Below are 56,322 nucleotides of genomic sequence, written 5' to 3'. Positions count from 1 at the left end.
GTCATGACCGAAGAAGGCTACAAGCACATGCTGCGTGGCGCCGCCTATCTGGTGGCCGGCCTGCGCGATGTCATCAAGCGCTATGATCTGCCGTGGTCGGTGGTCCATGTCGGGGCGCGGGCGGAGCTTATCTTTGCGCCGCAACCGCCCAAAAACGCCGAGGCCATGCGCCGGCACCTCGATCATGACCTGCTCGAAGTCTTCCATCTTTATCTGATCAATAAGGGCGTACTGATTGCGCCCTTCCACAATATGATGCTTATCTCTCCGCAGACCGGATTCGACGCGATCGACCGGCTGGTCACGGCGGTAGCCAGCTTTTCACAGGAACTCAACGCATGAGCACTTTCGGCAAATCCAGCGCACCGGCCAAGGGGAAATCAGACCGCAGCCTGCCGCTGTCCGAGCGCGTGGCGACGGTCGAGGAGGCCAGGGCCTTCCTCGATGCCAATCCGCATATCAATTATTTCGAGATCCTGTTCACCTCGATGACCGGCGTGCCGCGCGGCAAGCGCCTGCGCCGTCACGAACTGCTGCCGATCTATGAATATGGCCGCTTCCTGCCGGGCTCGATCCTGGTGGTCGATACCCTCGGCGCCGATTGCGAAGACACCGGTCTCGTCTGGGAAGACGGCGACGCCGATCGCGTGGCGCGGCCGGTGCCAGGCACGCTGGTGCCGGCGCCGTGGCTGGGCGATGATGTCGGCCAGGTCATGCTGTCGCTCTACGAACTGGACGGTACGCCCAATGACCTCGATCCGCGTCATGTGTTGCAGCACGTGCTCGATCGCTACAAGGCCGACGGCCTGACTCCGGTCGTGGCCTGCGAGCTGGAATATTATCTCGTCGATATCGAGCGCGGCCATGACGGCCAGTTGATGCCGGCTACCGGCTTCAATACCGGCGAAAACCCGAAAGGCATCCAGGTCTATGGGCTGCCGGAAATCGAGGCCCACGGCGCGTTCTTCCGCCAACTCTGGGAAACTGCCGACGCGCAGAATATCCCGCTGGAAGGCGCGATCTCGGAATTTGCGCCGGGCCAGGTGGAACTGACCCTGAAGCACAAGCCCGATGCCTTGCGCGCTGCCGATGACGCTGTGATGTACAAGCGTCTGGCCAAGGGCGTGGCGCTGTCGCTCGGCATCGAGGCCACCTTCATGGCCAAGCCATGGGCGGATCGCGCCGGTTCCGGCTTCCACGTCCATATCTCGGTGGCGGACAAGGACGGCAACAATCTCTGCGCCTCGGAAGACCCGCAAGGCTCCAAACTGTTGCACAATATGATCGGCGGCATGAAGGACCATCTGGCCGACGTCATGGGCATACTGGCGCCGGGCGCCAACAGCTATAAGCGCTTCAAGGCCAATTCCTATGCGCCGGTCGGCCTGACCTGGGGCGTCAATAACCGCACCGTCAGCTTGCGCGTCACCGCCGGCCCTGCCCATACCCGCCATGTCGAGCACCGCGTGGCCGGCGCCGACGCCAATCCGTACCTTGTGCTGGCGGCAATACTTGCCTGTGCCCACCACGGCATTACCCACAAGACCAACCCCGGCCCGGCGGTGATCGGCAACGGGTACGCCGTGGCGGCGGAAAGCGGCGCCACCCTGCCGACCAACTGGTTCGCGGCCGTGGATTATCTCGATAAGTCAAAGGTTTTGCGCGACTATCTCGGCGACCGCTTCATCGACATGTACGTCAAGGTCAAGCGCACCGAGCAAGCGCGCTTCTTCGAGGAAATTACCGAACTCGATTACGACTGGTATCTGCGCAACGCATAGATTACCGGCGAGGGATTGCGACGTTTGTGCGACGCAGCGCCAATTATTAACAAATTGGCGACTTGTGATCACATTTTGGGATTGACAGGTCGGCCATCCCGTATTCCTCTGAAGCTTCCGGGGCTTTTATTAGAAGACATCTTCACAGGAGACAGGCTTATGAGTTCGAAAACCTCAAGACGCTCGCTTTTGACCGCGCTGGGCGCTGCCGCCGTGGGGATCAGTTTCGGCGCGGCCGGCTGTTCCAAACCGGCCGGCAAGGGCGCAGCAGCCGGGGCGGAGCCGCCCACGCTGAACTTCTACAACTGGGATACCTATATCGGCGAAACCACCCTGGCGGACTTCAAGACGGCGTCGGGGATCGATGTCAACATGACCCTGTTCGCCACCAATGACGAACTGTTCGCCAAGATGAAGACCGGCAATTCCGGTTATGATGTCATCGTGCCGTCGAACGATTTCGTGACGCGCCTGGCGGATTCCGGCCTGCTGCTGCCGCTCGATCATGCCAAGCTGCCCAACATCAAGAATATCGACCCGGCCTTCATGAATCCGGACTACGATCCGGGCCGCAAGTGGTCGGTGCCCTACACCTGGCTGGTGCTCGGCATCGGCTATCGCAAGTCCAAGATGAAGGACATGGGCGGCGGCAACAAGATTCCCGATTCGTGGAAGTGGGTGTTCGATTCCGACCTGTACAAGGGCAAGATCGCGCTCCTTTCCGAAGCCGGCGACCTGATGCGTCTCGGCGCCAAGTATCTCGGTCACAGTGTCAACGACATCACGCCTGAGACCATCGCCCAGGTCGAGAAGATGCTGACCAAACAGAAGCCCAATGTCCACGCCTTCCATAATGACGATGGCCAGGACATGCTGGTCTCCAAGGAAGTCGATATCGTTATCGAATATAATGGTGACATCGCCCAGGTCATGGCCGAGGACAAGGACCACGACATGGATTTCGTCGTGCCGAAGGAAGGTAGCCAGCTCAATTCCGACACCTGGTGCATCCCGAAGGATTCGCCGCGTCCGGACAATGCCCACAAGTTCCTCAACTACATGATGGACGCCCAGGCCGGCGCCGAAATCTACAAGACCATCATGTACCCGACGCCGAACGCCGCCGCGAAGGCGCTGATGCCGGACAGCTACAAGAACAATCCGGTCATCTTCCCGCCAGCGGATGTCCTGGCCAAGTGCGAATATGCCAAGTTCAATCAGGAACTGGCCTCGCAGTTTGAGGAAGCCGTCACGCGTATGCGCGCGAGCTAAAAGTGTAGAGCGCGCCCTGAGAGATCAGGGCGCGTTTTTTGTTAAGTATCAAAGGGGATAAAATGGAACAGAGCTGGCGGCAGGCAAAAAGCATTTTCCTGACCATGATCAGCGCGCCGCTGTTCTGGCTGGTTTTCTTCTTCTTTCTGCCCCTGGGCATTGTCTGGCTGTACAGCTTCGGTGAAAACCGCGGCCTGATCGATATTGCCTTTACCGGCACCTGGGCCAACTATGCCCATGCGCTCGATGATCCCTATCCCGGCATCTTTTGGAAATCGGCCTGGATCGCGGCCCTGACCACCTTCCTCTGTCTGGTCGTCGGCTTTCCGGTGGCTCTGGCCATTACCTTCGCGCCGGAAAAGGCCAAGTCCTGGCTGCTGCTGGCGGTCATGCTGCCCTTCTGGACCAATCTGCTGATCCGGACCTACGCCCTGATCGCCGTCCTGCGGACAGAGGGCTACGTCAACATGACATATCACTGGTTGTTCGACATGACTAACAAGGTGCTGGGGGGATCGCTCGGCGATTTCACGCCGCTGGCCCTGCTGCATAATAATTTCGCTGTCGTTTTCGGCCTCGTCTTCGTCAACCTGCCCTTCATGATCCTGCCGCTTTATTCGACGCTCGACCGCATGGACCGCTCGCTTCTGGAAGCCTCGCTCGATCTCGGCGCCGGTCATATCGGCACCCTGTTTAATGTCGTGGTGCCGCTGGCGGGGGCGGGCATCATGTCGGGCATCCTGATCACCTTTATCCCGGCACTCGGTTCCTACCTGACGCCGGACCTGCTGGGCGGCCCGGATTCGCAGATGATCGCCAATGTGATCGAGAGCCAGTTCAAGCGCGCCAATAACTGGCCTTTCGGCGCGGCGCTGAGCTTTATCCTGGTCTATCTGACCTTTATCGGCATTGCCCTCCAGGGGATCATTGAACGCAAGGACAAGGGGAGGGCCGCCTGATGACCGCGACGACCGCACCCGTGAAACTGAAAAAGATAGCCCCCAAGACACCACCAGGCCCGCTGGAATATCTGCGCCGCTGGCCGCTGCAATTGTGGCTGGTTCTGGTGGGGCTGTTTCTCTACATCCCTCTGATTACCCTGATGATTTTCAGCTTCAATGACTCGAAGCGCAATATTGTCTGGCAGGGCTTCACCCTGAAATATTATGACAAGGCCCTGCATAATGACAGCCTGATCACCGCTTTTGGCAATTCGATGACGATTGCCCTGTGCTCCACGATCATCTCCGTGATCATCGGCGCCATGGCGGCCATCGTTCTGTGGCGGTTCCGTTTCGTCGGCAAGACGGCCTTCAATGCCGGCCTGGCCATCCCGATCGTCGTGCCGGAAATCTGCATGGGCGTGGGGATGCTGGTCTTCTTCGCCAAGGTGCTGCCGTGGCCGCATGACCTGCCGTGGCCGCTCGATCTCGGCAATATCATCATCGCCCACGTCTCCTTCTCCTTCCCGTTCGTCGCCGTGGTGGTTCGGGCGCGGCTGGGCTCGTTCAACCGCGAACTGGAGGAGGCAGCCAAGGACCTGGGGGCCTCGGAGTTTCGCGCCCTGATGGATGTGGTCATCCCCCATATTCAGCCATCGCTGATCGCCGGTGGCCTGCTGGCTTTCACCCTGTCGCTCGATGATTTCGTCATCACCTTCTTCACGGCCGGACCCGATACGGTCACCTTCCCGGTCAAGGTCTATTCCATGGTGCGCTTCTCGGTAACGCCAGAAGTCAACGCGGCCTCGACCATCCTGATCGTGGTCACCGTCCTGCTCACCTTCCTTGCGCTCAAGTTCCAGGGCTCCAGTGCCCTCACCGCCGGTCACGGCGCCGACGACAAATAGGGTTTCAAATGTCCGGTAATCCGATCATCAGCTTTGAAAACATCACCAAGCGCTTCGGCAAGACGACGGCGGTGGATAATGTTTCCCTGACCATCAATGAGGGCGAATTTTTCTCGCTGCTCGGCCCTTCCGGCTGCGGCAAGACGACCCTGCTGCGGATGCTGGCCGGTTTTGAAATGCCGACCGAGGGGCGCATCCTGATCGACGGCAAGGACGTCTCGACCGTTCCGCCCAACCAGCGCCCGGTCAATATGGTCTTTCAGTCCTATGCCGTCTTCCCGCACATGACCGTGCTGGATAATGTCGCCTATGGCCTGAAGATGGATGGCGTTGGGGCCGCCGAGCGCCGTGAGCGCGCCGAAGAAGCGTTGAAACTGGTGCAACTGGCCGGCTACGGTGTCCGTAAGCCGGATCAGCTTTCCGGCGGTCAGCGGCAACGGGTTGCGCTGGCGCGGGCCCTGGTCAAGAAACCGCGTGTGCTGCTGCTTGATGAACCGCTCTCGGCGCTGGATGCCAAGCTGCGCGACCAGATGCGCAGCGAACTGACCAGCCTTCAGCAGAAGGTTGGGATCACCTTTATCATGGTGACGCATGATCAGGACGAGGCCCTGGCCATGGCCACGCGCTGTGCCGTCATGAACCGCGGCCTGCTGCAACAGGTGGCCACCCCCTCGGATCTTTATGAGTTTCCCAATTCGCGCTTCGTGGCGGATTTCATCGGCAGCGTGAACATGTTCGAGGGTACGCTCGACGTCGACGCCAAGGACCACGCCATCATCAATACCCAGGAAATGGGGCCGGTCTATCTCGACCACGGGGTCACAGGGCCGGAAAAGGGGACGGTGTGGGCGGCGGTGCGTCCGGAAAAGATCGAACTTCACAAGCGCACCGATACGCCGCCGAAGGTCGATGATGCACCGGAAGGCTATAATGTCGCTGCCGGCGTGGTGAAGCACATGGTCTATCTGGGTTCGGAAACCAATTACGAGATCGAGATCGCCGGCGGCCGCCTGATCAAGGTGGTCCGCCCCAACCTGACGCGCTGGGATCAGGAAGATTTCGAACTGGGCGAACAGGTCTGGATCAGCTTCCACGCCTGCTCACCGGCGGTTCTGCTGAGTTAAAGCGGGGGGCAGGGAGCTTGCGGCCTTTACCCCCTCTTGAAAAACGCTTTGCGCGTTTTCCAAGCTCCCCCTGCAACAGGGGGAGAGGATGAAACCCGTTGTCGGCATCATGGCGTGTAATCGCACGGTCGGCGTGGAAAATGCCCATGCCGTGATGGAGCGCTATGTCCGGGCGGCCATCACCTATGGTGATTGCCATGCGCTGCTGATACCCCCCTTGACCGACAACTTCTCGTCGGCCGCTCTGACGACGCGGCTGGATGGGCTGATGCTCACCGGTTCACCCTCCAATGTGCAGTCCAGCCTTTACGGCAGCGAAGGCGGAGAGGGCCCGTTTGATGAAGGCCGCGATGCGGTCTCTCTCGGCATGATCGAGTGCATGATCAATCTGGGCAAGCCGGTCTTCGGTATCTGCCGGGGCTTTCAGGAAATCAATGTGGTGCTGGGCGGTTCCCTGCGGCGCGATGTCGGTTTCGGCGCGGCCAATGGCGCCAACGGCATCAGTCACCATGCGCCGGATGGCACTGAATTCCATGCGCAATTCGAGCATTGCCATGATGTGGTGCTGACCGCGGGTGGTGTGCTTGATAGTGCCTATGGCCGTGATCACTTGCGGGTTAATTCCGTGCATTATCAGGGCGTGGACCGGCTGGGCGAGGGGCTGTCGGTCGAGGCGACGGCGCCTGATGGCCTGATCGAGGCCTTCAGCGCCAATATCAGTGGTTCGCAGGTGCTGGGCGTGCAGTGGCATCCGGAATGGCAGGCGGACAAATATCCCGACAGCCAGGCTTATTTTCGCCTGATGGGGCAGGCCCTGCGCGGGATGCCTTTGCGTTGATGTGGGCGTTGGTTAACGTAAAATTGTGATCACAATATTTGACTTTTGCGGCGTTATCGTCGAAATTGGCAACAATCATATCCGCTGTCGCCGCCCAATTCAGAGCGACCTTCGAGGACACCCAGACATGAACGCGCCTGCCAAACCCACCCTGCGTAATTACGACATGGCCGAGCTGAAGAAGCTCGACATGGCGCACCATCTGCCGGCACAGTCGGATTACAAGCTCCAGCATGAACTGGGCGGTTCGCGCATCATCACCCGCGCCGAGGGCTGCGTGATCACCGATGCCGAGGGCAAGTCGCTGCTCGACGGCATGGCCGGCCTGTGGTGCGTCAATGTCGGTTACGGCCGCGAGGAACTGGCCCGCGTTGCCTATGAGCAGATGCTGGAACTGCCCTATTACAACACCTTCTTCAAGACCGCGACGCCGCCGCCGGTCAGGCTGGCCGCCAAGATCGCCGAGAAGCTGCAGCAATCGAATCCCGACCTGACGCACGTCTTTTTCAACTCGTCCGGATCGGAAGCGAACGATACCATCTTCCGCCTGGTGCGCTATTATTGGGAACTGAAGGGCGAACCCAAGCGTACGGTCTTCATCTCGCGCAAGAATGCCTATCATGGCTCGACGGTTGCCGGTGCCTCGCTGGGCGGCATGACCTTCATGCACGCCCAGGGTGGCCTGCCTATTCCTGGGATCGAGCACGTCGACCAGCCCTATCCGTTCGGCGAAGGCTTTGGCGAAGACCCGGCGGCTTTCGGCGAGCGCGTGGCGCAGACGATAGAGGACCGCATCTTGGCCGTCGGCCCGGAAAACGTCGCCGCCTTTATCGGCGAGCCGGTGCAGGGCGCCGGCGGTGTGATCATTCCGCCCGACAGCTATTGGCCGAAGGTCGAGGCCATCTGCCGCAAATACGGTATCCTGCTGATCGCCGACGAAGTGATCTGCGGGTTCGGCCGCCTCGGCCACTGGTTCGGTCACCAGCAGTGGGGCATCAAGCCGGATCTGGTTGCCATGGCCAAAGGTTTGTCCTCCGGCTATCTGCCGATTTCGGCGGTTGGCGTTTCCAAAAAGATCGTCGATGTCCTGATTGAGAAGGGGGGCGATTTTGTACACGGCTACACCTATTCCGGTCACCCGACCTGCGCCGCCGTGGCCCTGGCCAATATCGAGATCATGGAAAACGAGAACCTGATCGAGCGCACGCGCACAGTCACCGGTCCTTATCTCGCTAAGGCATTGAAACGCCTCGATGCCCATCCGCTGGTGGGCGAGGCGCGGTCGCTGGGCCTGATCGGCGCGGTCGAAATCGTATCTGAAAAAGGCACGAACAAACGCTTCAAGGGGGCGGAAGGCACCGCCGGGCCAATCGTGCGCGATCTGTGCATCAAGAACGGGCTGATGGTGCGCGGCATCCGCGACAGTATCGTCATGTGTCCGCCGCTGATCATCACCGAAGCCGAGATTGACCAACTTGTCGATACGATCGAAAAGTCGCTGAATGAGGCCGAGCCGGTCCTGCGCGCGCTCTAATCCGGCTTCTGGATAATGATGCCATACCAGCCGAGCCCGGCATAGGTCTCGTAGCCGGGGGTACGATGAAAGGCGATCAGGGTACCTGAGGCGTCGGTATAGTTGCCGGAGGCCTTGCCTTCCGTGCGCAGGCGGACGTGTTCCGACAGGATGCCCTTGCCGTCCGATGAGGCGATAATCAGCCCCTGCGCATCGGTCAGCAGCACGCGGGTGCGCAGCCGTTCATCATGCGCCAGTCGAACGCCCTGTGTGATCGCTGCAGCCTGTGGCGCCCAGTCGAAATGGATGCCCAGAATGCCGATCAGTTCGCCATCGGCATCACCATTGCGGCGCACGCCAGTGGCGTAGGTGGCGATCTGGGCATGACCCAGAAGGGGCTCGGTGGTGATATCGGCCACGGCAAAATCGCTGCCGCTTTTCAGGGCGGCGGCGCGGCCGAATCACAGGCGGTCCGATACATTCTGGCCGATCACCGGATGTTTGCCCGGCCGGCCGTTAGCGATAACATTTCCGGATAAATCACAAAGCCACAGATCGATATAGACGGTGTAGGAATCGAGAATGACGCCGAGGCGCTCGCTGGCATAGGCGGCCTTTTGCGGTGAAGGTTCGGCCGCCTGGTTGACCAGGGCGGAATCGGTGGCCCACCAGCGCACATCGCAGGTGCGTTCGTACAGATTGCGGTCGATGATTTCGATGGCATTCAGTGCCAGATCGGTCATGCGGGCGCCGATCGATTCCTGCGCCATGCTCTGGGTAAGGCTCTCCAGCGTTACGATCTCGTTGCCGAGATCCTTGGCCAGGCTTTCGACCTCGCCGGAAATTGCTGCGCACCTCGTCCGCCACCACGGAAAACCCGGCGCCCTTGTCGCCGGCGTGCTTGGCCTCGATCAGGGCATTCAGGGCGAGAATGCGGAGCTTGGAGGTGACCTGGCGGATATCGCGCACCTTGCCGGCGGTAACCGTCTTGGCGCGGGTGGTTTGGGCGATGATATCGGAAAGGGTCACTTCGGCAGGGGATATGCTATCGGTTACGCTACGGGTACAAGGGGCAGTCATGCTGGGGAGAGACATGGAGAGCTACCTTTTTGCGTTGCAATAAAAAGGTATTCGTCAGCCGGGGAGGGTTAATCAGTTCTTAAAAGGAATGCCCCTTTCCCCATCTGGATCGCAAATTGGTATTGTCGCTGTGTCAGTGTCGCACAATTGTGACGCAAGGTCGGTTTTGAAACTATTTCTGAAAAAATTATTGTATATTATATATTTACACGCTTTTCAGAGGCGGCAATCTGGAATTGTATCGTTTAGCCAAGGTCGGTTTTTTGTTGTATGACACCATACCAGCCGAGGCCGTCATAGGTTTCATAGCCCGGCGTGCGATGGAAGGCGGTCACCTCGCCGCGCCCGGAGGCGTAGTGGCCGTTGGCCCGGCCGTCCGTCTTGAGTGTCACGCGTTCGGTCAGTATGCCGCGGCCATCCGAGGCGGCGATCACCAGGCCCTTGGCATCGACCAGCAGGGCACGGGTGCGCTTGCGCTCTTCGTCAGAGAGGCGCACGCCTTCGGTGATGGCCTTCGCCTGGGGCTGCCAGTCGAAATGCACGCCCAGAACGCCAAGCAGGCGGCCTTCGGCGCGGCCGCCTTCGCGCACGCCCGTGGCATAGGTGGCGACCTGGGCGCCTTTCAGCAGGGGCTCGGTCGTGATGTCGGCAACGGCGAAGTCATTGCCGCTGGGCAGTTGCCGGGCCTGACGGAACCAGTCTGCGGCCGCGACATTGGCGCCGCTGACCGGATAGCGGTCTGGCCGACCATTGGCGATGATGTGCCCGTCCAGATCGCACAACCACAGATCGAGGTAGACGGTATAGGCGTCAAGGATCACGCCGAGGCGGGCGGACGCATGGCTGCGAAGACCGGGATCGGGTGTGGCGGCGGCCTCGACCAGGGCGGCATCGGTGGCCCACCAGCGGACATCGCAGGTGCGTTCATAGAGATTGCGGTCGATCAGTTCGATGGCATTATGCGCCAGGTCGACGAGCCGCGCCCCCTGGTTCTGCCGCGCCATGTCCTCTGTCAGTTGTTCCAGCGAAGCGATTTCGCGGCCGAGGTCTTCGGCCATGATATTAGAGATGGATTCGACTTGGGTGGAAATCTGGCGGACTTCATCGGCGACCACGGCGAAACCCGCGCCCATGTCGCCGGCGCGTTTGGCCTCGATCAGGGCATTGAGCGCCAGGATGCGCAGCAGGCTGGTGACGCCTTTGATATCGCGCAGATTGTCCGAGGTGACGGATTTGGCCTTGGCAGTATGTTCAATAATATCACGAACGCTGACCGTCCGTGTGTTGCCCGTTTCTGCGGCCGCTTGCATGAATGCCCCATTTTGTCACGCTTTTCAGACACTTTGGATGGAGCTACGATGGTTAATGTTGCGTTAATTATGCCGCATTGTTTCAGAGTGTTTCAGCCGTTTGATGGCAAATGAAACCTTCGTGACGCAAAGCGCGACACAGGGCCTTGATTGGTCATATATTACAGTCGGTCGCGCAGGGCGTAATAGCTCAGGCCCGCCACCAGGGCCGGCCAGCGCAGGGCGCGTCCACCGAAGAAGGCCGGGGTTGGCAGGCGGCCCAGAAGTTCAACATCGCGCGCATTGCCGGTGATGGCCCGGGCGAGCAGCCTGCCGAAATAGGGCGCCAGAACCACGCCCTGGCCGCTGTAGCCGGCGGCGGTCCAGACATTCGGCGCGAGGTTGCGGACGAAGGGCGCGCGGCTCATGGTGATGGCCAGCGTCCCGCCCCAGCCGTGCGAGATTTTAACGTCAGCCAGTTGCGGATAGACCTTGAGCATGTTGCGGCGGACGAAGGCGCGGATGTCCTTCGGGAACCACGGCACATAGTTCTCGCCGCCGCCAAACAACAGTCGGTTATCCGGTGTCTTGCGCCAGTAATTGACGACAAAGCGCGAATCCGCAGCGGCGTAGTCATGTGGCAGGATAGCCGGGTCATCGAGCGGTTCGGTGGTCAGGATAAAGTTGTTGATCGGCATGACATGGCTGTCGATCTCTTCCGACAGCCCTTCCATATAGCCATTGCCGCAGATGAGCAGACGCTGGCAGGTGACGGTGGCGCCATTTTCGAGATGGATATGTATGCCCTTGGCGATCCTGCGATAGCTGAGGACATGGCTGTTCTCGAAAATCTGCGCGCCCTGCCCGGCGGAGGCACGCGCCATGCCCTGAGCCAGTTTCAGCGGATGCAGGTGGCCGCCGCCGGCATCGAACGAGCCGCCATGATAGACATCCGTGCCAAGTTCGACCGCCACCTGCGCCTTATCGAGCAGCCGGAGTTTGTCATAGCCGTATCGGGCGACGAAATCGACATAGGCGCGGTCATCCGCTTCATAGCCCGGCTTGTGCCAGGCGTGAACCAGGCCGGGTTTCAGTTCGCAGTCGATATGGTGTTCGCTTATGAGGGTGTGGAGGCTGGCCTTGGCATCCTCCGACATATCCCAGAGCTGGCGCGCGGCATCAGCGCCAAGGATGTTTGCCATTTTTTCAGGATCGATGCGCTGGCCGGTGTGGATCTGCCCGCCATTTCGGCCTGAAGCACCGGAACCGATCCGGGCGGAGTCCAGCACGGTGACATGAATGCTCTGCCGCGACAGTTCGATGGCGGCGCCCAGGCCGGTATAGCCGCCGCCTATAATGCAGACATCGGTATGATGCGCGCCATCAAGCACCGGATAGGAAGTGTCTTCAGCCGTGGCGACATACCAGGAATCGGAAGGGTGACCGTTGTTTTTCATGGGATATTCGGCTCGTGGTTCAGCCGTTTTGCCCCTCACCCCAGCCCTCTCCCCGCAAGCCGGGAGAGGGGGCAGTATGGCGCTGTATGCCCCCTCTCTCCCGTGTTAACGGGGAGAGGGCTGGGGTGAGGGGCCTCTGTTACACGTTCAGCAGCAGGAATTCGCGTTCCCACGGGCTGATGGTCTGCATGAAGGTCTCATATTCGTGCAGCTTGACGCGCGAATAGGCGGTGACGAACTGCGGCCCCATGATGTCGATGATCGGCTGGGCGCGTTCCAGCTTGATGATGGCCTGGACCAGCGAATAGGGCAGGTCGCCCTGCGGCAGGGTGGAGGCGTCCTTGTCCACCGGATCGGCGGGGGTCAGTTTTTCGATCATGCCGAGATAGCCGGAGGCCAGCACCGCGGCTATGGCCAGATAGGGATTGGCATCGGAAGACGGGATGCGGTTTTCCAGGCGGCGATTGGCGGGGTTGGACGGCGGCACACGCAGGCCGGCCGTGCGGTTATCATACCCCCATTGCGTATTGACCGGGGCGCCGGACCCCTTGGCCAGGCGGCGGTAGGAATTGACATAGGGCGCCAGCAGGGAGGTGATGGCGGGCATGTATTTCTGCTGGCCGGCGATGAAGTGGAAGAAGGCCGGGGTCGGCTCACCGGTTTCCGGATTGGAGAACAGGTTCTGACCAGTTTCCGCATCGACGATCGATTGGTGGATGTGCATGGCGGAGCCCGGTTCATTGGCCATCGGCTTGGCCATGAAGGTGGCGTAGATGTCGTGCTCCAGCGAGGTCTCCTTGATGGTGCGTTTAAACATCAGCACCTGGTCGGCCAGTTCGAGCGGATCGCCGTGCAGCAGGTTGATTTCCATCTGCGCCACGCCGGATTCGTGGATCAGGGTATCGATTTCCAGCCCCTGGCTTTCCGAATATTCGTACATGTCCTCGAACAGCGCATCAAATTCATTGACCGCGGAAATCGAATAGCCCTGGCGGCCGGTTTCCGGACGGCCGGAGCGACCGATGGGCGGCTTGAGCGGATAATCGGGATCGGTGTTTTTCTCGACGAGATAGAATTCCAGTTCCGGGGCGATGACCGGCTTCCAGCCCTTGGCCTCATAAAAGCCGAGGACGCGGCGCAACACCTGGCGCGGGCTTTCCTCGACCGGGCGGCCATCGGGATGGAAGGCGTCATGGATGACCTGAGCGGTCGGGTCATGCGCCCAGGGCACGGCGGCAAGCGTCCGAAAATCGGGCTTAAGGAAAATGTCGGTATCGGATTGCACCGTGCCCACCACGCCTTCGAGATCGGGATAGTCACCGGTGATGGTCTGGTAGAAGACGGCCAGAGGCAGGTTCATGTAAGGGGTATTGAGGAACTTCTTCGAGGGCATGATCTTGCCACGGGCCACGCCGGCGAGATCGGGCACCATGCACTCGATTTCCTCGATATTCTGGCTGGCCAGCCAGGCGGTGGCTTCCTCAAGATCCTTGGCGCCGCGTTTGGCAAACACGATCTTGCGCTTGTTCTTGGACTTCATATAGCTGTCGTGTGACATGTTGAATCGTCTTTATGGCTTATTGTTCAGTCGGGATCAGACACCGGCCAGAGCGCGAATGGAAATGACAAAAGCGCGACGAGGTCCACAGCCAGTACTCTACGCGGCTGCCGGGGTATTCTGACGAATTGTGATCACAATATGCCGGATTCCGGCCAAAGGCAAGCCGTGTTCACGCAGGGGTGAGGGCAATCGTGAAGGCTGCGGGGTTGACCCGGCGGCCACCGGCTTGTTGACTTAAAGGGGGACGGGCGGAGGACAATGCACAAAAAGGAGCCTCCATGTTCGATTTGCCGATTTACCTGCCCGATGGTTTACGCCTGATGCTGATTGCTGTGGTGGCGGTTATTGCCGGTGCGGTCGCCGGACGCCTGCTGATGAGCCTGGCAAAATGGCTGGCCAAGCGTAACCCGCAGCTATCCCGTCACATCAATCTGGCGCGCCTGGCCACGCCGCTCTATGTCGTCACGCCGGTGCTGGCGGTCTTCATCGCTGTCCGGGCGGTGGCGTCGGACGTCATGCTGACGCCGGTTGTATCCGGTATCGTCAAGGTGGCCAGCGTGGCCCTGCTGTACTGGCTGGCCATGCGCGTCATCGATATCATTACGGTGGCGGTATCCCGGCGCTATGACATAACGGTGGCTGACAATCTGCGCGCACGGCGTATCCGCACCCAGATCGTGGTGGTCAAGAGCATCGCCAATTTCATCGTCTTCCTGCTGGCCCTGGCGGCGGTCTTCCTGATGTTCGATACCCTGCGCGGCCTGGGCGTCAGTCTGCTGGCCTCGGCCGGCGTGGCGGGTCTGGCCATCGGTTTTGCGGCGCAGAAGACGCTCGGCAATCTGCTGGCCGGCATCCAGATTGCCTTCACCCAGCCGATCCGGCTTGAGGATGCTGTGGTGGTGGAAAACGAATGGGGCTGGGTGGAGGAAATCACCCTGACCTATGTCATCATCAGGCTGTGGGATCTGCGCCGGCTGGTACTGCCGATCAGCTATTTCATCGAAAAGCCCTTCCAGAACTGGACCCGGACCTCGGCCAGCATCATCGGCACGGTCGAGCTTTATGCCGACTACACCCTGCCGATCGACCCCTTGCGCGAGAAACTGGTGGCCTTGCTGGAGACGACCAGGCTATGGGATAAGCAGGTTCAGGTCGTGCAGGTGACAGACTGCGACAAGGATGTCATCAAGATACGCATCCTGGTCAGTGCCGCCAATTCGCCGACCGCCTGGGATCTGCGCTGTTTCGTCCGCGAGCAGATGATCCGCTTCATTCAGGATACCTATCCGCAATGCCTGCCCAAGACCCGCGCCGCGCTCGAAAGCCCAGATGATTATAGAGATCAACGATCCGCAGGATTCACGCCTCAACCTGTATCGTAACGTCAAGGACCGCGACCTGACCGGCCGCGACGGCCTGTTCATGGCCGAGGGCAAGGTGGTGCTGGAGCGGTTGTTTACCTCAAGGCTGGCGGAAACGATCAGCGTCCTGACCACGCCGGAACGGTTGGATGGACTGGCGCATCTGCCGGACGTGCCGGTTTATGTGGTGCCGCAGAGCGTTATGGACGCGGTGGCTGGTTTTCCGATCCATCGCGGTTATCTGGCGCTCGGCCGCTATGCGCCGCCTTTGTCGCTCGAAGAGGCGGTAACGGGGGAACGTGCGCGCGTGTTGGTGCTTTCCGGCATCGCCAATACCGACAATATGGGCGGGCTGATGCGCAATGCGGCGGCCTTTGGCGTCGATGCCGTGATTCTGGACGCGACCTGCTGCGATCCGCTCTATCGCAAGGCAATCCGCGTCAGTGTCGGCGGCGTGCTGGAGATGCCTCACTACCGCGTCAATGATTTGATCGGCGCCTTGCACCGGTTCGACCTGACGCCCTATGCCCTCAGTCCGTCAGGCACCGTGACGCTTGATCAGGTACAGCCGGCCGCGCGCTCGGCCCTGCTGTTCGGCGCCGAAGGGCCGGGACTTTGCGATGATATCATGGCCGCCTGCACCACGGTGCGGATCGATATGCACGGCGGGTTCGACAGCCTGAACGTGGCGACGACCTCGGGGATCGTGCTTTACCAGATGTGCCGTCTATAGCCTGACGATCTGACCATCGGCATCGGCGCTTTGATAAATCGCCTGAATGATGCGGATATCGCGCAGGCCCATCTCGCCGGGCGTCTGGTGCGGCTGGTTGGCCGCCGCGGCCATGCAGAAGGCGTCTATCTGGGCACTGAACTGAACCGCCGGATTGCCGGCGCGAAGCGTTACCGGCGTCAGGTCAGCGTGCTGCATCGTTGTGTTGATCTGGTTGTAATCGGAGGCCGGGTCCATGCTGATGCTGCCCTCAGCGCCAAAGAAGCGCTGGCGGGTGGCGTAGGTCCAGCAATAGGAAGAGGCCCCTTGCGCGCTGATGCCCGAAGGAAAACGCAGGCGCCACTCGACGCCACCTTCGACCTCTTTAAATCGCGGATCATTGGCGGGCGTCGAATAGACGGCACTGACGGAGACCGGCGCCTCATCGACGGCCCAGAGCGCCGCATTCAGCGCATAGATGCCGATATCGTACATCGATCCGCCGCCGGCCAGAGCCTTTCGCAGGCGCCATTTGTGCGGCGGATAGTCCGGGTTGGCGACAAAACCCGCTTCGCCGGAAAAGTAGCGCAGGTCGCCGATCTCGCCGGCGCGCAGACGTTTGATGGCGTCCATATTGTTTGGTTCAAAATGGACGCGGTAGGCGATACCAAGTTGACGATTGGCGGCACGGGCGGCGGCGATCATGGCTTCGCATTCGGCGACCGTGGACGCCATAGGCTTTTCGCACAGCACATGCTTACCGGCCTTGAAGGCGCGGATGGTATATTCGGCGTGCAACGCTACCGGCAGGGCGATATAGACGGCGTCTATCTCCTTGTCGTCGGCGATCCGGTCGAAAGTGCTGTAATCATAGAATTTGCTGACGCCATAACGCGCGCCGAGGTCATGCGCCTTATCCGGACTGCCCGAAACAAAGGCCGTCATCCGGGCGTGGCTGGAAGCGACGAAGCCCGGCATCATCTGGCCGACCGCAAAGCTGCCCAGACCGACCACAGCCCAGCGCATTCGTTCTTTCGGCGGATCTGGCAGGTTGAACTTGCCGGCCAGCGGTTGGCCTTGCGCCTTCGGTGTCGCCGCACTGGCGGCCGACGCCATCAGCGGCAGACCGCCGGCGGCAACGAGCAGACTGCGGCGATCAATGCGAAAACCGGTCATGGCCGGACCTCCTTTATTTTTCTGGATCGGGAGCTGTAAAAGGCGAGCAGCACGGTTTGCCGATGGCGTGGAATTCCATGATCTCGGCGCGCGTACCATCCGGATCGATCAGGTTGAGCTGCCACTTGGCGTCTAGGCCGATCTTCGGCGTGCCGTCCTGATCTTTCAGGCGGTCGCCATTCCACAAAACCGTATAGGTATCGCGCGTATTAGGCACGCCAAGCGAAAAGTGGTTGAGCACGCCGGCGGTTTGCTGGCTCATATCAGCAGGGATGCCGGTGGTTTCCGGGCCATCGACCAGCATATATTCCAGCCAGTCGGTACCGTCGGGCACTTGCTGGCTGACCCAGGACGGCTGATCGGCCTTGGTGCCGCCGAACCAGTAAGGACGGAAGCCAAGAATGTCGCGGTAGAAGGCATCCTCGCGCGACCGGTCATGAACGATAAAGCCGACATGGATGATGTGGTTTGACAAAAGGTTGACAGGCACGTCGGCCAGAGCAGCCGGGGCCTGCACGAATTCGATGCGGTTGCCTTCCGGGTCGCTGACGGCAAACCACAGGCCGCCGTCGCTGCCTTTGGTGACCTTTGCCGGGACGGCTATCTTGCGGCTGGCCAGGTATTTGCGCAAGGCTTCCGCATCCGGGGTGGCGAAGGCCACATGGTCGAGCCGGTTTTTCGAGACACCGGCTGGCAGGGGCAGGATTTCGACGAACTGCGCCGGAGAGAAATAATAGCGCGTGCCGTCGGGATTTTCCGGATCGCTGCCCTTGGCGGCACCCAGATCGTGGGCATAAAAGGCGTCGCTGTTGGCGGGATCAGCGGCATAGAGCGCGATATGGGAGATGCCGGTAATCGGCGGCCGAGCCGGTTCAGCCTCCACGACGGACGAGGCCGATAGCAGGCACGCGATCAGGCAGGATAAGGCCCTCATGTGCATTTCCTCATATTGTTATTATGTGTTAGCGCTCACATTAGCACGTAATAACAATAAGGAAAGTGATCAGCCGCGGATAAACGTAAAGCTTTTTGACGCCCCACATTTGTGATAATGTGGGAGGTGTAATGGAGTCGACAATGAGCCGCCTGACAATTGATATGACCGATAAGCAGCATCAAAGCCTGAAAGCACTTGCCGCTTTACAGGGAAAGACCATTAAGCAATATGCCCTTGAGCGCCTGTTGCCAGCGTCAGGCGACGGGGAACAGGCATGGTCCGAATTGAAAGACTTTCTCGACAAGCGCATCAAGCAAGGCTTGAGCGGCAATGTAACGCCTCAGTCGTTTGATCAGGTTGTGGAAGAAGAACTCGGAGAAGGCGACGCTTCTTGACGGTGTCATTCATTCTTACGGATGGGGCAGCCGACGATCTTCGCTCAATTGTCCGATATACACGAAAAACCTGGGGTGAGACGCAGGCGCGCACCTATGCCGAGATATTGCGTAACGGTATTCAACGACTGGTAAACGGCGAGGGCAAATTTAAAATTCTGGATGACATTCACCCATCGTTGCGAGCGGTGCGCTGCGAACACCATTATATTTTCTGTCTGAGGCGTGAAGATGCGCCATCGCTTATCGTTGCGATTTTGCACGAGAGAATGGATTTAGTCGCTCGCATTACGGATCGGCTGGATTGACGGCCGATCCCGGAGCTTAAACGCGGACCGCTGCGGCATGGCGCCCTTCATTGCCGAAGATACGCAGGTAACGGGCGATTTCTGCGGGTTCGCCCGTCGCTTTTTCGGGATTGTCAGACAGCTTGACCGCCGGCCGACCATCCGCTTCCGTTACCTTGCAGACCAGAGAAATGGCATCCAGCCGGTCGGTTTCAAACGGGGCGCAGTCGCGGAAGTCATTGGTCAGGTTGGTGCCCCAGCCGAAGCTCATCCGCACCCGGCCGTGGAAATGGCGGTAGGTGGCCTCGATGCTGTTCACGTCCATGCCGTCGGAAAAGATCAGCAGCTTTGATTTCGGATCGACGCCCTTGGATTGCCACCAGCGGATGATTTGCTCTCCGCCTTCGATTGGCGGGGCACTGTCCGGGCGGAAACCGGTCCACTCCGCCAGCCAATCGGGCGCGCGCTCCAAGAAAGCCGTGGTGCCGAAGGCATCAGGCAGGGCGATCAGCAGATTGCCGTCATAGTGGGCGCGCCAGTCTTCCAGCACGCGATAGGGGGCAGTAGCGAGTTCGTCGTCCGTTTTGGCCAGGGCCGCCAGCACCATCGGCAGCTCATGAGCGTTGGTGCCGATGGCTTCCAGGTCATTATCCATGGCCAGTAGCACGTTCGACGTGCCGATAAAGCGCTTGCCGAGGCCCTCCTTCAGCGCCTCGACGCACCAGCGCTGCCACAGGAAGGAGTGACGGCGGCGGGTGCCGAAATCGGAAATGACGAGGTCTGGCAAGGCTTGCAGGCGCTCGACCTTGCCCCACAGCTTCGCCTTGGCGCGGGCATAGAGCACATCGAGCGCGAAGCGGCCCTGGCCACGCATGGCGGCGCGTGAGCGCAGTTCGTTGATGATGGTAAGCGCGGGGATTTCCCACAAGGTGGTATGCGTCCACGGACCATGGAAATGCAGTTCGTACTGGCCATTGACCTTATGCAGGTCGTATTCCGGCAGTTGGAAGTCCTTCAGCCAGGCGATGAAGTCCGGGCTGAACATCTGAGTCTTGCCATAAAAGGTGTTGCCGGCCAGCCAGATCAGTTCCTTGGGGGTAAAACGCACTGTGCGGGCATGATCGAGCTGGGCGCGCAGTTCGGCCTCATCGATCTCTTCGGCCAGGCGGATACTGTGATTGCGATTGATCACGGAGAAGGTCACCGGCACCTCGGGATAGAGGTGCCGGATCATCTGCAACATTAATAGTTTGTAGAAATCGGTATCGAGCAGACTGCGGACGATCGGGTCGAGCCGCCAGTTGTGGTCATAGGTGCGGGTAGCGATATCGGTGACCGCCATCAGCCTTCGACCGAGGTCTCCGGGCGATCCCCACCATGGGCCAGTTCGTCATGCCAGACACCATCCGTGCCTTCGTAGGAGATGCTGGTGTCGCTGCCGGGCGCGGTCTGTTCACGCGCGGCCTTGCGGGCGGCTTGCAGTGCCAGATCATGGCTGGCGAAGGTCTCCGAGAAAGTGCCGTCGACCGTATAGGCCCAACCACCATCGTGCTGAACAACCTTGTAGATGACTTTGGGCATAACTGCTCGTTCCTGGCGCTATCGAGTTATGGTGCAGGGACCGTGTCCCTGCTAGATTTCCTGGTTGTAGTCGGTGATTTCCGGATACTTGGCCAGGCGCGGCTTCACTTCCTTGCGGAACAGGTCGCGCATATCGTCTTCCGAGCGCAGGCTTTCGACTACGACCACCAGTTCCGGCTTGTTGGAGGAGGCGCGGACCAGCACCCAGGAACCGTCTTCGAGATGGACGCGGGCGCCGTTGACGGTGATGACTTCCGTCACCTTGCGGCCGAGGATCGAACCGCCGGCGGCCAGCAGATCCTCATATTCCTTCACGATCTTTTCCAGGATCTGGTACTTGATCTCGTCGGCGCAGTGCGGCGACATGGTGAGTGAGGTATAGGCCACCGGCAGGGCGTTTTTCAGTTCCGACAGCGATTTGCCCGGATTGCGGTCGAGCATGGCCAGGATGGCCTCTGCCGCCTTCAGGCCGTCGTCATAGCCGCGGCCGATCGGCGGGGCCAGGAAGAAGTGACCCGACTTCTCGAACCCGGCCAGGGCCTTCAGTTCATCGGTCTTGCGCTTGATATAGGAGTGGCCGGTCTTCCAGTAGACGGTCTTGGCGCCGTTCTTCTTAAGTACCTCGTCGGTGGCATAGAGGCCGGTCGATTTCACATCGACGACGAAGGTGGCGTTCTTGTAGATTTCCGACAGGTCGCGGGCCAGCATCAGGCCGATCTTGTCGGCGAAAATCTCATTGCCCTCATTATCTACCACGCCGCAGCGGTCGCCATCCCCATCAAAGCCCAGGGCCACGTCGGCATTATGCTCTTTCACGGCCTTGGCCATGTCGACCAGCATTTCGTGGTCTTCAGGGTTCGGATTGTACTTCGGGAAGGTCGAGTCGAGATTGGTGTCGAGTTCGATGACCTCGGCGCCCATGGCGCGAAGCGTCTGCGGGGCGAAGGCGCCGGCCGTACCATTGCCGCAGGCGCAGATGACCTTCAGCTTGCGCTTCAATTGCAGCTTGGAGGAGATGTCGTCCATATAGCGCTGCTGCACGCCTTCGACACGCTTCAGGCTGCCACCGGGACGCTCGACGCCGAGCCCGCCCAGTACGATTTCCTTCAGGCGACCCATTTCCTCCGGGCCGAAGGTCAGCGGTGCCTGGCAGCCCATCTTCACGCCGGTCCAGCCATTGTCATTGTGCGAGGCGGTGACCATGGCGACACAGGGCGCGTCCTGGTCGAACTGGGCGAAATAGGCGATCGGCGACAGGCACAGGCCGATATCGATGACCTCGATGCCGGCCTGCATCAGGCCGAGGATCAGGGCATTCTTGATATTGGTCGAATAGGAGCGGAAGTCATGGCCGGTCACCAGCTTCGGCGTCACGCCGCGCTCATGGATATAGGTGCCGAGGCCGAGGCCGAGGGCCTGGATGCCGAGCAGGTTGATTTCCTTGCCGAAGACCCAGCGTGCGTCGTATTCGCGGAAACCGGTCGCCTTCACCTTGGCCTGGGTCTCGTATTCATAGGTATTCTCGGCGATATCAGGCTTGGGCAACAGGGTCATTTCAGGCGTGTCCTCGGATATGTCGGCAGGGGAGAGCGCTCCTATGCCACATGAAGAAGTAAAAATTCAAAGTGCCTTGATTAAGGCGAACGCTATTATTGGAAGAAGGGAGTCAGAGCGGCGCGGGCGGCTTCACCCAGTTCGGGGTGTTTCAGGGCCATGGCGACATTGGCGCGCAGCAGGCCGATCTTGTCGCCACAGTCATAGGTGACGCCGTCATATTCCAGCGCATGGAAACCTTGGGTCTCCATCAGGCGGAACATCGAGTCGGTAAGCTGGATTTCGCCGCCGGCGCCCTTTTCCTGTGAGGCCAGCAGTTCGAAGATTTCCGGCTGGAGAATATAGCGGCCCGAAACGATCAGATTGGACGGCGCGGTGCCTGGTGCGGGCTTTTCGACCATGCCGGTCATTTTATTGAGCCGGCCGCCTTTGGCCTCGACGGCGACGACGCCATACTGATGCGTCTGATCGTGCGGCACGGGCTCGACGACGATGATATTGCCACCGACCTCATCATAGGCATTGATCGCCTGCTTGAGCGCCGAAACCTCGGCGTCCATCACCATGTCGGGGAGGATGACCGCGAAAGGCTCATCGCCGATGATATCGCGGGCGCACCAGACCGCGTGGCCGAGGCCATGCGGCTGCATCTGGCGAACGAAGCTCATCTCGCCGGCCTTGGGCAGTTCGGCAAGAAGTTCATTGAGGATCGCCGTTTTCTTCTTGGCAGCGAGTTGCGCTTCAAGCTCGACCTGGTGGTCGAAATAGTCCTCGATGGCGCCTTTCGAGCGGCCGGTCACAAAGACAAAGTGCTCGATACCGGCAGCGCGCGCTTCGGCGACGACATAGGACAGGATCGGACGATCGACGACGTTCAGCAGTTCCTTGGGCACCACCTTGGTGCCGGGCAGTACGCGGGTGCCCAGACCGGCGACGGGGATAACAGCTTTGCGAACACGTTTATGAGTCAAAAGAACCTCAGGAAGAAAGGGGGCTTAATCCATTGCGGATTTGGAAATCAATGATGGGCTCAACGCGCCGAACTATTCGCTCAGGTTTAGAGGTCTGTCCGGTTTACGGCAAGTCTTGTCAGGCAGATTTCCCTACCGTCATAAAAATTTGATGATCTTTCTCTACGTAAAAGGCGTTAAAAAAGAATACACTCGCTCGAATTTACGCCCGCATTCGGTGTGCCGGGATAATAAAATTTGCTTTATTTATTTGAGCCATAATGCTTGCCAATCTGAAAATTGTCATATTTATTCTGGCCCGAATGCGGAGATAACCGCCATAAAGGGAGAGACAGAATGGATATCGAACAGTGTCTGCGCCGGCTTAGACCGATTGTGGTTGCCACACTTCTGCTGACGCCGCTGTGGAGCGGCGTGGCTATGGCACACGAAACGCTTGGCCTGGAAGCCCCCAAGCCCGCCATTGCCCTGACGCCGCCGATGGGGTGGAATTCGTGGAACAAGTTTGCCTGCAACATAGACGAAGCCAAGATTCGTGGCGTGGCCGATGCCATGGCGGCTTCCGGCATGAAGGACGCGGGGTATCAGTATGTGGTGATCGATGACTGCTGGCAGAAGGACCGCACGGCCGATGGTACCATCCAAGCTGATCCGGAACGTTTCCCTTCGGGTATCAAGGCCCTGGCGGATTATGTCCATTCCAAAGGGCTGAAATTCGGCCTCTATTCCGACATCGGCGCCAAGACCTGCGGTGGCCGTCCCGGCAGTCGCGGCTATGAATTCCAGGACGCGCGCACCTGGGCGTCGTGGGGCGTCGATTATGTCAAGGTTGACTGGTGCTATACCGGCTCCAGCGAAGCGAACTCCTCCTACACCATCATGGCCAAGGCGCTGCGGGCATCCGGCCGCGATATCGTTTTTTCCATCTGCGAATGGGGCGACAACAAGCCGGAGGAATGGGCGGCCCCGCTGGGGCATTTGTGGCGCACTACCGGCGATATCCGCGATTCATGGGACAAGGATGAAGGCTACAGCCATTCCTTCCTGTGGATTCTCGATCATAATGCTGATCTCTGGGTCAATTCCGGTCCGAACCACTGGAACGATCCGGACATGCTGGAGGTCGGCAATGGCGGCATGACCGATGTGGAATACCGCTCTCACTTCTCGCTGTGGGCCATGCTGGCGGCGCCGCTAATCGCTGGCAATGACCTGTCGAACATGGACAAGGCAACGCTCGATATACTGACGAACAAGGATGTTATCGCCATCGACCAGGACAAACTGGGCCAGCAGGCGCGCCGTATGGCGCAATCCGGCGATACTGAGGTCTGGGTGCGACCGCTGGCCGGCGGTGACCGTGCGGTCGTTCTGTTCAATCGCGGCGCGGAGGCCAAGACCATTTCGGTGGACTGGGACGCGCTGCAATGGGCGCCGGGTATCAAGGCCAGCGTCAGGGATTTGTGGTCCAAGGCGGTGAAAAAGAGCATCAAGGGCAGCTACAGCGCCGAAGTCGCGCCGCATGGCGTGGTGATGGTGCGGATCAGCCCTACAGTGTGATTACCTTGAAATGATTGCGAAAGGCGCCGGATGTGAAGTCCGGCGCTTTTTTGCTATCGCCTTTGGGTAATGGGAGTGGCCTCCGGGATACGGATATTTTCGAGCAGGGCGGTCATTCCCACCAGACGCCCCGCCGGATCGTAAATGCCCACGGTCGTGCCCGCCGGCAGGTAGGGCCTGACGCGTTTGGACAGATATTCCGAAACGGTCACTGTCCCCGGCATGGAGCGGAAGCGCTCGAAATCCTTGTTTAACTGGGTACGGCCATTCAGGCCGACAGCGACATGCAGGCGGTCAACCGCCTTAATGTACTCAAGCAGATCACGAATATTGGACATTGGCCTCTCCGGGTGTCAACGCGGAACTGGTACGCCTTTACTGTTTACCTGGAGATGGCTGTGTCCGTTTTTAAAGTGGACTTATTGTGCTGGCCGCTCCCTGATCGGAGTAGCCTAGATTTAAAGTGTGAATAATTTGTAGATTTTAACTGTTATTTCTTTGTGCGGTAACGGGTTGCTTTCCGAATACTCAGTCAATATGCTCTATATTTGTACTGGAAATGCGGAAACCGGATATTGCTGGGCATTTCTATGTTTATTGTCGTGGTCGCTTTGGCTTGAGCGGCTTGTTCAACTGCATGGCATGGGCCCTGGCGAGCAGGTTAGCCAGTTCGTCAGCACTGATTGCGGGCAGGCGGACAAGAACGGCGGGGTAGCCGCGGTAATGGGCATCATCGAAGAAGATGTCCGGTGCCGCTTCGATCAGCAGTTCCTTATGGTCGAGGGGGCAGCTTACGGCCAGTACGTCGCGGTTCGGCCAGCGTTTTTGCTTCGGCGTATCGCGCTGCATAAAGGTCCAGGCGAAGCCGCGTCCTCTAACGGAGAAAATGAGGCGTTCGGGGGTGGAGTCATTGATTGCGCCGGGCAGGACAGCGACCAGTTCGTGAACCAGAGCGCTGTCGACCACGGCCTACTCCGCCTGGGCCTTTTCGATAAAGTTCAGCGATTCCAGCAGGATGTCTTCGGACGCCTTGCGGGCGGCGGCCGCATCGCCTTTTTCGATGGCGATCAGTATGGCCTCGTGGGCATGGATATCGGCCATGTGGCCGGAAATCTTGTTGGTGAGCTGGATCGACAGGTGCAGGGCGTTGGTAATCAGCGGCTTCAGGCGCCAGAAGAACGGATTGCCCGACGCCTTCAGTATGGCGACGTGGAAATCGATATCGGCCTGGAGCGCCAGATCGGGCTGGCCGGCGTGATCGATCATCGCCTGCAGACCTTCGCGGATGCCGGCAATGGCGCGCTTGTCCTGGAGTTCGGCGGCCAGCCCTGCGGCGGCCGGTTCTATGGCCAGGCGCATCTGGGCGAATTCGAGGAAAATCTTGTTGGAATAGGGCCGTTCCATCAGCCAGCGCAACACGTCCGGATCAAGCAGGTTCCAGTTTTCGACCGGCTCTACGCGCGTGCCCTGGCGCTGACGCGAACTGATCAGCCCCTTGGCGGAGAGCATCTTGACGGCTTCGCGCATGACGGTGCGGCTGGCGCCGAACCTGGCACAAAGCTCTGCTTCGGTTGGGAAGCCGGTTTTTTCGAACTCGCCGGTGACGATGGATTGGCCAAGGGAGGCGAGGAGCCCGTAGGCGAGGCTGACGCCGAGTTCGGAGCGCATGACGTGTCTTTCTGGTAGGCGTTTGTTAGTCCCTGCGGCGCGTCGCACGATGTCAGAACCTTGAGATTCGCCGCTTCGCCTTAAGAAGCTTACAGAAAAAAATACTATTTAAAACCAGATTCGTCATTTGACGCTTGCCGAAAGGGCGGCCAATATTGTACGACATATTTTATATGTGAGCGCCGACTTCGCAGGTAAAACTTTGCGAAAATAAGCAGGGCGGCGATTTTATGGGAGCGGATACCTTTGAAGAAGACATTCAAGACCTTTGCGTCGCAACAGTTTTTGTTAGCGCTATCAGCGAGTGTGCTGGCTCTTACTGGAGCGGCATCGGCGCAGGCGGCGGCGCCCATTCCGGAATTGGTGCAGAAGAACGGCAAATATGCCCTGATGGTCGATGGCGCGCCGTTCCTTGTTCTGGGCGGCCAGGCCAATAATTCCAGCAATTATGAAGCTGCCCTGCCAAAGGTCTGGCCGGCTATAAAGGACATGCACGCCAATACGCTGACCATGCCGGTGGCCTGGGAGCAGATCGAGCCGGTGGAAGGGAAGTTCGACTTCAGCTTTGTCGACACGCTGGTCAGGCAGGCGCGTGAGAACAATGTCCGCCTGGTCATACTGTGGTTCGCCACCTGGAAGAACACCGGCCCCTCCTATGCGCCGACCTGGGTCAAGACCGACAATAAGCGTTTCCCGCGCCTGACCAACAAGGACGGCACCACCTCTTACGCTCTGTCGCCGCTTTACGATACGACACGCGAGGCCGATAAAAAGGCCTATGTTGAACTGGTGAAGCATATCAGGGCGATCGACGGCGACCAGCATACGGTCATCATGCTTCAGCCGGAGAATGAAACCGGTGTTTATGGCGCGGCCCGCGACTATTCCAAAAAAGCCGATGCCCTGATGGCCAAGCCGGTGCCCGCGGAGCTGCTGAAAAAGTACAACAAGAAGCCCGCAATTGGCCAAAATAACTGGAATGCCGTCTTTGGCAAGGATGCCGATGAGTATTTCCATGCCTGGTCAATCGCCACCTATATCGACGATATTGTGGCGGCGGGCGACGCCATCTATCCGCTGCCGACCTATGTCAATGCCGCGCTGAAAGATCCGCTGAATCCAAATCATTTGGCCGGTGCCTATGCGTCCGGCGGGCCGGTTTACAGCGTGATCGATGTCTGGAAGGCGGCCGCGCCGCATATCGAGCTGCTGGCGCCCGACCTCTATACACCGACTTCGCAAAGCTACGAAAAGACGCTCGAATTGTATGCCCGACACGATAATGCGCTCTATGTCGCCGAGAGCGGAAATTCGCCAGTCTATGCCCGGTACATTTTCTCGGCGCTGGGACGTCAGGGCATTGGCTTCGATCCGTTCGGTTTCGATTATACCGGTTATTCCAACCATCCGCTGGGTACGACCAAAACCGATATCGAAATGGTCAAACCCTTTGCTACGGTCTATAAGCTGTTCGAGGGCATGGACCGAGAATGGGCGAAGCTGAGCTTTGACTCGCAAGTCTGGGGCGTATCGGAACCTGATGATCATTCAGACCAGACGCTCGATCTGGGCGCGAAGTGGAACGCGACGGTCAGCTATCGCGAATGGCAGTTCGGTCTGCGCAAGTGGGACCCGGAAAACAGGAACGGCTATCCGGAGGGGTCTGACGTGCCGAGCGGCGGGGTCGTCGTGGCGAAACTGAGCGACACTGAGTTTCTGGTGGCCGGTCTGAATGCCCGGATTACCTTTGGCGCGGGTAAGGATAACGCCAAAAAGGGCATGTTGGTCGATCGCGTCGAGGAAGGTCACTTTGAAGACGGAAAGTGGGTTTTTGAACGCGTGTGGAATGGTGACCAGACCGATTATGGCCTGAACTTCACCGGACAGCCCGTGATATTGAAGGTCCGCCTAGCGACCTATGAGCAGTAAGTAAAGTAAGATACCCCACCACCAACGGGCAAGAGCCCGTCGGTCCCCCTCCCCAACAAGTTGGGGAGGTATAAGAGAAGGACATCCCTCTTTCTTGTACCTCCCTGGCTATGCCGGGGAGGGGGACCGCACGAAGGCGCGTAGCGGCTGAGATGTGGTGGTGGGGTTTCTTACTTCAAAATAAACAATAAGGGAGAGTTGAGATGAAAGCAGCGAAAATCTGGGCCTCGGTATCAGCCATTGCCCTCGTCATGTCGGCGGGCGCGGCCATGGCCGGTTCCTACGAGAAAACCGCTACCGGTATTGTGGTCAAGCCCGATACGGGCACGGCCAAAGAGGTCCGGCTCGAAGTCATGAGCGATTCCATCATTCATGTGCTGGCCACTGACGATCCGGCCCGCCAGCAGATGCCGTCCCTGATGACCGTGGCGACGCCGGGCGGTGATTTCACCGTTTCCGAAACGAAGAAGAACGTGACGCTCAAGGCCGCAAAGGCTTCGGCCGTTGTCTCTCTGGAGACGGGCCTGGTCACCTTTTATAATGCAGACGGCAAGCCGGTTCTGAGCGAAGCCGCCGCCAGCATCACGCCGGTGACTGTCGAAGGCCAGCCTTACGTCGCCACCCATGCCCAGTTCAACCGCGGCACGACCGAAGGACTTTACGGTCTCGGCCAGCACCAGAACGCCCAGATGGACATGAACGGTGAGGACGTGCTGCTCTCCCAGCACAATATGGACGTGGCCGTGCCGTTCGTGATGTCGGACCAGAATTACGGCCTGCTGTGGGACAACAACTCGATCACTCGCTGGGGCAACCCAACGCCCTATGCCCTGTTCAGCCGCGACCTGAAACTGGCCACTGATGACGGCAAGCCCGGCCTGACGGCCAAATACTATGTCGATGGCAAGCTGGTCCTGACACGCGTTGAAAGCGACATCCGCTACCAGTATCTCAGCGATGTCGCCGCCAACTGGCCCACCGATCCGGCGCTATCCAAGGAGGCGACCGCCGGCAAGAAGGTGCTGGTCGTCTGGGATGGCACCATGACCTCGGACATTTCCGGCGTCCACAAGATGCAGATGTATTCTTCGGACTATGCCGACCTGACCATCGACGGCAAGAAAATCCTCAGCGTCTGGCGGCAGGGCTGGAACCCCTGGTATCACAATTTCGAGCAGAATTTCACCCAGGGCAAGCCGGTGAAATTCCATCTCGAATGGCAGCCTTCGGGCGGCATGATCGCCATTACGCATAACAATCCGCAATCCGCCGCCGACCAGCATTCGCTGCAATTCACCTCGGAAGCCGGCACCGGCCTCAACTATTACTTCATCGCGTCCGACAGCATGGATGGCGTAATCGGTGGTTATCGTCATCTGACCGGCCAGGCGCCGCTGATGCCGAAATGGGCCTATGGCTTCTGGCAGTCGCGCCAGCGCTACGAGACTCAGGATCAGTTGCTCGGTGTCCTCAAGACCTACCGCGACATGCAGATCCCGATCGACAATATGGTGCAGGACTGGTTCTATTGGCCGGAAGACCAGTGGGGCTCACACACCTTCGATCCGGTCCGCTTCCCCGATCCGCAGAAGATGGTCGATGAGGTGCATAAGGAACATGCCCACATCATGATCTCGATCTGGGGCAAGTTCTACGCCAATACCGACAACTACAAAGCCTTTGAAAAGAAAGGCTATATGTGGACGAAGAATGTCGAGGAAGGCCAGCGCGACTGGGTGGGCAAGGGTTATCTCAACAGCCACTATTCGCCCTATAATCAGGAAGCGCGCGACATGTACTACAAGCAGCTTCACGACACCCTGGTCGTGAAGGGCTTTGACGCCTGGTGGATGGATAATACCGAGCCGGATGTGCGCTCCAATACCTCGCCGGAAGAATTCGCCGCCCTGATCACCCCGACCCAGATGGGGCCGGGCGCCATCGTCCATAACCCCTACGCCCTGATGAACACCAAGGCGATGTATGACGGCCTGAAGAAGGACCAGCCGGATACCCGTCAGTTCATCCTGACCCGTTCGGGCTTTGCCGGCGTGCAGCGCAATGCCGCGGCCGTCTGGTCGGGCGATACGGTCGGCCGCTGGAACAACCTATATGACCAGATTGCCGCCGGGGTGAACTTCTCCATGTCGGGCATCCCCAACTGGACGCACGATATCGGCGGCTATGCCCAGGAAACGCGCTTCCAAGGCACGGATGTCGGCGGGCTGCAGGAAAACCGTGCGGCTGGCGGCACAGGTACGGCGGAAGACCTGAAGGAATGGCGTGAGTTGAACCAGCGCTGGTTCCAGTTCGGCGCCTTTTCGCCGCTGTTCCGCTCGCATGGCGAAGGCGTGAAGCGCGAAATCTTCATCATCGCGCCCGAAGGCTCCGAAATGCGCGAAAACATGATTTGGTATGACAAGCTGCGCTACCGTCTCATGCCCTATATCTATGCCACGGCCTCGGATACCTATCATAATTCCGGCACCATCATGCGCGGTCTGGTGATGGATTTCCGCGATCCGAAGGTCAAGGATATCAAGGACGAATACCTGTTCGGCCATGCCTTCCTGGTGGCACCGGTATCCGAATACAAGGCCACCTCGCGCAGTGTTTATCTGCCGGCCGGCGCCGACTGGTATGACTTCTATACCGGTGAACACGTGAACGGCGGCCAGACGATCACGGCCAATGCGCCGCTGAGCCAGATGCCGCTCTACGTCAAGGCGGGGTCGGTGGTGCCGATGGGACCAGTGACGCAGTATGTCGATGAAAAGCCCGACGCGCCGCTGACCTTCATGGTCTATACCGGCGCAGACGGCACGTTCAGCCTCTATGAGGATGACGGCGTCAGCAATGGCTATACGCGCGGGGAGTTCAGCCGCATTCCGCTGAGCTATAATGACAAGACCGGTGAACTGACCATCGGCGCACGCACGGGCAGCTATAAGGGCATGATCGCCAACCGGACCTTCCGCGTGCGGTTCATCACGCCGGGCACTTCGACCAGTGGAAACCTGGACGCCTTTGATAAGGAAGTGGCCTATTCCGGCGCGGCGGTGACGGTAAGAAAGTAACTGCCTTAAATTCTTCGTGAAAAGGCCCGGTCATCATGCCGGGCCTTTTTGCGTTCGGCTTGTTTTCTGTTAACCTGTCCACATCTGAATTGTGCTGCCGGACAGGTCTGCCCGGCACGGCGTACCGTATAAGAGCGTTAACCCACTCTGAGGAAAGGCCACCGTTCATGACCACCGCCATCGATCAGGATTTGCCAGTCTTGAAGGATCAACCGTTCGCCGTGCGCAAGGGGGTTGAAACCCTGCGCAAGGTTTGGACCTTCGGCCGGATGGATGTGGTCTTTCCGGATGGCCGGTCCATGAGGCTTGAGGGGGCGGAGCCTGGGCCTTCGGCCACCCTGCTGGTCAAGGACTTCAATTTCATGAAGCGGGTCATGGCGTCCGGCGATATCGGTTTCTGCGATGGTTACCGCGAAGGGGAGTGGGATACGCCCGATCTGGCGACCCTGCTGACGGTGCTCAGCCTGAACAGCGAGAAACTGGGACAGTTATTCACCGGCAATATTGTGGTGCGGACGTTCAACAATATCGTCCACGCCCTGCGAAAAAACACCAAAAAGGGCAGCCGCCGGAATATTTTCGACCATTACGATCTCGGCAACAATTTCTACGATCAGTGGCTCGATCAGAGCATGACCTATTCGTCGGCCCTGTTCGAGGGCGAACGGTTCCGCGAGCATAAGGATCTCGGCGCGGCGCAGACGGCCAAATATGCCAAGCTGGCGAAGATGGTCGATCTCAAGCCTGGCCAGCATGTGCTGGAAATCGGCTGTGGTTGGGGCGGCTTCGCGCAATATGCCGCCGAGACCATCGGCGCGCGGGTCACCGGCGTCACCATTTCACAGGCGCAAGCTGACTACGCGGTCGAGCGCATGAAGCGGCTGGGGCTGGAGGACCGGGTCGAGATCGTGATGATGGATTACCGCGATATCAAGGGCCAGTTCGACGCCGTGGTGTCTATCGAGATGTTCGAGGCGGTGGGTGAAAGCTACTGGGGCACCTATTTCACCAAGCTGCATGACGTTCTGAAAAAGGGCGGCAAGGCCGGCTTGCAGATCATCACCATCGCCGACGAGATGTTCGAGGACTACAAGTCGCGTGCTGATTTCATTCAGAAATATGTCTTCCCCGGCGGCATGTTGCCCTCGGTGCAGAAACTGCTGGAGCAGACGCAAGGAGCGGGTCTGAAAGCGGTATCCTCCTTCAGGTTCGGCGGCGACTATGCCGAGACGCTCAAACAGTGGGGGCAGCGTTTCGAGGATGCGTGGAAGGAAGGGCGGATCAAGGGCTTCGACGCTCATTTCCGTAAGCTGTGGTTGTTCTACCTGGCCTATTGCGAAGCGGGCTTCCGCACCCAGCGCACAAATGTCGTGCATCTGGAATTGCAGCGGGCGGATTGAACCGCCATTACTGTACATTCCAAGCAAGCCTTTGCGTAGCTTGGCAAGGGCAAGCGCCCGCCGCGCATCTTTGCGCGAGCCTAGCGGCACTTGAGCGGAAAAAATGCCTTGCCGGGCCTCCGCAAGGACGTTACCAACGGCCTCTATCCAATAGCCAGCGGCGAATCTCATCGTGAGTTTCGTCGGTTCGGGGGTCTGTTGCGCGACACGAATATGATCGAACAGGGAAAGTCTGCTGCCGTGAAGGTCGGCGCGATCACCCTTGTCCGCCACGGCGAACCGGCCCTGTCGCGTCGCGTCAAGCTCGACTGGCGCGGTTATGTCGAGTGGTGGGCGAAGTACGATCAGGCCGGCCTGCTGGAAGGCCAGACGCCGCCGCCAATCCTGCACAAGTTCGCCAATGAGGCCCGTTACATCTTTTCCTCGACCCTGCCGCGCTCGATTGAAACGGCAGAAGCTGTTTGTGACGGCAAGGGGTTCACGTCGCTTGAAGCCCTGATTGAGGCGCCTCTTCCGCCGCCGCATCTGCCGTCCTTTATCAGGCTGACGCCGAATTCCTACGCCTGGGGTTTTGTGGCGCGGGTTTGCTGGTGGTATCTTAATATCCACGGTGAGGCCGAAGGCCGCGAAGTCGCCAAGGTCCGCGCCCGCAAGGTGGCCGAGTTCCTTTACGAAAAGGCCAAAGAGGGCGGGGATGTGCTGGTTCTGGCCCACGGTTTCTTCAATCTGATGGTCAGTATCGAGTTGAAGAAAATGGGCTATAGAAAAACCCTGGAGGAGGGGTTTAAATACTGGGGGTGCCGCCGCTACGAACTAAGGACACGCAAATGACCGAAACTGCTGAGCTTTCCTTTGAAGATGCCCTGAAGCAACTGGAAAAGATCGTTTCCGAACTGGAATCCGGCAGTGCGCCGCTCGAAAAGTCATTGGAGCTTTATCAGCGCGGTGCCGAACTGAAGGCGTTGTGTGAAGCCCGCCTGGAAGCGGCGCGTTTGCAGGTCGAGAAGATTTCCCTGAACAAGTCCGGCGCCGTCGAAGGCGTGACCCCGGCTGAGTTTGGTTAGGCCATGACGCCTGTCGCCGCCAATTCCGACCTGCCGCCCCTGCAGGCCCGCATGGCCGAAACGGCCGATCTGGTGACGATGGCGCTGGATGAACTGCTGCCGCGCGGCGAGGGCGCCGAGATGCGCCTGACCGAGGCTATGCGCTATGCGGCCCTGGGGCCCGGCAAACGCCTGCGGCCTTTCTTCGCCCTGGAAGCTGGCCGTCTGTTCGATGCCGATGAAAACGCCGTGCTGCGCGCCGCCTGCGCGCTGGAATGCATCCATGCCTACAGCCTGGTCCATGACGACCTGCCGTGCATGGATGATGACGATATCCGCCGTGGCCGCCTGACGGTTCACCGCGCCTATGACGAGGCGACGGCCGTTCTGGCGGGAGACGCTCTGCAAAGCGTCGCTTTCGAGATTCTGGCGCATGAGGATACCCACGAAGATCCGCAGGTCCGCGTCGAACTGATCCGTATGCTGGCCATCGCTTCCGGTGCGCAGGGCATGGCGGGCGGCCAGATGATCGACCTGATTGGTGTGCCCGATGATCTCGGCGGCGTGGCGCGGATGCAGCGCCTGAAAACTGGCGCGCTGATCGTCTATGCCTTCCAGATACCGCTGATCATCGCCGACGCTTCGGAAAAGGAAGGCATGGCCCTGACGCACTTCGCCCAGGATCTGGGCCTGGCCTATCAGATCGCCGATGATGTGCTCGATGTCGAGGGCGACCCAGAGGAAATGGGCAAGGCGTCGGGCGGTAAGGACGCCGCCATGGGCAAGACCAATTTCGTCACCCTGCTGGGTCTGGAAGAGGCGAAGAGCCGGGTGAAAATACTGGCGGATCAGGCGAAATCACGGCTGGATATTTTCGGCGGGAAAGCCCGTTACCTGCGAGATAGTGTTGACTTTGTACTCAACCGGCGCAACTGAGCCCAATTCTTCTGTCGGGCTGCAAAACCAATGGCTATTTTGTTGCAATGCGCTTAAGACAGGTTTGTATTACGCCAAAATTGCAAAAGATACCGGTTTGCGTTTAGATGCCTGAAACCCCCATCCTCGACAGCCTGACCAATCCCGAATCCATTCGAGACCTGACTGCCTCTCAGGTAAAGGCGCTGGCTGACGAGGTGCGCAGCGAAACCATCGACGTGGTGTCGAAGATCGGCGGCCATCTGGGGTCTTCGCTGGGCGTGGTCGAACTGACGGTGGCCCTGCATCATGTCTTCGAGACGCCGCGCGATATCCTGATCTGGGATGTCGGTCATCAGTGCTATCCGCACAAGATTCTGACCGGCCGGCGCGACCGTATCCGCACCTTACGCCAGGCCGGCGGATTGTCGGGCTTCACCAAGCGCTCCGAAAGCGTCTATGACCCGTTCGGCGCGGCTCATGCCGCCACCTCCATTTCGGCGGCGCTCGGTTTCTGCGCCGCACGCGACCAGAAGGGCGAGGACAACAATGTCATAGCCGTGATCGGTGATGGCTCCATGTCCGCCGGGATGGCCTACGAGGCCATGAACAATGCCGCCGAGACGACCAGGCACCTGACGGTTATCCTCAACGACAACGACATGTCGATCGCGCCGCCGGTGGGGGGCATGAGCGCCTATCTGGCCAATCTGGTGTCGGGCGGGGCCTATCAGTCCCTGCGCCGCTGGGGCAAGAGCGTGGCCGAGCGCCTGCCGCGACCGCTGTTCGAGATGGTGCGCAAATCGGAAGAATTTTCGCGCACCTGGTTCACCGGCGGCACCTTCTTCGAGGAACTGGGCTTCTATTATGTCGGTCCGATCGATGGCCATGACATGGAAAACCTGCTGGCGGTTCTGAAGCGGGTGAAGGAAATCAAGGACCGCCCGGTCCTGGTCCATGTGGTGACCCAGAAGGGCAAGGGCTATGAACCGGCCGAGACATCGCCCGACAAGTATCACGGCGTGGCCAAGTTCGATGTCATCACCGGCGAGCAATCCAAACCCAAGGCCAATGCGCCGAGCTATACCGATGTCTTCGCCTCGGAATTGATCAAGCAGGCGCGCGATGATGACCGTATTGTCGCCATCACCGCCGCCATGCCGTCGGGCACCGGTCTGGACCGTTTCGCCGAGGTCTTTCCGGCGCGCACCTATGATGTCGGCATCGCCGAACAGCACGCCGTCACCTTCGCCGCCGGACTGGCGGCGGACGGCATGAAGCCGTTCTGCACTATTTATTCGACCTTCCTCCAACGCGGCTATGACCAGGTGGCGCATGACGTCAGCTTGCAGAACCTGCCGGTGCGTTTCGCGCTGGATCGCGCCGGGCTGGTGGGGGCGGATGGCGCCACCCATGCCGGTTCCTTCGATATCGGTTATCTCGGTGCCCTGCCGAACATGATGATCATGGCGGCCGCCGATGAAGCCGAACTGGCGGCGATGATCGCCACGGCCGCGGCCTATGATGACGGTCCGTCCGCCTTCCGCTATCCGCGCGGTGAGGCCACAGGCATTGCCATTCCCGAACGGGCCGCGCCTCTGGCGATCGGCAAGGGGCGTATCCTGCGCGAAGGCTCCAAGGTTGCCATCCTTTCGCTGGGCACACGCCTGGGCGATGCGCTAAAGGCGGCCGACATGCTGGCGGCACGCGGTCTTTCGACCACGGTAGCCGATGCCCGTTTCGCCAAGCCGATCGACAAGGATCTGGTGCGGCAACTGGCGAAGCACCACGAATGCCTGATCACAGTGGAAGAGGGCGCTGTCGGCGGCTTCGGCGCCTTTGTCCTGCATTATCTTGCCGGTGAAGGCGCGCTCGATGCCGGTCTGAAAATCCGCACCCTGACCCTGCCGGATACCTATCAGGATCAGGCGTCGCAGGCCCAGCAATATGCCGAGGCCGGGCTTGACGCGGCGGGGATAACCCTTACGGCGCTCCAGGCGCTGGGACTGGATGATGCCGCCCTGGCCAGGGCCATCAACCGCTGATCAAAAACGGCGCCCCTTGCGAGGCGCCGTTCCGGTTTAATATCCGCCGATGATCACCGAGGCGATCAGGCCGGTGGCCACGGCCGCCAGCACGTAGTTGTCGTCGACCCGGCGCCATTCGTAGCCATAGGGCGGACGGCGGAGATGGTGACGGCGATAATCGACATAGTAGCCGCGATGCCAGTCATTGTAAGAGACGTAGCCGCCGCGGCGCCAGTCAGAACGGTCGCGCCAGCCACGATGATAGCCGCGGTCGTACCCGCGATAATAACGGCGGTCGTCATACCGATCGTGTCGGTCATAGCGATCGTGGCGATCATAGCCGCGTTCATAGCCACGATCATGGCCGCGATGCCACGAATCGGCCGAAGCCGCGCCGGCGATGGCAAATGTACCGGCCATTACGGCCAGAGCCGTGGAAATTATAAATCGTTTCATGGCGATTTTCCTCATTCTATCGCCCCCATGAAATCAGATTAGAGGGCTCAGCCTGAACCCAGCATGAATATGTCCGTTATGTAATAATGGGCCGATTACAAACGGTCGGCCGGGATGACAGGAAAGAATAAGGCACCGGAGGGGATGCCAAACCACGGTTCGCCTGCATGTTCTCGCACCTCGCCCATGGCGGCCAGTTCCTGCGCCAGACTGCGAGACAAACGCGCTTCAAGACCATCGCGGACACATATATACGGCCTGAAAGCCTCCGCTTCAGCCTCGAGACGCAAAGGATGCGCCTCATCAGCCGTCACCCGGTCACCGACATTGGTGCGGAAGGTCAGGACGCCCTTGTCAGATGTCATTTCCACGGCGATGAAGGGCACGTCCTCGACCGTGATGCCGACCTTTTCAACCGGCGTGACCAGATAATAGGCATCGTCTTCCCGGCGCAATATCCTGGAAAAAAGCCGGACCATGGCCGGCCGGGTGATGGCGGTGCCGTTATGGAGCCAGACCCCGTCATGCCGGATGCGCATGTCGATATCGCCGCAGAAGGGCGGATTCCATTGCGAGACCGGCGGCAGCGGGCCTTGCGCCTCCGCATCGGCATAGAGATGCGCCAGATCCATCAGGCCGCATCCCGTGCGCGTTCAGGCTCAACGTTGCGCAGCACATCGACCCAGTTTTCGGCGATATTCCGAACCGCTGAGCGGGCTTCATCGACCACGCCCGCAAACAGGTCGAAACCCAGCGGCAGGGTGTCGTAACGGCGGTATAGTGTGGGGTTGCCCGCAGCCTTAAGGCGCCCGGCGAAGGCTTCGCCCTGCCTGGCCAGCGGATCGAGTCCTGCGGATATAATGAAGGTTTTCGGTAGCCCGCCGGGCAGATTTTCCAGAGCGGGAGACAGGCGGGGATCGGTCAGGCTGGTGCCGGCGCCGGCATAGTGGCTGATCATGATAGCCAGGTCGTCCACGCTGATCGGCCACAGGCCGAGGGCGGCCTCCGCCTTGATGGCCGGATCGGCCAGATCGACCAGCGGTGTCAGCAGCATTTGTCCGACGGGGAGGGGACTGTGTTCAAGCCTGAGATCAAGGCTGATCCGCGCCGCCAGGCTGGCGCCGATCAATGATCCGCCCACTGCCACCTGTTCGGAGGCGGCACCCAGACGCACCGCATTGGCCACGGCCCAGTTATAGGCCGCGCGGGCATCTTGCAGCGCCGCCGGAAACCGGTTGAGCGGCGCCAGGCGGTATTCGGGCAGGAAAACTGGGGCGTGCGCTTCGTGCGCCAGCAGGGCAGCGAATGCCCTGCTGAGGTTGGGGCCGCCGATCACGCCGCCGCCCTGGTGGAAAAAGACCAGCAGGGGCGCATCTTCTGATATATGCGCCGGCCGGATCAGCAGTCCGCTGACCTCACCCTCAATAGTTTCATACCTGACACGGATATCATCCGGCAGGCCGAACAGGTCGACGGTTTCCTGCCATTCGCCCCGGACGCTCTCAAGGCTCTTGCCGGTAAGCGACAGGCGCGTGCGTCCGGCCGGATTGGTAAACAGGCCGCGCCACAGGAACTGGATCTGCGCATCAAGCGTCTGGCCCTGGCGATAAACCACGCCGCCGCCAGCGAGAAAACGCAGCACGGCCGCCGGCAGGGTCAGGCCGCGCTTCAGCAGCCAGGTGTTCATATCGGAGGCGCGCATAGACCCTCTGGAATGGTATTGCGGGGGCGGATGAGGCGGGTGCCCCACAGCCCAATTTATCATCTTTCACGCCCGGATCGCAGCGGGTAGTGATAAAAAATCCGCCAAACCGGGATATTTTTGTCAATTTTCCGGTAAAATGCGTGCGAGGCACCCCAAATACGGCGTGTTTTTGTTTGACCGTTTTTAAAACCTGCGTCTTAATATCCCCACAATCCGTTAGTCTGGCTGCCTATGCTAAAGGGATTTGAAGAGTTTCGGCATCCGCCGCAGTCTTTGGTCTCGCCCGCTGCTACCGAGATACACGATTGTCTTGTGAGGGGTAAGAGCCTCACGCCTCGTAACAGCTTGAGACCCAAGGAGAGCATTGATGGCTGAAGGTACGGTGAAGTGGTTCAATACCACGAAGGGTTATGGTTTTATCCAGCCGGCTGAAGGCGGCAACGACGTCTTCGTTCATATTTCGGCTGTGCAGCGCGCCGGCCTGCAAGGTCTGGCCGACGGCCAGAAGGTATCCTACGAACTGCAAAACGAACGCGGCAAGACCGCTGCGGTCGATATTCAGCTTCTGTAAGAGCCTGATCCTTATCTGAGATAGAAAAGCGCAGATGGCGTCAGGCCGTCTGCGCTTTTTTGTGCGTCAATTCCTGGCGGATGCGGTGATCATGGCCCGGATTTCGGCGAGTGTCAGGCCCTCATGGCGGTAATCGCGCAGGGATTTCGAGCCCTTGCGCTTGGCGAGGCGCCGGCCCTGGTCGTCGACCAGCAGGGCATGATGATGGTAGCGCGGAGTCGGCAGGTCAAGCAGGGCCTGCAGCAAGATCTGCGTATGGGTGGCGTCGTAAAGGTCATGGCCGCGGATAATGTCGGTGATCCCCTGCCGGGCGTCATCGATCACCACGGCGAGGTGATAGGCGACGCCGATATCCTTGCGGCCGAGAATGACGTCGCCATTGATCGCCGGATCGGCCTTTTGATGTTCACCTTTTTCCGTGAAGGACAGGCCCTCATAACGCGCGCCGAGGTGTTCGCGTGCCGTCTCCAGCGATAACCGCCAGGCGGGATTGGCGGGTGCTGATGTAGGCGCGGCGTCATCGGCCTGCGGAGCGCTTAAGGCTGCCTCGGCCTCGCCCTTGCGTGTGCGGGCATCGGCATAGAGCAGCCCCATCTCTTTCAGCCTGTCCAGCGCCGCCTGATAATCGGCCAGATGCTCGCTTTGGCGCAGCACAGGTTTTTCCCACTCGATGCCCAGCCAGGTCAGGTCTTCATAAATGGCGGCCTCGAAGTGCGGGCGGCTGCGGGTATGGTCGATATCCTCGATGCGCAGGATAAATTCGCCGTCGTTAGCCCGCGCCGCTTCAAACGCCGTCAGGGCGCTGAAGGCATGGCCGAGGTGCAGGTAACCGGTGGGGGAGGGGGCGAAGCGGGTGCGGTACATGGCTATGGTTTAACGCGATGCCGCAAAAATTTCATAAAAATTTGCCGTTTCCTTTTGCGGGAATCGGGCTCAGAGTAGGCATACAGCCTGATTTATGACTGCCTGCTTTTCATGAGGAGGATACGTCTTCAAACAGTTTGCTACCTGTACCGTGCTTTATGCCGCATGCCATTTCCTGAATCGGGGGCTGACATGCAGGTTCTGAAAAGCCCGCCGTCGGATTGGCGCGCCCTTGTGCTCAATGCCGATTTTCGCCCCCTGTCCTATTACCCGCTTTCCACCAAGCCCTGGCAGGATGTGGTCAAGGCCGTTTTTGAAGATCGTGTCGACGTGGTCTCGACCTACGACATCGAGATTCACTCCCCTTCGATCAAGATGCGCCTGCCGAGCGTGGTGGCGCTCAAGACCTATATCGACCAGAACCGCCCGCCGGCATTTACTCGCTATAATGTCTTTCTGCGCGATGAATTTTCCTGCCAGTATTGCGGCATAGACGAAGACCTGACTTTTGATCATGTTGTGCCGGTCAGCCAGGGCGGCAAGTCGAGTTGGACCAATATCCTGACTGCCTGCGCTCCGTGCAACTTGCGCAAAGGGGGAAAAACTCCCCAGCAGGCACGCATGATGCCGGCAAAAAATCCACACCGGCCGACAATGTATCAGTTGCAGGAACTGGGGCGGCGTTTTCCCCCTAACTATCTTCACGAAAGTTGGATAGACTACCTGTATTGGGATACGCTACTGGAGGGCTGAGCTTCCGGCGTACCGGGGGAATACCGGCTTGGGCGTGGCATAGGATATGTCGTCTGAAAAACCATTACCCGTGCGTTTCGTCATTGATGAACGCCGTTTTGGCCTTGTGTCGTTTCCGCGACCCAGGGGGCGGACCCGTATCCCCCTCGAACCCCTGCAGGGTGCCCTGGAAGCCACGCTCGGCGTGCGGTTTGAGATCAAGCGCGAACGTCTGTTCGGGCCGAAGGTATTGAGTTTCATCTATATGGGCGAGCGTGTGAAGATCCGCCTGCTGGAAACCGGTGACGCCCAGATTGACCTGGCGACGGTCGATGACGATGTGCGCGAAATCATCCTGGAACATCTGCGCCAAAGCCACGATTTCGAGGCGCATTAGGCCGTAAACTCATAAATATATCCGCCATGGTGCGAGACCATTTGTGCGGATACCAGGAGAAAAAGCGAAGGAAATGCCTACATTTTCGAGATTTTTCGACGCCGTAGTCCGTGCAAAGGGGCCGCATCCTTCGGACGGCGAAATGGCTTCATACTGCGGCGTCGATGCGCTTGGTCGTAGGTTAGCTACGGCCAGCGCACATCTCCTGGCATTATCTCGCCATTTCTGCCGCCATGACGAACATATTTATGAGTTCACGGCCTGACATGGACGCGCTTTCTGTCCTGCGGCGTCTGACCGCCTTCAAGCCGCTTCTGATCCTCTTCATGCTGTTCTGCGCCTGGCCGATCGTGGCCGGCATGTACCACATGATCACCCATCATGCCTGGATGATGATGGACATTGACGCGGTGCTCTGCGGCGCCCGGACCCTGGCGGCCGGCCATTCGCCCTATGCTATCCATCCGCCGGTTTGCGCCGGGGTGCGGCCGGCGGCCTATGTCTACGCGCCGCAGGTGGCTTACCTCTTCATGCCGTTCGTTGAGCATTTCGGCATCAATGGGGCTCGTACCCTGTTCCAGTGGGTATTGCTCTATCCGGCGACCCTGTTCCTGCTATGGTTCGCCCTGGTCCGTTCATTCACGCATATCGACGTCCGCTGGCGCTGGCTGGCCTTTTCCGGCCTGACCGCCATGACCTTCCTGTGCGCCAATGTCGGGATCGTCATGCACGCCCTGGTGCTGGCCAGCCTTCTGCTGTTCCGGCGCAAAGACGTTGCGCTGGCCAATATGAGTCAGTCGGATGTCTTTCTGGCGCGCCTGCCCTTTACCGTGACGGTGCTCCTGTGTTCCTGCGTCAAACCGACCTTCCTGGCCTATTTCGTGATCTTCATGCTCGATGATGTGGCTTTGTGGCGGCGGGGTTTCGCCTTTCTGTGGCGGGCGGTGGCAGGTGTTGGCGTCAACCACCTGATGGTGATCACGGATGGTCATTTCGGTAAGGCGTGGCAACGGACGCTTCATTCCGTCACCCTGGCGCGGCAACCCGGCATGGGCTGGTTCGAACTGACCAATCTGGTCTTCCATGTGCCGGGCAAGTCGGACCTGAACTGGCAACTGGCGCTTGGTTTCATGATCGTCATGGGACTTGCGGGCATGGCCATCGCGCAATGGGGCAAGCTTGAAGAAGATGAACGCCTGTTGTTCGGCATGGGACTGGTGCCGCTGATGATCCCGCGCATCCTCGATTACGATATGATCCTGATCGCCCCCTATGCTGCCCTGCTGATGGCGGTGGCCTATCGTATCGGCGGCGGCATATTCCGCTTTATACTGTCGTGGCTCTTTGTCGGCTGGTTGGTCTGGGGCGTGTTCAGTTTTATCCTAGATGTGGATTTCTGGCACCGCACCTCCATGGCCATGCTGCTGTTCGGCTGCCTGACGGTGGTGGTGGCCGGGCGTGTCGTCGTCTCGCGGTTAACTAAGCAAACTGAAAATACAACATAAAACCGGCCGCGGCGATCATCAGCAGAAAAGCCAGTCCGCCCAGGATATTCGACCAGGCGCCATTGGTATATTCCCCCATGACGGCCCGATTGTTCGAGATATGCAGGACAATGGCGATGATCACCGGCGAAGTCAGACCATAGAGAATGGCCGACCAGATCAGGGCCTGTATCGGACTGATGCCGATATAGTTGATCCCCAGCCCCACCAGCAACGACACGACGATCACGCCATAGAAGGCGGGGGCTTCGTGCAGGCGCTTATCCAGACCCTCCTGCCAGCCGAAGGTCTCGGAAATGATGTAGGACAGCGACCCGCTCAGCACCGGAATGGCCAGGAAGCCGGTACCGATAATGCCAATGGCGAACAGGTAATAGGCCCCTTGTCCGGCGATGGGTTCCAGTGCCTTGGCGGCCTCTTCAACCGTATCGATCTGATGGATGCCAGCATTGAAAAGGACGGTGCCGGTGGTCAGGATAATGAAATACATGACGATATTGGAGAACAGCATCCCCATGTCGACATCGAACCCGACCTCCTGGATATAGCGCTTGTCCACCACGACATGGCGGTGTTTGACGGTCTCCACTTCCATGGTGGTCTGCCAGAAGAAGAGATAGGGCGAGATGGTGGTGCCGAGAATAGCGACCAGAACGCTGATATAGTCCTTGTTGAACTGGATGGCGGGGATGAAGGTATGCCGAACCACGCCCGGCCAGTCGGTTTTCACCAGGAAGGGCACGACAAGGTAGACCAGCAATATGGCGCACAGCCATTTCAGCACCGCGGCCATGCGCGCATAGGGCAGGACGATAATGGCGGCCAGCAGCAGGCCGGTGAAAACGACACTGAAAATCAGCGGACTGACGGCCGGAAAGATCAGGTTGGCGACGGCGCCCATGCCGGCGATATCGGCGCCGATATTGAGAACAATGGCCGGAAAGCTGAACAGCACCATCAGCCACAGGACGGGGGCGGGATAGTTTTTGCGCAGGATGCCGGTCAAGCCTTGCGTGGTCACCACGCCGATGCGGGCACACATTTCCTGCACCGCCGCCATCAGCGGGAAGGTGATCAGGGCGGTCCACAGGGTGGTCAGGCCATATTGCGCCCCCGCCTGGGAATAGGTGGCAATGCCGGAGGGATCATCATCACTGGCGCCGGTGATGAGGCCGGGACCGAGCAGGTTCCACAAGGCTTTAAGACCTTTTGGCTTTTCCTTTTGGATATCCGTATCCGGCATAAGGGCTCCGCATGTCTGTAACAGGCTGCGAACACGAGCGTGCCGGTTCGCCTATATTTTTTCGCTGATCTTGATGGCGACCCGGCATCCGGTTTTGATAAGCGCCGAAAGCAGAGGATAGCCGGTGGCTTCCCGCGCGCCCTGGTCGACGGCACGATCGTGATGGCCGATCTCGTCCTGGCGGAACTGGGTCAGGCGCTGCGCCAGCGCCGGATCAGAGGTTTCCAGTTCGGCGATCTGCTCGGCATAATGATCAGCGATAACATCTTCCACGGCTTCGGTGCAGGCATGGGCGGCCTTTTCGCCCAGCAGGGCCGTGCCGACACCAAGTCCCAGCGCCGCCAGGCGCCAGATGGGCGTCATGGCCGTGGGGCGGACCTGTCTCTCACGCAGCAGGCGCTCGAAGGCATCCAGATGCACCTGTTCCTCGCCCTGCATATGGCTGAATTGTTCGCTCAATTCCCGCTTCGGCGTATCGGCAAAGACCATGCTCTGGCCCTTGTAGATCTGCACGGCCGCCAGCTCGCCGGCATGATCGACCCGCAGGATTTCCTCCAGCCGGCGCCGCGTGGAACCGTGGCCGGGGCGGGGAGGGACGGGTTTGGCGGGCGACATCATGGGCACGAACTCAATAGGGCCGGCTGGAGCGGTACTTCGACTTGAAACGCAGCGAGGCCAGCAGACTTAAGGTAGCCAGAACAGCGGATACGATGGCATTATAACCGGCCATCGACAGGCCGAACATGCGCCATTGCGCCACATCGCACATCGGGGCCCGCGAGGCGGCGCCCGCCAGGAAGGCGGCCATCTGGTCGAGGCTGATTTCGGCGCCGGAGGCAGTGCAGCTTTCTGGGCCGCGCCACCATTTCAGTTCGACGCCGGCATGGAAGAAGGCCAGGGCCGCGCCGGTCAGGAAGATGGCGAAGAGAACGAACGAAAAGACGCGTGGCGGTCCCTTGGCGCCGGTAAAAAGGGCCCAGATGCTCGCTACCATGGATACGCCGACGGCGATCCAGTAGATGTCGCGTTGCTTCAGGCACAGATGGCAGGGGGCGAGATGGCCAAACAACTGGAAGGACCAGGCGGTCGCCAGCATGGCCAGGGAAACGACCAGGGCGGTGATGCTCCACCAGCGGCCGAAGGCCAGCATGAACTTCTTGGCGAACCTGTTTGATTTGTGCGCGGTCATGAAGGTTTGTGTCTAATGAGGAATAAATTTGACAGCGAGTATGCCGGCCACCAGAAGCCCGACAACAATGGTGCCGACCAGATAGAAGCGCTTTTCCATCAGTTCGGTGATTTCAGGCCCGAAACGCTTTACCAGGGCCGCGACCGCGAAGAAGCGTAAGGAACGGGTCAGGGCCGAAGCGATAAAGAACCACACGAGGCTGAATTGCGCAAGGCCGGCGGCGATGGTCACCAGCTTGTAGGGGATAGGCGTCAGTCCCTTCATGAAGATGACGCCGACGCCCCATTTGGCGAACCAGGCATGGAACTCTTCCAGGCCCTGCGGATGGCCGAACAGGGACAGAATCCAGTGACCGATGGGCTGGGCGTAATAACCGATGGCGTAGCCCAGAAAACCGCCCGCAACGGAAGCGACCGAACAGATGAAGGCAGTGCGCCAGGCGCGTTCCGGCTTGGCCAGCACCATGGGGATCAGCATGGCATCAGGCGGGATGGGGAAGAAGGACGCTTCGGCGAAGGAGACGACGGCGAGGACTTTTTCGGCGTGTTGGGTGCCGGCCAGTTTCAGCAGCCAGTTATAGAGACGACGCAGCACGGAGGCTCCTTGGATGGGGTCAGGCAGACTGCCTTATCAGGAGTTCGCTGCCTTGTCGCCTGCGTGACGCGTGCCAGGCGCAAAAAAGCGCGCTCACATCGCGTAAAAGCGACATTTTCAATGTGCGGAAGGCTCTGGCATTAGGTTAATTCGACAATGCCTTAACAATAACTCATTTGTAATTGGTGCTGTCACAAGGCACATAGTAGCTTCCCTACGAAGGATTCGTCTTAATGTCTCAAGATTCGCTGCCTCTCGACGAGTATATGCCCTATCGCCTGGCCGTGGCCTCCAGTGCCGTCAGTGCCCTGATCTCGACGGCATATGAGAGTCTCTATGGTCTCAAGATACCGGAATGGCGCCTGATCTTTATTCTGCGCGAAGATGGTCCCACCACACAGCAGGCCCTGGTCAAGCGCGCCGGCATGGACAAGGTGACGATTTCACGCGCCGCCCAGGCCCTGGCCAAGCGCAGGCTGATCACCCGCGCGCCCCACGAACATGACGGCCGGTCGCACCACCTGATCCTGACGGCCGAAGGCGAGCGGCTCTATGCTGATGTGGCGCCGGCCGCCGCCGAATATGAGCGCATCATGCTGGCTGGCTTCACACCGGAAGAGGTGGTGCAGTTCAAGAAACTGCTGCGCCGTGTCGAGGAAGCGGCGCTGAAAGCGCATAATGGCGCCGAAGGCTGATCGCTTCGCAAATTAGGCGTTGTGGACTCGCATCCCCTTTGGCAATCTGTTAACCTTTCGGGGTGAAGACAGGCGCGTGAAAGGGAGGGTTCATAATGCACGGAAATTACGACGCTCCCGATGGGCCGGACCCCGTTGCCCCGCCTAACGACTTTCCATCCGATCCCGTTTTCTACCACGATGCGCCGCTTCTGGCGTTGTTGGTCTGGGGCATCATCATGGCGCTGGTCGTCTGGGGCGTGTACCGCATTGTCCGCCGCAACCAGTGGGAAAGCTTCTTCGCCCACGTCAAAACCGTGAAGCTGGTTGAGACGGCTTCGCGCCTGGCTCAGGCCAGGGCGTATGAAGCGCCGGGGACGCTCAGCCCGGACGTAGTCGGTCTGGTCAATGCCATCAGCGGTGAAACCCGCCGCTGCGGCAAGGAAATCCGTAACGAATACAGCAAGCTTGAAAAGGCCCTGAGCGGTGTGAAGGAAGTCGATGCGCCGGCCGGTTATGGCATAGGCGGCATAGGCGAAAACTCAGGCACCATCATCAATATCGCGGTCAGTAACAGTCCGAACGGTCAACCGGTGGCGGATGCCGTACAGACGGGCGTCCATAACGGGCAGCCGGTCGCCCAGATTGGCGCGCCTTTCGCCCAGCCGCCGGCGCCGCCGCTCAGTCACCAGGCGCGGATATACAAGGCCCTGAACGCTCTGCACGAGGAATGGAAAAGCACGCGCTCCATGGCCGGCCTGTTTGAGAATGCGCGCATCCAGCTTATCGATACCCCCGTCTGGACGCCGCCCCTGCTGCCGCGTGTCGGCGAGCCTGGGGTTCGGGGGTAGATATGGCGCTTTTTCTACTCGATTCGGATTTCAACGGCCCGTTTAATGACGCGCCCCCCGATCCCTATTATGCCGATGTTGGCATAGCCTATTTCGATCCGTTCCTGATTTATGTCTTTCTGGCGCTGATGGTGACAGTGGTCATCGCGGTGGCCATCGGCGCCTATATCGGCCGGCGTCAGGCGGCCATGCGGCTTGACGAGGCCAAGCGCCGTTCGGTCGATCATATCTATGACAGCATCCGCTATCGGCTGAATCAGGCGCTTGAGGCGCGGGGACTGGCGATCATCGAACGCGCGGCCCTGGTGCGGGATGAGGTGCATAACCGTCTCGGCCATGTCATGGCCCTGGTCGACAAGCCCGGCAAGAACCTGGCCGAACTCGAAAAGGCCATGCCGCCGCCGGAACCGCCGAAGCCGGAAAAGCCAAAGCCCAACAAGGTCAAGATTGCCATGTCGGCCGAGGAGCAGATGATTGCGGTGTGGGAAAGCCTTAATGCCTTCCGGGTATTCTGGAGTAACGAGGACTATGTGAAGAGCCTGATCCGCGCCGCCCAGGACGAATTGGCGCGGACGGATTCCCTGGCCTATGTCCGCCAGTTGGAAGCCCAGTACCTGCCTTCCCCCGAACTGGTGCGCTGGCGTCCGGCCTGGCCTCTGGCTCGAAAGAATGGCGCGGCGGCGGTGGTGACCGAGGCGCTGAATGATGCCGACAAGGCGGGCGCCGCGCCTGTAGTTGCGGCCACGCCCGAACCTGACCCGACGCCGCCCCCTGCGCCAAAACCGGACCTCAGGAAGCTGCCGGCGCACAAGCGCAATATGCTGGCATAAAAACGCTCTGTCTGGCTCTTGCGCCATCCGTGAAAAGCCTTTATCAACCCGCTTCCTTCCCTGCGCCCCTGTGGTGGAATTGGTAGACGCGCCGGATTCAAAATCCGGTACCGAGAGGTGTGTCGGTTCGAGTCCGACCGGGGGCACCATTTACGTTTTTGCAAACGCAAAAATATTGAAAAACCTCTTAAAATCTGGTAGTTTATGCGTGTAACAGGCCACGGCTGTCCACCCGTATCCGCTCGCATCCACTGCGATTTTGGGGGTATATGGGGGTATGGCCGCCCGACTGTCGCACGTATGTCGCTCATACGTTCCAGGAGGGAACATGGCACTATCTGATATGGCGGCCCGCAACGCGAGGCCGAAGGCTAAACCGTTCAAGCTCTATGATGAAGACGGTCTTTATCTCTTCATTTCACCGGCCGGTGGCAAGTATTGGCGAGTGAAATATCGCTGGCAGTCGGCTGAGAAAACCTTATCGGTGGGTTCGTACCCCGAGATAACCCTAAAAGAAGCACGAGAAAGGCGAGACGACGCCCGCGTGCTCCTCGCGCATGGGGTCGATCCGTACCAAGAGCGTAAGCGCCTGGAGAAGGCAAAAATTCTGGAAAAGAGCAGCACCTTGCGTGTGGTCGCGGCCGAATTTATCGAGAAAAAGCGAAAGGACGGCTTTTCAAATAAGACCTTATACAAAATGGAATGGTTCTTTTCCCTTGTTGAAAAAGACCTTGGCGATCAGGCGCTGAACGATCTAATGCCTTATGAGATACTTCAGGCCATTCGTAAGGTTGAAGAAAACGGACATTACGAGACTGCCAACCGCATCAGAGGCTTTCTCTCGCGCGTGTTCCGTTACGGTGTCCTTACTGGCAGAGCCGCAACCAATCCTGCGGCGGAGTTGGGCGAAGCGCTTATCAAGCCGAAGGTGCGCCACCACGCCGCCATCGTAGATCCCAGTGCATTTGGTCAGCTCTTGCGGGACATCGATGCCTATAACGGCTTTATCGGCACGCGGCTCGCCCTAAAGCTGGCGCCCCATGTGTTCGTTCGACCGGGCGAACTTCGTAGTGCTGAATGGAAGGATATGGACCGCGACAACTGCGTGTGGAAAATACCCGCCGAAAGAATGAAGATGCGAGAACCTCATTCCGTTCCTCTATCTCGCCAGTCGCTGGCAATTTTAAACCAAGCACATCTCAGGTTCGGTAACTATACGCTAGTGTTTCCGGCGCGCAAAAGTTGGCGAAAACCCATGTCCGACGTCACCTTAAACAAGGCTCTGCGGACAATGGGTTATAGCAACGAGGAAATGGTGTCACATGGCTTCCGTAGTACGGCGAGCACGCTTCTCAATGAATCGAGGCTATGGGCGCCCGAGACAATCGAATTGGCCCTGTCGCATGTGGACGACAGTGTACGCGGTATCTACCAGCGGAGCCAGTTTTGGGACGAGCGAGTCGAAATGGCGCAGTGGTGGTCAGACTATCTTGATCATCTGAAAGCGGGCGTTGATATCCAAACACCGAAGCAATTCGCTCAAAAAAAGAAGGCTGCCACCCGTCCTACTGAGGCAACGGGAAGCTATTCTTCTAATGTGACAATGACTGTCCGTTTTCCTGGACAGAGTTATGGCTAGAGACATCAGTTTGAACTGTCATGTCACATACCCTGCTCAGGTAAGTGTGCGCCGCACAATGTGCGGCCACATTTTACCGTGTGAAAATCGGAACAAAAAAGGTACGGAGTGAAGGCAAGATAAAGGCTCAACTCCTGTTTCGCGTAAGCCTTTGTCTGCACATCGGTTTTCAGGATTTAACGCAAAAATTGGGAGTTAATACATGGTAACGCATTGTTTTTATTTATTTATATTCCCATTTTTGCGTTGCGATAAATTTGTTGAAAATGAGGGTTTTTAGCCTCCCCTGGCCTCTGGACGGCCGGTAAGCTAAAAGCCCTCGTAGGTGGCCTGGAATGCCCGTACAGAGGCGTCAAGAGGTTATGCGTACCAAAGTCGGGAGTCGTTCTTTGGCCGTCCCAGTCCCTCGCTGGTGTCTCTTCAAAGAGTGTCTTCGATGGTATCTTCAAGGCCTGGAGGTGGACCATGGCGACAGAGAGTATAGACAAGATTTCATATCGCATAGATGAGGCGGTGAAGGCTTCGGGCCTGGGCAGGTCATTTCTTTACGAGAAGATGGCCGAAGGCGCTCTGCGTTCAGTGAAGGTTGGCGGACGACGGCTGATCTTACGTCGTGATTTGCTGGCCTTTATCGACGGCGGGAGTTCAGTGAAAGAACCTGCCCCACAGACCTCTCCCGTGGCCCATGAGGCCAAGGTAGCCAGTGGCCAGCGTGGTAGCTGGGCTCAACTTGAATTGCCGCTGCGGGGGCAGAAATAGGCGTATTTTGCCCTTGATTGCCCCTAGCGGAAAAGCGGTAGCTCACGCCCGGTTGCGGTGCTAGACTCGTATTTCGATATAGGAATCTCCATGCTGGCCGATCAGCTCTCGCACCTGCCCGATACCAAACAACGCGAGCTTGAGCACGTGGTGAAGGTGCTGTTCGATACATTCGAAAATGCGACCAAGACGAAGCTCTCCGGCAAGCGTAAGGCCGGGCGCATCCTGAAAGTGATCCTCTTTGGATCATATGCGCGCGGCGGATGGGTGGAAGACCGTCTGTCGGGTTATCGCTCGGACTATGACATCCTCGTCGTGGTCAGCGGTCACGAGTTCACCGATCTGCAAGAATATTGGTCAGGCGCCGACGACACATTTGTCCGTGAATATACTCTTACACATGAGCTGAACACGCCGGTTAGCTTAATCGTCCATAGTCTTCAGGACGTGAATGATCAATTAGCCAAGGGGCGTCCGTTCTTTAGTGACATAGCGCGTGACGGCATCATGCTCTTCGAGGCCGAGGGGCATCCGCTGGCAAAGGCCAAACCACTATCTGCTGATGAGGTCAGGGCCGAGGCACAAGGTTATTACGATCAGTGGATAGCAAACGCAGAGCGACGTTTAGAAACGGCCGACTACCTACTGAACAGATCGCAAACTGATCAGCAATGGACAAAGGATGTCGCTTTCACTTTCCATCAAGTGACAGAGGCTCTCTACCACTGCGTCCTGCTAGTCCTCACACTTTACAGTCCGAAATCTCATCGTCTCAGCTTCTTGAGATCGCAGGCAGAGGGCTTGGACGAGCATCTACGCGACATCTGGCCGGACAGCGATAAATTTGCCAGGCGGTGCTTTGCAAAATTGCAGAGGGCCTATGTTGAAGCACGATATTCGGCTGAATATGAGATTGCCGCCGAGGAGCTAGAATGGCTGCGCGCACGGGTCATCCTTTTGCGGAATGTGACGAAGCAAATTTGCGAAGCAAGACTAGCACTATAATTTCGCCTCTTGGCCCTTAGGAGACATGGGCACACATTCGAGGCATGTAAAAAGCGGAACTAGCTATGAGAAGCCGCTCAAGACTACGGATGTTGTGGCCACATATCATTTCGCCATCAACCGGAAAGCTTCGACTTGCAGCCGACGAATGTGCTCCGTGACACGGCAGGCATGCCGAAGGTAACGTCGGCCCGAAGCGCGGCCTGGGGCACACTGCCGAAACTATCGAGTCCACTGGCCGCGAGGCGATCGAGGGTCTTGCGCTGACCGGGGGCCAGGGCTTCAAACCAGTCGGGATTGAAGAATACGTTTTCGACGTGTTTGACGACGAACTGAAGAAACACCTCGACTTGCCGATCTGGTGCGATGGAGGCGAGCTGATCGGCTATAATCTTTCCGGGCGCACCGGGCTTATCGAGCCATGACACGCAAATGTAGCTTGTCGGGTCTCCGGCGAACGTCGAGATGAACAATTGCTCCAACTGTTCAGTCGAGTTTCCGTCTTGGATGTCGTTGCCGTTGAGGTCGGTGAAAGCCGACCAGGCGCCGGCCGCCATGAATGGCAGAGCGGCGTCGCACTTCAGAACCAGTGAGCGCAGAACCTCCGGCTGTTTCCCCGCGAGCGCTTGCTTCAACGTGCTGAAGGTGGCTCTCAATTCCCGCTGAGACGCTTTAATGCCGACATCCATTGTCTTCAGCCAATGCTGGATCGCAAGCTGTTCTTCAAAGGTCCGGCCCTTGTCGGAGTCGCGCAGCATGTCACGCATATTACCGGATGCGTCCTTGCCGTGGAGTTCCCGGCTCAAGGTTCGGAAGGCCACGGCCAAGAGCTGATCCACGCGACCGGTGAAGGGTTCATTTTCAATGCAAGAAAAGAGCTCACGATCATGTTTTGCGCAGTAGCCGTTGAACGCTGAAGCCTGGCCGATACCGATGAGATCGGGTTTGAGCCGGCCGCCGGTCTTTTCGAAAACAGTGACATTGCCCTTATATTGAATGACCTGGCCGTTTCGAGCGATCTTCGTCAGATTGGGGCCGCGCGAAACCGTATGGGCGTTGATGATCTTCCCTTCACAGGCGCCAAAATCGCCTCCTTCGGCGAAACAGCTCTTTTTTTGAAAGGCCTTCTTATTGATCTCGACCACTTCCCAGGGATTGCCTCTGGGCTGTTCAACGCGATTCAGGTGACATTTCTTATATTTGAGGCCCGAATGGCACCAACAGGGTTCATTTCGGCCGGGCATTTTGAGTGGCATGAATAGATTCGTTCCCCGCCCCTAAAAAGCGGGGCGCTTTCTGTATATTATGCACATCTTGGCCCTTCTCCTCGGTGATGCCAACTGAAGGATTTTTGCGGCTGTTTTATTTCAGTCGGAATGCGCATGATGGTGCCGGAAGGAGACATTAGATGTCGACCAAAGATCTTTGGGATCGGTTTGTTAAAGCTGTCGAGGCGGACCAAGGTGGGTTTCGGGCGCCTCCGCTGGAGATGACTGCCATCGTCGTCCAGATGGAACGCCGCTTGCAGAACTGGAAGGTCAGCACGCTGGCAGATTTTGCTGGCGTTTCGGTATCGACGGTCGAACGGGTAGAGAGGGGTGAGCCGGTATCACGCGAGTCGCTGGATCAGATAGCGGTAGCGCTGGGCCATGAGGTCGGTCATTACACCGAGCCCCGCTGGCCAAGGCCGATGGAAGACGTGCATGCCGAGATGGCAGAGCAGTTTGGGAACATGGAGGTTGTTAAGGTCAAGGTGCTCAAGACCCAGGCCGACGTTCGCCAGATCGCCAATTGCCACGCATGCCTGCCGGTGACCCCACAGTTGCCAGCCGAGTTTCAGGATGAGGTGCTGGGCCTTGTCGAGTGGTTCGACCTGGCGGGTTTCCTCATGTGCGGGGCCCTGAATGGCGGTCACGGCGGGGAGGGCCGCCGTCGTGAGCTGTACTCAGATATTTTGGAGGCTGTAGCGGATTTGGAGCGTAAAGGCCTGACCGTGCTGTGTGGCGTCATGGATGCGCCTCGCCCTGACTTTGAAGACCATAGGGTGGCGGTGTTGTCGGTGTCGCAGAAAGCAACCGATCCGGGCGCTCCCAAGCGCAAGATTATGCTGATCGATCGGCGACTGGCCTATGGTCCGGGGCGATCCCTGTGGGATATTGAAGAGTCTGTGGGTAGCCAAACGGGCGATGAAAAATCCACAACTAATCCTTGCGCGTAGGGTTTCGTTTGACGCAAGTTGGGTTTGAGCGAGATTCGGTGGTGATGGCAAAAGGTCCGAGAAGAGTATCGATAATGGTTTCGTCGACCGTGTATCAGATCGAGCCTATGCTCGATCAGATATTCGCGATGCTGACTGCCTTCGGATACGATGTTTGGATGTCCCACAAAGGCACTATCCCGCTGAATCCAGATTTGAACAACTTCGAGAACTGCCTTATTGCGGTCGAGCGCTGCGATATTTTTTTCGGCATTATTACGACTGCCTACGGTACGGGCGTTGAACAGAAAGGCGAACAGTCGATCACCCACAGGGAATTACTCAAGGCGATTGAACTGGATAAGCCTCGGTTTATGGTTTGCCATAAGAATGTGTACTCCGCGCGTGCGCTCCTGAATACATTGTCATCTGGCGGAAAATCATTGAAAGGCGCGGAAGGGCGTTCGGTGCTGACACTCGATAGCAAGTCTGTTCTGCATGACCTAAAGTGCATCGATATGCTAGAGGCGGCCAATCGAGAAGATGTCAAGGAACTGGCGGACCGGACGAACAACTGGACGCAACCGTTTGATAGCGAGGCGGATGTGTTGCGCTTTGTGACCACGCAATTTGATCCCGAAGGCAATAATGTCGAGCTACTTCGCCGCATTCAGGAAACGAAAGAGGTTGCCGACCACGCGTCCGCTCCCGCTGTTGCGAAAGCCCTTACAGCTGAGAAAGGGCAGGCATCATGATTGATCCGACTGTCTTGAAACGCATTTCTGGTGGTGAAGGCGTAGCGACGGGTATTGTGCGTGGCGCCTTCAGCATGCCGGCGGTGGCGCGGGAAGTGTGCGGGTTTCTCAATTCGGTGACAGGGGGGACTGCCTTTGTTATCCCAGAGCCCAGGCTTGTGGCCGATCAGAAGCGCGGCTTGCTGGAAACGTTCGAGAGTCAACTCAAGGAGCTGATCACCCCGTCCGTCCTGTTTTCGGTCGATTTGGAAGAGGCCGACGACATGCAGGTTTTCGTCGTCAACGTTCCGCCTGGCAGCGATCGTCCGTACGTCGCTGAGGGCGCGATCTGGGTTCGTCAGGGCACGGAAACTCTTCGGGCGAAGGCTGATGACATTCGCGGCATGTTTAGTGCGGATCCGTTGCCGGAACGCTGGGAGCGGCGAATTTCTCCGGCCCTGGAAGAGGTGGATATCGACTACGAGCTTGTCCATGCTGTGCTGTCGCAGGCAAATGAGACCGGTCGCTTTCATTCTTCGGATATGGGTTCACCGAATGCGTTCCTTTCGCAGGTCGGGCTGTGGCGTGCGAGCGGGTATACGAATGCGGCTGACATCCTATTCGCCAGGTTTCCTCAGCAGCGGCATCCGCAGGTGCGGGTGCAGTTGGTGGAATACCGCCGAGATAAGACGGACGACAGTTACGAGCATTATGAGTGGTTTGAAGGGTCCGTGCTCGAAATTGCGGAACGCGTATTCAAAGTGTTGAGTGGCTATATCCGCAGGCGGGCAGAGTTCAGCGAAGGCTCGATCAAACGGGATGAGCGTCAAAATTATGAAGGGTTTGCGCTTCGCGAGGGTATCGTGAACGCCTTGGCTCACCGCGACTATGCGTCGTATTCCGGTGGTGTAAAGGTTTCGGTCTTTCCCGATCGGATTGAATTCTGGAATTCGGGTCGGCTGCCGCGTGAAATCAAAGCCGCCGATTTGCCCCGCGGGCACCAGTCGTACCCGGTTAATCCGGATATCGCCCATCTGTTTTATCTCAATGATATGATGGACAGAACTGGGCGAGGCGCCGAGCGTATTGCCGATAGTGCCAAGAGGCTGGGGGCGCCTCCGCCTAAATGGCGTGATGATGAGGGCGGCGTGACGTTGACCGTGTTCGCGGCGCTGGGACGAGAGGATGCCCGTAACCAGCAATTAAATGTCCGCCAGAAGGCCTATCTCGACGCGGTTGCACCGGGCGAAGTCATGACGTTGGCGGAATACGGGGCGCGGTTTGCTGAAGGTTTGAACCCGCGGCAGGCCAGTCGTGATCTGTCAGAACTGGTGAGCTATCGTTTTGTCCGGAAAGAGGGATCGGCCCGCGCAACCGTATATCGGCGCGTTAGCTGACAAATCTCGACATCGCAGTCGTTAGACTATGCGATAGCCAATTCATTCTGGATGGTGTCCGGGCATTGGCAAGCAAGGTGTTTTAGTCGGCTTCCTCAAGAGTAGGGAGGATAAATCTCGACTTTATGTCGACATACTAGACGTGACGATTTTCGTGTATCTCGACATTATCCCGACGTGCCTGACGTGTGGACGAAAGGAAGTGACGCGCGAGGCAATAGCCGATTTTCAAGAAATTGTCGGCATGAAATGAAAAGAGATCGTCTTTGAATCTCGACATATCTCGACATTAGCGTCGTGGGTGCCACATATTGCTTCGGCCAGTAGGCGGCGCCCCTGTGCGGGGCGCCGCCTACTGGCCGAAGCAATCAATGAGATGGATGAACTCCAATTTTATCAAGATTCGGCATTTTGTCTAGTCTTGAGGGCGAGGCGTTACTCCGGCACAGCGCTCGCCAAGTCGCCGTCGGTGACGCGAGTGACGGCCCAGCCCTTAGGCTGTGCCAGTCTCTGTCCCAGCGTTTCCATGTGTCCGTCGTCAAAGATATTGGGACAAACTCGGTCGCAAAATAGTGGAGGGTTTGGCCTCGGTTTAGGTGGATATTACGCCGCTGTTTTCTGAT

Annotated in this window: 56 protein-coding genes, 1 tRNA gene and 2 pseudogenes (1 of these 59 only partly in view); 34 read left to right on the top strand and 25 right to left on the bottom strand. The window is 58.8% G+C overall.

Going from position 1 to position 56,322, the window contains the following annotated elements; translation table 11 throughout:
- The 8 genes from BLO49_RS11245 to BLO49_RS11210 all read left to right on the top strand — a co-directional run.
- Positions 1–342: the 3' end of an aspartate aminotransferase family protein gene (locus BLO49_RS11245; RefSeq protein WP_090648471.1), read on the top strand. Its footprint begins 993 nt before the window's first position; 342 of the gene's 1,335 nt are visible here — the last part of the coding sequence; its start codon lies off the left edge, out of view; it ends in the stop codon at positions 340–342.
- Complete coding sequence (locus BLO49_RS11240; RefSeq protein ID WP_415500203.1) at positions 339–1,781, top strand: glutamine synthetase family protein; 1,443 nt, start codon at positions 339–341, stop codon at positions 1,779–1,781. The genes BLO49_RS11245 and BLO49_RS11240 overlap by 4 nt, the downstream gene beginning before the upstream one ends.
- A 159-nt stretch (positions 1,782–1,940) precedes the next feature.
- On the top strand, positions 1,941–3,053 hold the full coding sequence (locus tag BLO49_RS11235; RefSeq protein ID WP_090648469.1) for an ABC transporter substrate-binding protein: 1,113 nt from the start codon (positions 1,941–1,943) through the stop codon (positions 3,051–3,053).
- A gap of 62 nt (positions 3,054–3,115) precedes the next feature.
- Positions 3,116–4,012 (top strand): ABC transporter permease, encoded by an 897-nt coding sequence (locus BLO49_RS11230; protein WP_090648466.1) that lies wholly within the window; start codon positions 3,116–3,118, stop codon positions 4,010–4,012.
- Positions 4,012–4,902: an ABC transporter permease gene (locus BLO49_RS11225; protein WP_090648464.1), complete on the top strand. Its 891-nt coding sequence runs from the start codon at positions 4,012–4,014 to the stop codon at positions 4,900–4,902. Before BLO49_RS11230 ends, BLO49_RS11225 begins: the two co-directional genes overlap by 1 nt.
- A gap of 8 nt (positions 4,903–4,910) precedes the next feature.
- Complete coding sequence (locus BLO49_RS11220) at positions 4,911–6,026, top strand: ABC transporter ATP-binding protein (RefSeq protein ID WP_090648461.1); 1,116 nt, start codon at positions 4,911–4,913, stop codon at positions 6,024–6,026.
- 88 nt (positions 6,027–6,114) lie between these two features.
- Positions 6,115–6,864, top strand: a complete 750-nt coding sequence (locus tag BLO49_RS11215; protein WP_090648458.1) for a gamma-glutamyl-gamma-aminobutyrate hydrolase family protein — start codon at positions 6,115–6,117, stop codon at positions 6,862–6,864.
- Positions 6,865–6,991: 127 nt separating this feature from the next.
- Entirely contained in the window at positions 6,992–8,398 is a 1,407-nt protein-coding gene (locus BLO49_RS11210) for an aspartate aminotransferase family protein (protein ID WP_090648456.1), read from the top strand.
- On the opposite strand, the gene BLO49_RS18185 is transcribed toward BLO49_RS11210, so the two are convergent.
- The 6 genes and pseudogenes from BLO49_RS18185 to BLO49_RS11190 all read right to left on the bottom strand — a co-directional run bounded on the left by BLO49_RS18185 (position 8,395) and on the right by BLO49_RS11190 (position 13,743).
- Positions 8,395–8,796 carry a cache domain-containing protein gene (locus tag BLO49_RS18185; RefSeq protein WP_139159675.1) on the bottom strand — a complete coding sequence of 134 codons (402 nt, stop codon included), beginning with the start codon at positions 8,794–8,796 and terminating at the stop codon, positions 8,395–8,397. The genes BLO49_RS11210 and BLO49_RS18185 overlap by 4 nt on opposite strands.
- A 42-nt stretch (positions 8,797–8,838) precedes the next feature.
- Complete coding sequence (locus tag BLO49_RS18620) at positions 8,839–9,147, bottom strand: hypothetical protein (protein WP_245679011.1); 309 nt, start codon at positions 9,145–9,147, stop codon at positions 8,839–8,841.
- A 133-nt stretch (positions 9,148–9,280) separates the two neighbouring features.
- Positions 9,281–9,457, bottom strand: a pseudogene (locus BLO49_RS18680) (hypothetical protein); the annotation flags it as partial.
- Positions 9,458–9,702: 245 nt separating this feature from the next.
- Positions 9,703–10,767 carry a methyl-accepting chemotaxis protein gene (locus BLO49_RS11200; protein WP_090648453.1) on the bottom strand — a complete coding sequence of 355 codons (1,065 nt, stop codon included), beginning with the start codon at positions 10,765–10,767 and terminating at the stop codon, positions 9,703–9,705.
- 161 nt (positions 10,768–10,928) lie between these two features.
- On the bottom strand, positions 10,929–12,203 hold the full coding sequence (locus BLO49_RS11195) for an NAD(P)/FAD-dependent oxidoreductase (protein ID WP_090648451.1): 1,275 nt from the start codon (positions 12,201–12,203) through the stop codon (positions 10,929–10,931).
- Positions 12,204–12,342: 139 nt separating this feature from the next.
- The gene (locus BLO49_RS11190) at positions 12,343–13,743 is read right to left on the bottom strand and encodes a glutamine synthetase family protein (protein ID WP_090648985.1); all 1,401 of its coding nucleotides are present in this window, start codon (positions 13,741–13,743) and stop codon (positions 12,343–12,345) included.
- 299 nt (positions 13,744–14,042) lie between these two features.
- On the opposite strand from BLO49_RS11190, the gene BLO49_RS11185 reads away from it, so the two are divergent.
- Entirely contained in the window at positions 14,043–15,146 is a 1,104-nt protein-coding gene (locus BLO49_RS11185) for a mechanosensitive ion channel family protein (RefSeq protein ID WP_090648448.1), read from the top strand.
- Positions 15,094–15,858, top strand: coding sequence for a TrmH family RNA methyltransferase (locus BLO49_RS11180; RefSeq protein WP_090648446.1), 765 nt, complete (start codon positions 15,094–15,096; stop codon positions 15,856–15,858). Before BLO49_RS11185 ends, BLO49_RS11180 begins: the two co-directional genes overlap by 53 nt.
- On the opposite strand, the gene BLO49_RS11175 is transcribed toward BLO49_RS11180, so the two are convergent.
- Together BLO49_RS11175 and BLO49_RS11170 are read right to left on the bottom strand one after the other, a co-directional pair.
- Positions 15,853–17,013 (bottom strand): Gfo/Idh/MocA family protein, encoded by a 1,161-nt coding sequence (locus BLO49_RS11175; RefSeq protein ID WP_090648443.1) that lies wholly within the window; start codon positions 17,011–17,013, stop codon positions 15,853–15,855. The two genes, BLO49_RS11180 and BLO49_RS11175, sit on opposite strands and share 6 nt — an antisense overlap.
- 13 nt (positions 17,014–17,026) lie before the next feature.
- Positions 17,027–17,947, bottom strand: coding sequence for a VOC family protein (locus BLO49_RS11170; RefSeq protein WP_090648441.1), 921 nt, complete (start codon positions 17,945–17,947; stop codon positions 17,027–17,029).
- Between the two features lie 143 nt (positions 17,948–18,090).
- Between BLO49_RS11170 and BLO49_RS11165 the strand changes: the two genes are divergently transcribed.
- Positions 18,091–18,345 (top strand): antitoxin, encoded by a 255-nt coding sequence (locus tag BLO49_RS11165; RefSeq protein ID WP_090648439.1) that lies wholly within the window; start codon positions 18,091–18,093, stop codon positions 18,343–18,345.
- Positions 18,346–18,347: 2 nt separating this feature from the next.
- Positions 18,348–18,653: a type II toxin-antitoxin system RelE/ParE family toxin gene (locus BLO49_RS11160; RefSeq protein WP_245679009.1), complete on the top strand. Its 306-nt coding sequence runs from the start codon at positions 18,348–18,350 to the stop codon at positions 18,651–18,653.
- Between the two features lie 16 nt (positions 18,654–18,669).
- On the opposite strand, the gene pncB is transcribed toward BLO49_RS11160, so the two are convergent.
- The 4 genes from pncB to BLO49_RS11140 all read right to left on the bottom strand — a co-directional run bounded on the left by pncB (position 18,670) and on the right by BLO49_RS11140 (position 22,738).
- Positions 18,670–19,974, bottom strand: coding sequence for a nicotinate phosphoribosyltransferase (gene pncB / locus BLO49_RS11155; protein WP_090648434.1), 1,305 nt, complete (start codon positions 19,972–19,974; stop codon positions 18,670–18,672).
- A complete protein-coding gene (locus BLO49_RS11150) occupies positions 19,974–20,213 on the bottom strand; it encodes a DUF2188 domain-containing protein (RefSeq protein ID WP_090648431.1) in 240 nt (79 codons plus the stop codon). Before BLO49_RS11150 ends, pncB begins: the two co-directional genes overlap by 1 nt.
- A gap of 51 nt (positions 20,214–20,264) precedes the next feature.
- Positions 20,265–21,767, bottom strand: coding sequence for a phosphomannomutase/phosphoglucomutase (locus BLO49_RS11145; RefSeq protein WP_090648429.1), 1,503 nt, complete (start codon positions 21,765–21,767; stop codon positions 20,265–20,267).
- A 95-nt stretch (positions 21,768–21,862) separates the two neighbouring features.
- On the bottom strand, positions 21,863–22,738 hold the full coding sequence (locus BLO49_RS11140; RefSeq protein WP_090648427.1) for a UTP--glucose-1-phosphate uridylyltransferase: 876 nt from the start codon (positions 22,736–22,738) through the stop codon (positions 21,863–21,865).
- Between the two features lie 336 nt (positions 22,739–23,074).
- On the opposite strand from BLO49_RS11140, the gene BLO49_RS11135 reads away from it, so the two are divergent.
- A complete protein-coding gene (locus tag BLO49_RS11135) occupies positions 23,075–24,298 on the top strand; it encodes a glycoside hydrolase family 27 protein (protein WP_090648424.1) in 1,224 nt (407 codons plus the stop codon).
- 53 nt (positions 24,299–24,351) lie between these two features.
- Here the strand turns inward: BLO49_RS11135 and BLO49_RS11130 are convergent, their stop codons facing one another.
- From BLO49_RS11130 to BLO49_RS11120, 3 genes are all read right to left on the bottom strand, one after another.
- Entirely contained in the window at positions 24,352–24,636 is a 285-nt protein-coding gene (locus BLO49_RS11130) for a hypothetical protein (protein ID WP_090648422.1), read from the bottom strand.
- Positions 24,637–24,892: 256 nt separating this feature from the next.
- A complete protein-coding gene (locus tag BLO49_RS11125) occupies positions 24,893–25,264 on the bottom strand; it encodes an MmcQ/YjbR family DNA-binding protein (RefSeq protein ID WP_090648419.1) in 372 nt (123 codons plus the stop codon).
- Positions 25,265–25,267: 3 nt separating this feature from the next.
- On the bottom strand, positions 25,268–25,966 hold the full coding sequence (locus tag BLO49_RS11120) for a FadR/GntR family transcriptional regulator (RefSeq protein WP_090648417.1): 699 nt from the start codon (positions 25,964–25,966) through the stop codon (positions 25,268–25,270).
- Positions 25,967–26,212: 246 nt separating this feature from the next.
- Between BLO49_RS11120 and BLO49_RS11115 the strand changes: the two genes are divergently transcribed.
- The 7 genes from BLO49_RS11115 to dxs all read left to right on the top strand — a co-directional run bounded on the left by BLO49_RS11115 (position 26,213) and on the right by dxs (position 36,375).
- Entirely contained in the window at positions 26,213–27,895 is a 1,683-nt protein-coding gene (locus BLO49_RS11115) for a DUF5597 domain-containing protein (RefSeq protein ID WP_245678994.1), read from the top strand.
- Positions 27,896–28,098: 203 nt separating this feature from the next.
- A complete protein-coding gene (locus tag BLO49_RS11110; protein ID WP_090648412.1) occupies positions 28,099–30,972 on the top strand; it encodes a glycoside hydrolase family 31 protein in 2,874 nt (957 codons plus the stop codon).
- 167 nt (positions 30,973–31,139) lie between these two features.
- Positions 31,140–32,372, top strand: coding sequence for an SAM-dependent methyltransferase (locus BLO49_RS11105; RefSeq protein WP_090648409.1), 1,233 nt, complete (start codon positions 31,140–31,142; stop codon positions 32,370–32,372).
- Between the two features lie 198 nt (positions 32,373–32,570).
- Complete coding sequence (locus BLO49_RS11100; RefSeq protein ID WP_245678993.1) at positions 32,571–33,203, top strand: phosphoglycerate mutase family protein; 633 nt, start codon at positions 32,571–32,573, stop codon at positions 33,201–33,203.
- The gene (locus tag BLO49_RS11095) at positions 33,200–33,436 is read left to right on the top strand and encodes an exodeoxyribonuclease VII small subunit (RefSeq protein ID WP_090648406.1); all 237 of its coding nucleotides are present in this window, start codon (positions 33,200–33,202) and stop codon (positions 33,434–33,436) included. Before BLO49_RS11100 ends, BLO49_RS11095 begins: the two co-directional genes overlap by 4 nt.
- A gap of 51 nt (positions 33,437–33,487) precedes the next feature.
- Complete coding sequence (locus BLO49_RS11090; RefSeq protein WP_415500283.1) at positions 33,488–34,351, top strand: polyprenyl synthetase family protein; 864 nt, start codon at positions 33,488–33,490, stop codon at positions 34,349–34,351.
- A gap of 107 nt (positions 34,352–34,458) precedes the next feature.
- Positions 34,459–36,375, top strand: a complete 1,917-nt coding sequence (dxs, locus tag BLO49_RS11085) for a 1-deoxy-D-xylulose-5-phosphate synthase (protein ID WP_090648401.1) — start codon at positions 34,459–34,461, stop codon at positions 36,373–36,375.
- Positions 36,376–36,411: 36 nt separating this feature from the next.
- Here dxs and BLO49_RS11080 read toward each other — a convergent pair whose 3' ends face one another.
- From BLO49_RS11080 to BLO49_RS11070, 3 genes are all read right to left on the bottom strand, one after another.
- Positions 36,412–36,813 (bottom strand): RcnB family protein, encoded by a 402-nt coding sequence (locus BLO49_RS11080; RefSeq protein WP_090648398.1) that lies wholly within the window; start codon positions 36,811–36,813, stop codon positions 36,412–36,414.
- 95 nt (positions 36,814–36,908) lie between these two features.
- A complete protein-coding gene (locus BLO49_RS11075) occupies positions 36,909–37,445 on the bottom strand; it encodes a DUF1285 domain-containing protein (RefSeq protein ID WP_090648396.1) in 537 nt (178 codons plus the stop codon).
- Positions 37,445–38,515, bottom strand: coding sequence for an alpha/beta hydrolase (locus BLO49_RS11070; protein ID WP_090648393.1), 1,071 nt, complete (start codon positions 38,513–38,515; stop codon positions 37,445–37,447). Before BLO49_RS11070 ends, BLO49_RS11075 begins: the two co-directional genes overlap by 1 nt.
- 370 nt (positions 38,516–38,885) lie before the next feature.
- Here BLO49_RS11070 and BLO49_RS11065 point away from each other — a divergent pair, with 370 nt between their 5' ends.
- Positions 38,886–39,089: a cold-shock protein gene (locus tag BLO49_RS11065; RefSeq protein ID WP_090648391.1), complete on the top strand. Its 204-nt coding sequence runs from the start codon at positions 38,886–38,888 to the stop codon at positions 39,087–39,089.
- Between the two features lie 66 nt (positions 39,090–39,155).
- Here BLO49_RS11065 and gluQRS read toward each other — a convergent pair whose 3' ends face one another.
- On the bottom strand, positions 39,156–39,953 hold the full coding sequence (gene gluQRS, locus BLO49_RS11060) for a tRNA glutamyl-Q(34) synthetase GluQRS (RefSeq protein ID WP_090648388.1): 798 nt from the start codon (positions 39,951–39,953) through the stop codon (positions 39,156–39,158).
- A gap of 192 nt (positions 39,954–40,145) precedes the next feature.
- Between gluQRS and BLO49_RS11055 the strand changes: the two genes are divergently transcribed.
- The 3 genes from BLO49_RS11055 (at position 40,146) to BLO49_RS11045 (ending at position 42,587) form a co-directional block, all read left to right on the top strand.
- Positions 40,146–40,706, top strand: coding sequence for an HNH endonuclease (locus BLO49_RS11055; protein WP_090648385.1), 561 nt, complete (start codon positions 40,146–40,148; stop codon positions 40,704–40,706).
- 46 nt (positions 40,707–40,752) lie between these two features.
- The gene (locus BLO49_RS11050; RefSeq protein ID WP_245678992.1) at positions 40,753–41,082 is read left to right on the top strand and encodes a hypothetical protein; all 330 of its coding nucleotides are present in this window, start codon (positions 40,753–40,755) and stop codon (positions 41,080–41,082) included.
- A 248-nt stretch (positions 41,083–41,330) separates the two neighbouring features.
- Positions 41,331–42,587, top strand: a complete 1,257-nt coding sequence (locus BLO49_RS11045; protein ID WP_139159673.1) for a hypothetical protein — start codon at positions 41,331–41,333, stop codon at positions 42,585–42,587.
- Here BLO49_RS11045 and BLO49_RS11040 read toward each other — a convergent pair.
- Genes BLO49_RS11040 through BLO49_RS11025 form a run of 4 tightly spaced genes read right to left on the bottom strand, consistent with a single transcriptional unit; the run spans position 42,562 to position 45,613 of the window.
- The gene (locus BLO49_RS11040) at positions 42,562–43,830 is read right to left on the bottom strand and encodes an NRAMP family divalent metal transporter (RefSeq protein WP_090648378.1); all 1,269 of its coding nucleotides are present in this window, start codon (positions 43,828–43,830) and stop codon (positions 42,562–42,564) included. The genes BLO49_RS11045 and BLO49_RS11040 overlap by 26 nt on opposite strands.
- 51 nt (positions 43,831–43,881) lie before the next feature.
- On the bottom strand, positions 43,882–44,448 hold the full coding sequence (locus BLO49_RS11035) for a demethoxyubiquinone hydroxylase family protein (protein ID WP_090648376.1): 567 nt from the start codon (positions 44,446–44,448) through the stop codon (positions 43,882–43,884).
- Positions 44,449–44,458: 10 nt separating this feature from the next.
- Complete coding sequence (locus BLO49_RS11030) at positions 44,459–45,019, bottom strand: disulfide bond formation protein B (protein ID WP_090648373.1); 561 nt, start codon at positions 45,017–45,019, stop codon at positions 44,459–44,461.
- A gap of 12 nt (positions 45,020–45,031) precedes the next feature.
- A complete protein-coding gene (locus BLO49_RS11025) occupies positions 45,032–45,613 on the bottom strand; it encodes a YqaA family protein (RefSeq protein WP_170828307.1) in 582 nt (193 codons plus the stop codon).
- Between the two features lie 233 nt (positions 45,614–45,846).
- On the opposite strand from BLO49_RS11025, the gene BLO49_RS11020 reads away from it, so the two are divergent.
- The 7 genes from BLO49_RS11020 (at position 45,847) to BLO49_RS10990 (ending at position 51,371) form a co-directional block, all read left to right on the top strand.
- A complete protein-coding gene (locus tag BLO49_RS11020; RefSeq protein WP_090648370.1) occupies positions 45,847–46,308 on the top strand; it encodes a MarR family winged helix-turn-helix transcriptional regulator in 462 nt (153 codons plus the stop codon).
- A 95-nt stretch (positions 46,309–46,403) separates the two neighbouring features.
- Entirely contained in the window at positions 46,404–47,138 is a 735-nt protein-coding gene (locus BLO49_RS11015) for a hypothetical protein (protein WP_090648368.1), read from the top strand.
- Positions 47,139–47,140: 2 nt separating this feature from the next.
- Positions 47,141–47,968: a hypothetical protein gene (locus BLO49_RS11010; protein ID WP_090648365.1), complete on the top strand. Its 828-nt coding sequence runs from the start codon at positions 47,141–47,143 to the stop codon at positions 47,966–47,968.
- A gap of 64 nt (positions 47,969–48,032) precedes the next feature.
- A tRNA-Leu gene (locus BLO49_RS11005) sits at positions 48,033–48,117 on the top strand.
- 179 nt (positions 48,118–48,296) lie between these two features.
- On the top strand, positions 48,297–49,607 hold the full coding sequence (locus BLO49_RS11000) for a tyrosine-type recombinase/integrase (protein WP_090648363.1): 1,311 nt from the start codon (positions 48,297–48,299) through the stop codon (positions 49,605–49,607).
- A 465-nt stretch (positions 49,608–50,072) separates the two neighbouring features.
- Positions 50,073–50,366, top strand: a complete 294-nt coding sequence (locus BLO49_RS18610; RefSeq protein WP_245678991.1) for a helix-turn-helix domain-containing protein — start codon at positions 50,073–50,075, stop codon at positions 50,364–50,366.
- A 90-nt stretch (positions 50,367–50,456) separates the two neighbouring features.
- Entirely contained in the window at positions 50,457–51,371 is a 915-nt protein-coding gene (locus BLO49_RS10990) for a HEPN domain-containing protein (RefSeq protein WP_090648360.1), read from the top strand.
- Between the two features lie 116 nt (positions 51,372–51,487).
- Here BLO49_RS10990 and BLO49_RS10985 read toward each other — a convergent pair whose 3' ends face one another.
- Both BLO49_RS10985 and BLO49_RS18725 read right to left on the bottom strand, forming a co-directional pair.
- Entirely contained in the window at positions 51,488–52,516 is a 1,029-nt protein-coding gene (locus BLO49_RS10985; RefSeq protein WP_245678990.1) for a hypothetical protein, read from the bottom strand.
- Positions 52,517–52,552: 36 nt separating this feature from the next.
- Positions 52,553–52,615 (bottom strand): annotated as a pseudogene (locus tag BLO49_RS18725) (SEC-C metal-binding domain-containing protein); the annotation flags it as partial.
- A 164-nt stretch (positions 52,616–52,779) separates the two neighbouring features.
- On the opposite strand from BLO49_RS18725, the gene BLO49_RS10980 reads away from it, so the two are divergent.
- The 3 genes from BLO49_RS10980 (at position 52,780) to BLO49_RS10970 (ending at position 55,699) form a co-directional block, all read left to right on the top strand.
- The gene (locus tag BLO49_RS10980; protein ID WP_090648355.1) at positions 52,780–53,589 is read left to right on the top strand and encodes a helix-turn-helix domain-containing protein; all 810 of its coding nucleotides are present in this window, start codon (positions 52,780–52,782) and stop codon (positions 53,587–53,589) included.
- 74 nt (positions 53,590–53,663) lie between these two features.
- The gene (locus tag BLO49_RS10975) at positions 53,664–54,323 is read left to right on the top strand and encodes a DUF4062 domain-containing protein (protein ID WP_170828306.1); all 660 of its coding nucleotides are present in this window, start codon (positions 53,664–53,666) and stop codon (positions 54,321–54,323) included.
- Positions 54,320–55,699, top strand: a complete 1,380-nt coding sequence (locus tag BLO49_RS10970; RefSeq protein ID WP_090648349.1) for an ATP-binding protein — start codon at positions 54,320–54,322, stop codon at positions 55,697–55,699. The genes BLO49_RS10975 and BLO49_RS10970 overlap by 4 nt, the downstream gene beginning before the upstream one ends.
- The last annotated feature ends 623 nt before the right edge of the window (positions 55,700–56,322 follow it).

Origin of the sequence: Asticcacaulis taihuensis, from assembly GCF_900100255.1 — a bacterium.
In the GTDB taxonomy this organism is placed as follows: Bacteria; Pseudomonadota; Alphaproteobacteria; order Caulobacterales; family Caulobacteraceae; genus Asticcacaulis; species Asticcacaulis taihuensis.
The sequence above is the reverse complement of the archived record's forward strand: the minus strand, read 5'-3'. Positions and strand labels throughout refer to the sequence as shown.

Coding starts and splice junctions, on each gene's coding strand:
- BLO49_RS11080 (WP_090648398.1), bottom strand. CDS start 36,813: ATGAAACGATTTATAATTTCCACGGCTCTGGCCGTAATGGCCGGTACA.
- BLO49_RS11170 (WP_090648441.1), bottom strand. CDS start 17,947: ATGAGGGCCTTATCCTGCCTGATCGCGTGCCTGCTATCGGCCTCGTCC.
- BLO49_RS11145 (WP_090648429.1), bottom strand. CDS start 21,767: ATGACCCTGTTGCCCAAGCCTGATATCGCCGAGAATACCTATGAATAC.
- BLO49_RS11040 (WP_090648378.1), bottom strand. CDS start 43,830: ATGCCGGATACGGATATCCAAAAGGAAAAGCCAAAAGGTCTTAAAGCC.
- BLO49_RS11030 (WP_090648373.1), bottom strand. CDS start 45,019: ATGACCGCGCACAAATCAAACAGGTTCGCCAAGAAGTTCATGCTGGCC.
- BLO49_RS11000 (WP_090648363.1), top strand. CDS start 48,297: ATGGCACTATCTGATATGGCGGCCCGCAACGCGAGGCCGAAGGCTAAA.
- BLO49_RS11090 (WP_415500283.1), top strand. CDS start 33,488: ATGGCCGAAACGGCCGATCTGGTGACGATGGCGCTGGATGAACTGCTG.
- BLO49_RS18620 (WP_245679011.1), bottom strand. CDS start 9,147: ATGGCGCAGGAATCGATCGGCGCCCGCATGACCGATCTGGCACTGAAT.
- BLO49_RS11225 (WP_090648464.1), top strand. CDS start 4,012: ATGACCGCGACGACCGCACCCGTGAAACTGAAAAAGATAGCCCCCAAG.
- BLO49_RS11210 (WP_090648456.1), top strand. CDS start 6,992: ATGAACGCGCCTGCCAAACCCACCCTGCGTAATTACGACATGGCCGAG.
- BLO49_RS11105 (WP_090648409.1), top strand. CDS start 31,140: ATGACCACCGCCATCGATCAGGATTTGCCAGTCTTGAAGGATCAACCG.
- BLO49_RS11070 (WP_090648393.1), bottom strand. CDS start 38,515: ATGCGCGCCTCCGATATGAACACCTGGCTGCTGAAGCGCGGCCTGACC.
- BLO49_RS11035 (WP_090648376.1), bottom strand. CDS start 44,448: ATGATGTCGCCCGCCAAACCCGTCCCTCCCCGCCCCGGCCACGGTTCC.
- BLO49_RS11215 (WP_090648458.1), top strand. CDS start 6,115: ATGAAACCCGTTGTCGGCATCATGGCGTGTAATCGCACGGTCGGCGTG.
- BLO49_RS11190 (WP_090648985.1), bottom strand. CDS start 13,743: ATGAAGTCCAAGAACAAGCGCAAGATCGTGTTTGCCAAACGCGGCGCC.
- BLO49_RS18610 (WP_245678991.1), top strand. CDS start 50,073: ATGGCGACAGAGAGTATAGACAAGATTTCATATCGCATAGATGAGGCG.
- BLO49_RS11165 (WP_090648439.1), top strand. CDS start 18,091: ATGAGCCGCCTGACAATTGATATGACCGATAAGCAGCATCAAAGCCTG.
- BLO49_RS11220 (WP_090648461.1), top strand. CDS start 4,911: ATGTCCGGTAATCCGATCATCAGCTTTGAAAACATCACCAAGCGCTTC.
- BLO49_RS11075 (WP_090648396.1), bottom strand. CDS start 37,445: ATGGATCTGGCGCATCTCTATGCCGATGCGGAGGCGCAAGGCCCGCTG.
- BLO49_RS10980 (WP_090648355.1), top strand. CDS start 52,780: ATGTCGACCAAAGATCTTTGGGATCGGTTTGTTAAAGCTGTCGAGGCG.
- BLO49_RS11010 (WP_090648365.1), top strand. CDS start 47,141: ATGGCGCTTTTTCTACTCGATTCGGATTTCAACGGCCCGTTTAATGAC.
- BLO49_RS11175 (WP_090648443.1), bottom strand. CDS start 17,013: ATGACCGGTTTTCGCATTGATCGCCGCAGTCTGCTCGTTGCCGCCGGC.
- dxs (WP_090648401.1), top strand. CDS start 34,459: ATGCCTGAAACCCCCATCCTCGACAGCCTGACCAATCCCGAATCCATT.
- BLO49_RS11180 (WP_090648446.1), top strand. CDS start 15,094: ATGATTATAGAGATCAACGATCCGCAGGATTCACGCCTCAACCTGTAT.
- BLO49_RS10970 (WP_090648349.1), top strand. CDS start 54,320: ATGATTGATCCGACTGTCTTGAAACGCATTTCTGGTGGTGAAGGCGTA.
- BLO49_RS11055 (WP_090648385.1), top strand. CDS start 40,146: ATGCAGGTTCTGAAAAGCCCGCCGTCGGATTGGCGCGCCCTTGTGCTC.
- BLO49_RS11195 (WP_090648451.1), bottom strand. CDS start 12,203: ATGAAAAACAACGGTCACCCTTCCGATTCCTGGTATGTCGCCACGGCT.
- BLO49_RS11235 (WP_090648469.1), top strand. CDS start 1,941: ATGAGTTCGAAAACCTCAAGACGCTCGCTTTTGACCGCGCTGGGCGCT.
- BLO49_RS10990 (WP_090648360.1), top strand. CDS start 50,457: ATGCTGGCCGATCAGCTCTCGCACCTGCCCGATACCAAACAACGCGAG.
- pncB (WP_090648434.1), bottom strand. CDS start 19,974: ATGGCGGTCACCGATATCGCTACCCGCACCTATGACCACAACTGGCGG.
- gluQRS (WP_090648388.1), bottom strand. CDS start 39,953: ATGTACCGCACCCGCTTCGCCCCCTCCCCCACCGGTTACCTGCACCTC.
- BLO49_RS11020 (WP_090648370.1), top strand. CDS start 45,847: ATGTCTCAAGATTCGCTGCCTCTCGACGAGTATATGCCCTATCGCCTG.
- BLO49_RS11230 (WP_090648466.1), top strand. CDS start 3,116: ATGGAACAGAGCTGGCGGCAGGCAAAAAGCATTTTCCTGACCATGATC.
- BLO49_RS11015 (WP_090648368.1), top strand. CDS start 46,404: ATGCACGGAAATTACGACGCTCCCGATGGGCCGGACCCCGTTGCCCCG.
- BLO49_RS11200 (WP_090648453.1), bottom strand. CDS start 10,767: ATGCAAGCGGCCGCAGAAACGGGCAACACACGGACGGTCAGCGTTCGT.
- BLO49_RS11240 (WP_415500203.1), top strand. CDS start 339: ATGAGCACTTTCGGCAAATCCAGCGCACCGGCCAAGGGGAAATCAGAC.
- BLO49_RS11045 (WP_139159673.1), top strand. CDS start 41,331: ATGAGTTCACGGCCTGACATGGACGCGCTTTCTGTCCTGCGGCGTCTG.
- BLO49_RS11135 (WP_090648424.1), top strand. CDS start 23,075: ATGGATATCGAACAGTGTCTGCGCCGGCTTAGACCGATTGTGGTTGCC.
- BLO49_RS11050 (WP_245678992.1), top strand. CDS start 40,753: ATGTCGTCTGAAAAACCATTACCCGTGCGTTTCGTCATTGATGAACGC.
- BLO49_RS10975 (WP_170828306.1), top strand. CDS start 53,664: ATGGTTTCGTCGACCGTGTATCAGATCGAGCCTATGCTCGATCAGATA.
- BLO49_RS11185 (WP_090648448.1), top strand. CDS start 14,043: ATGTTCGATTTGCCGATTTACCTGCCCGATGGTTTACGCCTGATGCTG.
- BLO49_RS11150 (WP_090648431.1), bottom strand. CDS start 20,213: ATGCCCAAAGTCATCTACAAGGTTGTTCAGCACGATGGTGGTTGGGCC.
- BLO49_RS11110 (WP_090648412.1), top strand. CDS start 28,099: ATGAAAGCAGCGAAAATCTGGGCCTCGGTATCAGCCATTGCCCTCGTC.
- BLO49_RS11130 (WP_090648422.1), bottom strand. CDS start 24,636: ATGTCCAATATTCGTGATCTGCTTGAGTACATTAAGGCGGTTGACCGC.
- BLO49_RS11065 (WP_090648391.1), top strand. CDS start 38,886: ATGGCTGAAGGTACGGTGAAGTGGTTCAATACCACGAAGGGTTATGGT.
- BLO49_RS11120 (WP_090648417.1), bottom strand. CDS start 25,966: ATGCGCTCCGAACTCGGCGTCAGCCTCGCCTACGGGCTCCTCGCCTCC.
- BLO49_RS11095 (WP_090648406.1), top strand. CDS start 33,200: ATGACCGAAACTGCTGAGCTTTCCTTTGAAGATGCCCTGAAGCAACTG.